Below are 55,738 nucleotides of genomic sequence, written 5' to 3'. Positions count from 1 at the left end.
GCGGCGCAGCTGCCCGCTGCCGCGCAGGCTCCCACCACGCCCGTGGCGCCGAAGGAGCCGGCCGAGCCTGGCCCGGCAGCCCCCGACGAGGTGGCCACGCTGGCCGCAGCGGTGCCGGCTGCCGCGCTGGCGTCCACCCGCCGTGGCGCGGCCACGCGCAACCAGCAGGCCGCCCGCAGCGTCGCGGCGCGGCAGCAGCAGGCGCCAGCCCGCGTGCTGGCGTCCGCTGCTCCCGCTGCGACGACGGCCACGGCCGGTGCGGCGCCATCGAATCCGTTCACGCATCCGGATACCACCTTGCAGGCGCGCCCGTGGCCGCGTGCGGCGCTGTCCGGTGCGGGCGACAGTCCACTCAATGCCAGCTTCCGCCAAGGCGGCCAAGGCACGGCGTTCTATCCGTTCGAGCCCGCACCGCAAGGTGTCGCCAGCCCTGCGCCGAACCGGCCGCTGCCGGTGCAGCCGCCGCAGGATTGATGCCGCCGCCGATCTTCATCCGTTCGGCGCTCCCCCTTCCGTTATCGTGCCGGACCCCTGCAGTGGCAGGGGCTTTGGCCCCTGTCGCCCTGCCATCGGAGGCAACCTGATGAACCACCGCATTCGCACCCAGATGTTCGGCCTGATCGCCATGACCCTGCCGCTGGCCGCCTGCGCGCAGCAGTCCGCGCCCGCTGCCAAGGATGTTGCCCCGATCGCCGCCAACCGCAGCGCCACCCCGGCTCCGCAGCTGGTGGCCGGGTTGCCGGACTTCACCAATCTGGTCGAGCAGGTCGGCCCGGGCGTGGTCAATATCGAAACCACCATCACCCGCAAGGACGCCATGGCGCGCCAGCGGCGCGGTGGTCCGGGTGGGCAGGACGGCGGCGCGATGCCCGGCGACGAGCAGATGCCGGAATTCTTCCGTCGCTTCTTCGGGCCGGATTTCCAGATGCCGGGCGGGCCGCGCCAGGGGCCGGGCCAGGGCGGCGATGACGATGGCGGCATCGCCGGCAAGTCGATGGGCTCGGGCTTCATCATTTCCGCCGACGGCTATGTGCTGACCAATCACCACGTGGTCGATGGCGCCAGCGAGGTCACCGTCAAGCTGACCGACCGCCGCGAGTTCACGGCCAAGGTGGTCGGCAGCGACGAGCAGTTCGACGTGGCGTTGCTCAAGATCGACGCCAAGGGCCTGCCGACGGTGCGCCTGGGCGATTCCAACACGCTCAAGCCGGGCCAGTGGGTGGTGGCGATCGGCTCCCCGTTCGGGCTGGATCACTCGGTCACCGCCGGCATCGTCAGCGCCACCGGGCGCAGCAATCCGTATGCGGACCAGCGCTACGTGCCCTTCATCCAGACCGACGTGGCGATCAACCAGGGCAACTCCGGCGGCCCGTTGCTCAACACGCGCGGTGAAGTGGTCGGCATCAATTCGCAGATCTTCTCCGCCTCGGGCGGCTACATGGGGATCAGTTTTGCGATCCCGATCGACCTGGCCTTCAGTGCTGCCGAGCAGATCAAGGCCACCGGCCATGTGAGCCGCGGCATGCTGGGCGTGGCGGTGGGACCGATCGACTCGCTTAAGGCGCAGGGCCTGGGCCTGCCGGATACGCGCGGCGCGCTGGTTAACGACATTCCGCCCGGCAGCCCTGCCGCCAAGGCCGGAATCGAGGTGGGCGATGTGATCCGCGCCGTCAACGGCAAGCCGATCGATGTCGCCAGCGATCTGCCGCCGATGATCGGGCTGATGGCGCCGGGCACCAAGGTCAACCTGGACGTGTTGCGTGATGGCAAGCCGCGCAAGGTGGCGGTTACCCTGACGACGCTGGACAACCCCGCCGGCAACGCCGCCCCGCGTACCGCGGCCGATGACGCCAAGCCCAGCGCCCCGGCCAGCGTGGAACTGCTCGGCCTGCAGGTGGCCGATCTCACGGCTGCCGAGCGCAGCCGCCTGGGCCTGGAGTCCGGCGAGGGCGTGCGCATCGCCTCGGTGACTGGCGCGGCAGCACGCAGCACCCAACCGCCGCTGTCGCCGGGCCTGGTCATCGCCCGCGTCGGCCGCACCAAGGTCGGCAGCGTCGCCGACCTCAACCGTGCCCTGTCCAGCTACAAGAAGGGCGACGTGGTCATGCTGCTGGTCACCGACGGCAAGGCGACCAGTTATGTGGCCCTGAAGGCCGGCGGCTGAGGGAAGCCGGGATTCGTCATTGGTGATTCGGGATTGGCAAAAGCAGGCTCCTGTTCGCGGGTGCCTGCTCTTGTTCTGCCTTTTCGAATCCCCAATCCCCACTCCCAAATCCCGGCTCCAAAGCGTGCGATAATGCTGCGTTACCCTGACGACGGCACCGCCGGCGCCCACCTCAATGTCCTCTGATTCAATGCGGAATATCCGCAACTTCTCCATCATCGCCCACGTCGACCACGGCAAGTCCACCCTGGCCGACCGGATCATCCAGCTGTGCGGCGGCCTGCAGGCGCGCGAGATGGAGGCCCAGGTGCTCGACTCCAACCCGATCGAGCGCGAACGCGGCATCACCATCAAGGCGCAGTCGGTGTCCCTGCCGTATACGGCCAAGGACGGGCAGGTCTACCACCTGAACTTCATCGACACCCCCGGGCATGTGGACTTCTCCTACGAGGTCAGTCGCTCGCTGGCCGCGTGCGAAGGCGCGCTACTGGTGGTGGATGCGGCCCAGGGCGTGGAAGCGCAGTCGGTGGCCAACTGCTACACCGCGGTGGAGCAGGGCCTGGAAGTGGTGCCGGTGCTCAACAAGATCGACCTGCCCACCGCCGACGTCGAGCGTGCCAAGGCCGAGATCGAGGCGGTGATCGGCATCGATGCCGAGGACGCGGTGGCGGTCAGCGCCAAGACCGGTCTGAACATCGATCTGGTGCTGGAAGCGATCGTGCAGCGGATTCCGCCGCCCACCCCCCGCGACACCGACAAGCTGCAGGCGCTGATCATCGACTCGTGGTTCGACAACTACCTGGGCGTGGTCTCGCTGGTGCGCGTGATGCAGGGCGAGATCAAGCCGGGCAGCAAGATCCTGGTGATGTCCACCGGCCGCACCCATCTGGTCGACAAGGTCGGCGTGTTCACGCCCAAGCGCAAGGAGCTTGCCGCGCTGGGCGCGGGCGAAGTGGGCTGGATCAACGCCTCGATCAAGGATGTGCATGGCGCGCCGGTCGGCGACACGCTGACCCTGGCGGCCGACCCGGCGCCGCATGCATTGCCCGGTTTCCAGGAAATGCAGCCGCGCGTGTTTGCCGGCCTGTTTCCGGTCGATGTCGAGGATTACCCGGATCTGCGCGAGGCGCTGGACAAGCTGCGCCTGAATGATGCGGCGCTGCGCTTCGAGCCGGAAAGCTCCGAAGCGATGGGCTTCGGCTTCCGCTGCGGCTTCCTGGGCATGCTGCACATGGAGATCGTGCAGGAGCGGCTGGAGCGCGAGTACAACCTCAACCTGATCTCGACCGCGCCGACCGTGGTCTACGAGGTGCTCAAGACCGACGGCAGCATCATCCCGATGGACAATCCATCCAAGCTGCCACCGCTAAACAACGTCGAAGAGATCCGCGAGCCGATCATCCGCGCCAATATCCTGACCCCGCCCGATTACGTCGGCAACATCATCACCTTGTGCGAAGAAAAGCGCGGCACCCAGATCGGCATCAACTACCTGGGCAGCCAGGTGCAGATCAGCTACGAGTTGCCGATGGCCGAAGTGGTGCTGGATTTCTTCGACAAGCTCAAGTCGGTCTCGCGCGGTTACGCCTCGCTGGATTACCACTTCCTGCGTTTCGATGCCGGCCCGTTCGTGCGCGTGGATACGCTGATCAATGGCGACAAGGTCGATGCGCTGTCGATCATCGTGCACCGCAGCTACGCCGACCGGCGTGGCCGCGAACTGTGCGAAAAGATGAAGGAACTGATCCCGCGGCAGATGTTCGACGTGGCGATCCAGGCAGCTGTAGGCTCGCAAATCATCTCGCGCTCCACGGTCAAGGCGATGCGCAAGAACGTGTTGGCCAAGTGCTATGGTGGCGACGTTTCGCGCAAGAAAAAGCTGCTCGAAAAGCAGAAGGAAGGCAAAAAGCGCATGAAGCAGGTCGGCCGCGTGGAGATTCCGCAGGAAGCCTTCCTGGCTGTCTTGCAGATGGATAAGTAACCGGGATTTGGGATTCGTGATTGGGGATTGGCAACGACGCCAGCCCTACTGTTTTTGCGAATCCCCAATCTCCAATCCCGAATCCCGTTCCGAAGGAACATCAATGAAATGGTTTGAAATCGCCCTGGTTGTATTGACGCTGGGCACCGGCTTCATCTGGCTGCTGGACAAGCTGTTCCTGGCCAAGCGCCGCGCTGCACGTGCCGGTCTGCTGGACAGCGAGCCGGCGATCATCGACTACTCGCGCGCCTTCTTTCCGGTGCTGGCGGTGGTGCTGATTCTGCGCAGCTTCGTTGCCGAGCCGTACAAGATTCCGTCCAGTTCGATGATGCCCAACCTGTTGATCGGCGACTTCATCCTGGTCAACAAGTTCGCTTACGGCTTCCGTCTGCCGATCACCAACACCAAGTTCATCCCGACCGGCGAGCCCAAGCGCGGCGACGTGGTGGTGTTCAAGCCGCCGCATGCGCCCGACCAGAACTGGATCAAGCGCGTGGTGGGTCTGCCGGGCGACAAGATCGGCTTCCACGGCGATACGCTGTACATCAACGACAAGCCGATGCGCTACACGGTCAAGGGCGAGTACATCGGCAAGGGCAAGGGCGCCGAGATGACCGGCACAACCTTGCTGGTCGAGGACTTGCCGGGTCGCACCCACACCGTGCTGGAGTGGGTCGACCGCAACATGCCGGCCGGGCAGGGCGACTGGACCGTGCCGGCGGACAGCTATTTCGTGATGGGGGATAATCGCGACAACAGCGAAGACAGCCGATTCTGGACCCAGACGCACTTCCTGCCGGAAGCCAATCTGCGCGGCAAGGCGTTCCTGATCTGGCTCAATTGCGAAGGGTGGTTCTGCAAGGGGAGTTTCGATCCGTCGCGGATCGGGACCGGAATCCAGTAATGCACGCACGGCGTGCCGGGGAAAGCACAATGAAGCGCAAGCAAAGCGGTATGACGTTGACGTCGTTCGTGGTGGTGCTGGCGGTGGTGGGATTCGCGCTGTATATCGGAATGAAGCTGTTTCCGATGTACCAGGAATACTATTCGGTGCGCACGGCCATGAAAGGCCTGGCCAAGGAACCCGACAGCGCCAACATGGATCCGTCCAAGTTGCAGGATCTGTTCTTTCGTCGGCTGTACATCAACTACTCGGAAAACGTCAAAAAAGAGGACGTCAAGTTCGAGCGCGTCGATGGTGGCTGGCGCATGAAGGTCAACTACGAAGTTCGCCGCGAATTGATCGGCAATCTGGATGTCGTCGGTAAATTCGAGACGTCCCAGGACATGACGGGACGTGGTGGCGAATAGAACCTTCCAGCGTGGCGATCCGATCGGGCATGCGTTTGCCGATCCGGGTCTGCTCGCCCAGGCGCTGCGGCATCGCAGCGCCGGTACTCCGCATAACGAACGACTGGAATTCCTTGGCGACGGCATCGTCAACCTGCTGATCGCCGAGGCGCTGTATCAGCGCTGGCCCAAGGCCGACGAAGGCGCATTGACCCGCGCGCGCGCTGAACTCGTGCGTGAAGGGGCGCTGGCGGTGATCGGCCGCGCCCTCAACCTGGGCGAGCGGCTGACGCTGGGCCCGGGCGAGCTGAAATCCGGCGGCCATCGACGCGATTCGATCCTGGCCGACGCGGTGGAGGCGATCGTCGCGGCGATCTATCTGGACTGCGGCTTCGAACGCTGCCGCGCGGTGGTGCTGCCGTGGTTCGAATCCTCGCTGGCGGCGCTGCCGGTGGGCAAGGCGGAAAAAGACCCAAAGACCCGGCTGCAGGAATGGCTGCAGGCGCGGCAGCTGCCGCTACCCAATTACGCGCTGATCAGCGAAAGCGGCGACGAACATGCCAAGCAGTTCCATGTCGCCTGCATCCTGGAGCAGCCCGTCGCCCGCGCCGAAGGCCAGGGCACCTCGCGTCGCCTCGCCGAGCAACAGGCGGCCACCCTCGTCATCGCACAACTGGATTCGAACACGTGAGCGAAACCTCTTCCCCCCACCGTAGCGGCAGCGTTGCGGTGATCGGCCGGCCCAACGTCGGCAAGTCCACCCTGACCAATGCCCTGGTCGGCGCCAAGGTCAGCATCGTGTCCAACCGGCCGCAGACCACGCGCCATCGGTTGCTGGGCATTGCCACCTTTCCCGAAGGGCAGCTGGTGCTGGTCGACACGCCCGGGCTGCATCGCGAGCAGAAGCGCGCGATGAACCGGGCGATGAACCGCGCCGCGCGCGGCTCGCTGGAAGGCGTGGACGCGGCGGTGCTGGTGATCGAAGCCGGCCGTTGGGACGACGAAGACACCCTGGCCTTCAAGGTCCTGAGCGACGCCGAGGTGCCGGTGGTGCTGGTGGTCAACAAGGTCGACCGGCTCAAGGACAAGACCGCGCTGTTCCCGTTCCTGGCCCAGGTCAGCGAGGGGCGGACGTTCGCGGCGGTGCATCCGGTGTCCGCGCTCAAGCGCAAGGGCCTGGAGGCGCTGGTCGGCGACCTGCTCAAGCTGGTGCCGGAAGCCGACGCGATGTTTGGCGAGGACGAGATCACCGACCGCAGCCAGCGCTTCCTGGCCGGGGAGCTGGTGCGCGAGCAGTTGATGCGTCAGCTCGGCGAAGAACTGCCCTATGCCATCACCGTGGAGATCGAACGCTTTGCCGAAGATGGCGCGCTGCTGCGCATCGGCGCGGTGATCTGGGTCGAGCGCGAAGGCCAGAAGGCGATCGTGATCGGCAAGGGCGGTACCCGCCTGAAGGACATCGGCGGCAAGGCGCGGCTGCAGATGGAGCGGCTGTTCGGTGCCAAGGTGTTCCTGGAAACCTGGGTGCGCGTGCGCGAAGGCTGGTCGGACGACGAAGCGGCGTTGAAGGCGTTCGGATACGAGTGAGGCCCTGGCCGACGCCGGAGCCGCGCTGGTGACGTGTTGACAGCCTGTCGATGCGATCGCCTGCACTGGCACCGGCGGGGAGTTGCGATGCAAGCGATGTCCCGATGGACCGGATCGCGGCTGACCACTGCAGCCGATGCCGGTGACGGTTGTGATCCGATGCGCTGCCGGCAGCGGCTCACATCGGTCATTGCCGGCAACTGGCCTTCTGCCCTGCAATCGCGCCCCTTGTCGCATAACAGACCATGCTGATCGAACACGAACGCGGTTTCATCCTGCATGTGCGCGCCTGGCGCGAGACCAGCCTGTTGGTGGAAGTGTTGAGCGAGCAGCATGGGCGGGTCGGGCTGTTGGCGCGCGGGGTGCACGGACCACGCAAGCAGGCCCTGCGCGCCGCGCTGCAGCCACTGCAGCTGATCCAGTTCACCGCGGTACAACGCGGCGAGCTGGCCCAGTTGCGTCAGGCCGAGGCGCTGGATACCGCGCCGCGGCTGGCGGGCGAATCCATGCTGGCCGGTTTCTATATCAGCGAGTTGCTGCTGCGCCTGGCGCCGCGCAACGATCCGGTGCCGGAGCTGTTCGATTGCTATGCGCAGGCGCGCGCACACCTGGCCTCCGGCCTGCCGCTGGCCTGGGGCCTGCGCCAGTTCGAGCGCGATGTGCTCGATGGCCTGGGTTTCGCATTCGATCTGCAGCACGACCGCGACGGCCAGGCGATCGACCCGGCGGCGCGCTACCGGCTGGATCCGCAGGAAGGCGCCTTGCGCGTATTGAGCGAGGCGATGGCGCAGGACCGGCGCGACACCGTGACCGGCGCGGCGCTGCTGGCGTTGGGCCAGGACGTCATGCCCGCGGCCGACGACATGCCGGGCCTGCGTCGCAGCATGCGCGGCGTGTTGCTGCATCATCTGAGTGGACGCGGGCTGAAATCCTGGGAAATGCTCAAGGATCTGGCGCGGCGGCGTTGAGGGGCGCAAGGCTGCTCGACCAGGCCTGGCGAGCAGTACCCGGACGCGCGTCAGGGTCCAGGTGGACCCGCCGTGCACACATGATGCTCGATGTCACGCGTCCCGACTGCCGACGCTGCGCTGCGTCCAAGAGCATCGGCGCCGTCATCCTTCAATGCAGCAGCGCAGCCACCGCTGCGTGGAACTGCGTCTGCGCGGTGCTGGACTGCGGGTCGCCGCGCAGCAGGCGCACTGCGCCGGCAAGCCGCGCCGCGCCGACAAATCCGCAGCTGGCCTGCAGCCGATGCAGATGGCCGCGTAGCGCCTGATCGTCGCTGACCTGCAGGGCCGAATTCACCGCGTCGCGGGTGCCCGGCAATTCGGCCAGGAACAATTCGCGCAGCGCATTGAGATGGTGTTGCTGGCCGTTGAGCGCACTGAGCGCGGCCGCTTCGTCCCAGTCGCTGGCGGCGATGTCGACCACGCCCACCGGCGCCACGCTGTAGCGGCCGCGCGCCAGTCCGCGACGGACCGCCTGCAGCAGGCGCTCGGAGGTCAGCGGCTTGACCAGCATTTCCAGAAAACCATCGGATTGCAGGCTGCGTTGCATCGCCAGATTGGTGTCCGCGGTATGGGCCAGCGCGGGCACGTCCGGGTGCAGCAGGCGCAGTGCCCGCAACAGGCCGCTGCCGGTGCCATCGGGAAGATTGACGTCGATCAGCCACAGGTCGTGGCGACGTTCGCGCGCGCGGTCCAGTGCCGAAGACAAGGAGTCTGCGCAGTCCACGTGGGCGGGAAGACCGTCCAGCACCGCCTGCAGAAAGCCACGGCTGATCGGGTCGTCTTCTACCAGCAAGAGTCGTGGTTGGGGTTCCTGGCGTGTTGCCATGTTCATGCTGCCTCCTTGTCAGCGATGCCGCGTCCTAGCAGCCGCGTGCAGCGGAAGTGTGCCTGTGTTTGCGGGGCGCGACAATTGTTCTACGGCGTGAAGCGGCCGCGATCGATCGCATCTGCGACAATACGCACCCTTTTTGCCCGCAGCTCGTCGCCACGTGGCCAGAACCCGAAACCGCTTCGACCGTACGCCGTTCCAGACCGCGATCACCGACCTCAGTCACGACGGGCGCGGTGTGGCCCGCCGCGACGGCGAGGGCGGCAAAGTCACCTTCATCAGTGGCGCCTTGCCCGGTGAGCTGGTGCGTGCCGAACCCACCGCGCGCAGCCGGCATTTCGACGAGGCCAGGACGGTGGAGGTGCTGGAGGCATCGCCGCAGCGGGTGACCCCGCGTTGCCCGCATTTCGGCGTCTGCGCCGGCTGCGTGTTGCAGCATCTGGAAGAGTCGCAGCAGATCGTGGCCAAGCAGCGCGTGTTGATGGACAACCTGGAGCGCATCGGCCACGTCACGCCGCAGGCGGTGTTGCCGGCCCTGGTCGGCGATACCTGGGGCTACCGGCGCAAGGGCCGCTTTTCGGTCCGTCGCGTCGAAAAGAAGGACAAGACCCTGGTGGGGTTTCGCGAGCTGGATCCGCGCTTCGTGGCCGATCTGTCGGTCTGTCACACGGTGATCCCGCAGATCGGCGAGAAGATTCCGCAACTGGCGGCGCTGGTCGAAGGCCTGGACGGCAAGCGCGACATCCCGCAGATCGAATTCATTGCCGGCGACGACGCGGTGGTATTGACCTTCCGCCACATGCAGCCGCTCAGCGAGCGCGATCTGCAGGCGTTGACGGAGTTCGCACAGGCGCAGGGCTTTGCGATCTTCCTGCAGCCGGGCGGCGTGGATAGCGTGCACCCGCTATGGCCGCAGGAGGTGCCGCTGTCGTTCCGCTTGCCGCAGTGGGATGTGGAGCTGGCGTTCCGGCCGCTGGATTTCATTCAGGTCAACGCCTCGCTCAACCAGAAGATGATCGCGCACGCACTGGCGCTGCTTGATGCCAGGCCCGACGACCGCGTGCTGGACCTGTTCTGTGGGCTGGGCAATTTCACCCTGCCGCTGGCGCGCGGCGTGCGCGAAGTGGTCGGCGTGGAGGGCGATGCCGGGCTGGTGGCACGTGCGCGCGAGAATGCGCAGCGCAATGGGCTGGCCAATGCGCAGTTTCATGCGGCCGACCTGACCCAGGACCAGCGCAACGCTGCGTGGATGCGGCAGGGCTTCGACAAGCTGCTGCTGGACCCGCCGCGCTCGGGCGCGCTGGAAGTGCTGCAGCAGTTGCCGTTGAAAACGTTCGAGCGCATCGTCTATGTGAGCTGCCACCCCGGCTCGCTGGCACGCGACGCCGGCTACCTGGTCAACGAGCAGGGCTTCACGCTCAAGGCCGCCGGCGCGATGGACATGTTTCCGCATACGGCGCATGTTGAAAGCATCGCGGTGTTCGAACGGCGCTAGACCTTTTTGTCCGGGCGACGGTAACTCGTCGCCCGGACGAGGTGACGTTAGTCTTTCGCTTCGACGGCGTTCTGCCACTGCCCATCGACCAGCGCGAAGGCCATCGGCCGCGTGCCGCGTTTGCCTTCGGCTTCAACGATGACGTCGCATTCGACCACTGGCGCCTTACTGCCGAGCTCGCAGCGCTCAACACCGGAGACTTGCGCCGTACGCGCGGCGTCTTGAATGCGCGTACGCGTCGCCGCGTCGTTCTCCTGCGTGAGCAGCTGACTGATGGCTTCGCGCAGGAGCGCTTGCACGCGATCCTGCGGCGGTACCGGCGCGGCGACCTCCATTTCCTTCTCGCTGTGCTGCAAGGCCCACGCGTTATCGTTCGGGACAAACCGCAGCGTCATGTGTCTTTCGCTGAGCCCGGCCTGGCCGGTGACGATGCAATCGAGCGTCTCCGGTTTGGCGTCGACAGCCGGCAGGCAGCCGGTCAACGCGGTCAAGCGCGGATGAAAGATGGCGGGCATGAGGTCGTTGCCCTGTTCCTGCGTGTTGGCTGCCATGTCATCGGCGATCGCCGCATCCAGTGCCTGTTGGGCCTGGGCCAGCGAAAGCGTGGCTGCAGCAGCCGCGCCGGCTGTGGCGGTTGAGAACACCAATGCGGCAGCGAGCACGGCAACGTGCATGGTGGAGTGTCGACGGCCTGTCATGGCGTTCTGTCCTTGAATGAGAGGGGGCGGAGTGTAGAGGTGGCGGGGCTGCGTCGGCCAGGCATTTTTCTGCAGGTCCCGCCATACTTGTAGCCATGGGCATCGAAATTGAACGCAAGTTTCTCGTGACCGGCGACGGTTGGCGCGCTGCCGCGCACGCGGTGATCCCGATGGCGCAGGGCTATATCAACGACCAGGCGGCGATGCGCAGCGGTACGCAGAACGCGTCGGTGCGTGTGCGCATCCAGGGCGAGAGCGCGTTTCTCAATCTGAAATCGCGTGAGGTGGGGCACACGCGGCAGGAGTTTGAGTATCCGATTCCGGTGGTCGAGGCGCGCGCGCTGCTGGCGCTGTGCGTCGGCGGTTTGATCGACAAGCGCCGGCATCTGGTCCAGTACCAGGGGCACGTGTGGGAAGTGGACGAATTCCTCGGCGACAACGCCGGGTTGGTGGTGGCCGAGATCGAACTCGGGAGTGCCGACGAAGCCTTCGCCAAGCCCGGGTGGATCGGCGCCGAAGTCACCGACGACGTGCGTTACTACAACCTGGCGCTGGCCTCGCACCCGTTCAAGAACTGGAGCGGGGATTTGTAATTCGGGATTCGTAAAAGCTAAAGCGATGCGTCGGACTCGGGCTGATTGCGTTGCGACTCCCCAATCCCTGCCTTGGTATTGGGTTTATGCTTTGCGCATCCCCAATGACGAATCTCCAATCCCCGCCCATGCGCATCGATATCTGGTCTGACGTGGTCTGTCCCTGGTGCTGGATCGGCAAGCGCCGTTTCGAACAGGCGGTGGCCGCGCTCGGTGCGCAGGCACCAGCGCTGGATATCCATTACCACGCGTTTCAGCTGGATCCCGATGCCGGCCTGGAGCCGACGCCATTGCGTGATGCGCTGGCGCAAAAGTTCGGCGGTGCTGTGCGCGTGGACCAGATGCTGGCGCAGACCCAGGCCACTGCGCGTGCCGAAGGCCTGCCGTTCGACTTCGGGCGCGGGCAGGTGCAGGTCAGTACCCTGCGCGCGCATCGGCTGATCTGGCTGGCCAGCCGCGAGGGCGATGTCGAGGCCGTGATCGAAGCGCTGTTCCATGCGTATTTTGCCGAGGGCCAAAACGTCGGCGCGACCGAAACGCTGGTGACTGCCGGGGCCGCTGGCGGTCTGGACGAGGTCCGCGTGCGCGCGCTGCTGGACTCCGACGAAGGCGTCGTTGCCGTGCAAGCGCAACTGGCGCAGGCCGCTGCGCTGGGAATCCGTGCGGTGCCCAGTTTCGTCATCGATGGACGCAGCCTGATCCAGGGCGCGCAGCCGCCGGAGAGCTTTGCGCAAGCACTGTTGCAGCTGGCGGCCGAATCGGCGCCGATCGGTGGCCCCGACGCCTGCGGGCCGGACGGCTGCGCGGTGTGAACGGCCGGCGGCGTGTTGCAACGGCCTGCCGCTGACGAGATGACGCGGCCCATCTCATCGAAGACGGTTGCGGTGATCGGCGCCGGGCTGGCCGGGCTTGCCTGCGCGCAACGGCTGCAGGCTTCGGGATTGACCGTGACGTTGTTCGAGCAGGGCGACATGCCCGGCGGACGCATGCGCAGCTGTGGCGGCGCTGGCTGGCAGTGCGATCACGGCGCGCAGTATTTCACCGCCCGCGCCCCGGCGTTTGCCGCAGTGGCGGATGCGTGGATCGCGGATGGCGTGGCGGCGGCCTGGCCTGCGCGCGTCGCCAGTTGGGATGGTTCCGACATGCATCTTTCGCACAGCGGGTTGACGCGCTTTGTCGGGGTGCCGGACATGGCCGCACCGGCGCGTGCGCTTGCGGCGGCCCTGAATATTCGGTTGGGCGCCTCTGTGCGATCGCTGCAGCGCAATGGCGAGAGCTGGCAACTGGAGGTGGCGGGAGACACGACGACACACGCCTTCGACACCGTGCTGCTGGCGGTTCCGGCACCGCGTGCGGCTGCCTTGCTGGCCGACCTCGCACCCACGCTGGCGACGCTTGCCGCCACTGCACGGATGCAGCCGGCCTGGGCGGTGGTGCTGCGTTTCGACATGCTGGTCGATCCCGGCTACGACGCCTTGTTCGTCAACGCCGGCCCGGTGCGCTGGGTGGCACGCAACTCCAGCAAGCCGGGGAGGACGGGCGTGGAAACCTGGCTGCTGCATGCCACTGCCGATTGGAGTCAGGCGCATCTGGACGCGACGCCTGAGGCCGTGATTGCCAGCGTGTTGCCGGCGCTGGCCGTGCTTGGCCTGCCATCGCCGCAATTCTGCGATGCGTATCGCTGGACGGTGGCCAGCACCAAGCCTGCCTTGCAGATCGGCTGTGCCTGGGAGGCGCGGCCGGGCATCGGCATCTGCGGCGACTGGCTGGCCGGCGGCAAGGTCGAAGGGGCCTGGCAAAGCGGTGTGGCGTTGGCAGCGCGGGTGTGTGCCGGCGACGCCGCGGGCAGCGGTCAGGATTGATGTGGTGGCAGGCACAGCCGACCGCACCCCGCAGGCAGCCGCGCACACGTTGCGCCTGATTCTGGGCGATCAACTCAATCGGCAACACAGCTGGTTCGATGCGATCGATGCGGGCGTGGTCTACGTGCTGATGGAAGTGCGCGAGGAAACAGACTACGTGCTGCACCACGCGCAGAAGATCCTGGCGATCTTCGCAGCGATGCGCGCGTTTGCCGCGCACTTGCGGCAGGCCGGTCACCGGGTGCGTTATGTGGCCATCGACAACCCCAGCAATCGGCATGCCATCCCCGCCAATCTGGACGCGCTGATGGCGCATTACCGCGCCAGCCAGCTGGACTATCAGGCGCCGGACGAATGGCGGCTGGATGAAGCGCTGCAACACTGGTGCGCGCGACAGCCGTTCGCCACGCGCATGATCGACAGCGAGCATTTCCTGACCGAACGCGATGAGGTCGCCGGGTGTTTTCGCGCCGGCGGCCAATGGCGCATGGAAGTGTTCTATCGAAAGATGCGCCGTCGCCACCGGATCCTGCTCGATGCAACGGGCGAGCCGGAAGGTGGGCGCTGGAATTTCGATCACGACAACCGTGCACCGTGGCCGGGCGATCCGCCCGCGCCACAGGAGTGGCGCGCAGCGCACGACCATCGCGCGCTATGGAGCGTCATCGAGGCAGCCGGGGTCCGCAGCTTCGGCGCGCCGAACGCCAACGCGCTGCCATGGCCACTGGACCGCGACGCAGCGCTGCAGCACCTGGATGCCTTCGTCACGCATGCGTTGCCGCACTTCGGTCGCTACGAGGATGCGATGAGTACGCGTAGCCCGCGGCTGTTCCATTCGCTGCTGTCGTTCGCGCTCAATATCAAGCTGCTGCATCCGCGCGAGGTGATCGCGCGCGCAGAGGCAGCCCTGCATGACGGGCATGCGCCGCTGGCATCGGTGGAAGGCTTCATCCGCCAGATCCTGGGCTGGCGCGAATACGTGCGCGGTGTGTATTGGTCGCAGATGCCCGGTTACGCGCAGTCCAATCAACTCGACCAGCATGCACCGCTACCGCACTGGTTCTGGGACGGGCAGATCGGCATGCGCTGCCTGGCCGATGCCATCGGCAATTCGCTGGCCAACGCGCACGCGCACCATATCCAGCGGCTGATGGTGATCGGCAATTTCGCGCTGCTGGCGGGGTTGGAGCCGCAGGCGCTGCATCGCTGGTACCTGGGGGTCTATATCGATGCGTTCGAGTGGGTGGAGCTGCCCAATACGGTCGGCATGAGCCAGTTCGCCGATGGCGGCCTGCTCGGCAGCAAGCCCTACATCAGCGGCGCGGCCTATATCGACCGCATGAGCGATTACTGCGGTGGCTGCCGCTACCAGCGCAAGGTGCGGGTGGGCCCGCAGGCCTGCCCGTACAACGCGCTGTACTGGGATTTCCTGGCGCGGCAGCGCACACTGCTGGGCGCCAACGAGCGCCTGGCGCTGCCCTACCGGCAGCTCGACGCCATGGCACCGGAGGTGCTGGAGCAGGTGCAGGCGCAGGCCGCGCATTGGCGGGCGAATCTGGAGGTGCTTTGAGCTGCAGCCGAAGGGCAGCGACCGGGCCGAGACGGCCCGAAACACGGGCTAGCCTGAATGCGCGATCTGACGCTGCAACGCGCATCTGCGACAATGCCGCGCTGCGCCAACGTGGCGCCTGGCCCGGGAGTCCCCCAACATGCTTCTGATCGGCGTTGCCGGTACCGAACTCAGCGCACAGGAACGCGACTGGCTGCAGCACGACGCGGTCGCCGGCGTGGTGTTGTTCGCGCGCAACTTCGCCTCGCGCACGCAGGTGGCCGAGCTGTCCGCGTCCATCCGCGCGGCCGCACCGCGCCCGGTGCTGATTTGTGTCGACCAGGAAGGCGGGCGCGTGCAACGATTTCGCGAGGGTTACAGCGCCCTGGCGCCGCTGCAGAGCTTCGGTGCACAGTATGCGCAGGACCCGGAAGCCGCGCTCGCTGCGGCGCGCACGCACGCGCAGCTGATGGCCGGCGAGGTGCGTGCCAGCGGCGTGGACCTGAGCTTTGCGCCGGTGGTGGATCTGGGCCGTGGCAACCGCGCCATCGGCGATCGTGCCTTCAGCGATGATCCGCAGATCGTGGCCAGCTTCACCCGCGCCTATGTGCAGGCGCTGCACGGCGCCGGCATGGCCGCCACGCTCAAGCATTTCCCCGGCCACGGCACCGTGCTGGAAGACACCCATGTCGACCATGCCAGCGACCCGCGGCCGCTGGAGGTCCTGCAGGCCGAGGATCTGGTGCCGTTCGTGGCCGGCATCGAGGCTGGCGCCGACGCGGTGATGATGGCGCACGTGGTCTACCCGCAGGTCGCCCCGGAACCGGCCGGTTATTCGCGGCGCTGGATCGAGCAGATCCTGCGCGGGCAACTGGGCTTCCGCGGCGTGGTGTTCTCCGACGACATCGGCATGGCCGCCTCGTTCAGCGCCGGCGGCGTGGCGGGCCGGGTGCATGCGCATCTGGATGCCGGCTGCGACGTGGTGCTGGTCTGCCACCCGGAACTGGTCGATGAATCGCTGCAGGCCGTGGCCGGCCGCAGCCTCAATACCGCAGCACTGATCGGCCTGATCGGCCGCGGCGCGCTGGGCTGGGATGGCCTGCTCGCCGGCTCCGACGCCTCATTCACCACTTCTCCTTCCGCCCCTTTCGGAACAATTGCCTGATGTCCACGCTCACCATTTCCCAGGCCCTGGCCCAAGCCGATCTGCTGGTCGATCGCCCCGCCATCGATGCGGCCGTCGCCAGCATTGCCGACGCAATCGCGCGCGACTATGCCGGCGAAGTGCCGGTGTATCTCACCATCATGCATGGCGCGCTGCCGTTCTCCGGCCAGCTGGCGCTGGAGCTGGGCGCGCGCGGCCAGGACCTGCAGTTCGATTACCTGCACGCCACCCGGTATCGCGGCGAAACCACCGGCGGCGAGCTGGTGTGGAAGCACCGTCCGGCCACTGCGCTGTTCGGCCGCCGGGTGATCCTGGTCGACGACATCCTCGACGAGGGCTACACGCTGCAGGGCGTGCGCCAGTGGTGCCTGGAGCAGGGCGCCACCGACGTGCGCGTGGCGGTGTTGACCGTCAAGCGTCATGACCGTTGCGTGCCCGGCGTTGCCGCCGATTATGTCGGCGTGGAAGTGGCCGACCGTTACGTGTTCGGCTTCGGCATGGACGTCAACGAGCAGCTGCGCGGCATTCCCGCCATCTACGCGATGAAGCAGTAACTGCCGCAGCGTGCTCGCGTTGCTGCGGGCAGCCCGGCGCGCACGCGTGCGCGCACCGTCATGTCTTTTTGTAGCAGAGGTTGCTTGTGTCCCCCCATTCCATCGCATTGGCCGTCATCGGCGGCACCGGCGTCTACAAGCTCGCCCAACTGGACGAGGTGCAGACGCACGTCATCGAAACGCCATATGGCGCGCCCTCCGGCCCGATCCGCGTCGGCATGTTGCTGGGCCACCGCGTGGCGTTCCTGGCGCGCCATGGCGAAGGCCATTCACTGCCGCCGCACAAGGTCAATTACCGCGCAAACATCGCTGCGTTGCAGCAAATTGGCGCCTCGCGCGTGCTGGCGCTCAACACTGTCGGCGGCATCACCGAGCAGTTCGGCCCACGCGTGCTGGCCTGCCCGGATCAGCTGATCGATTACACCTGGGGCCGCGTGTCCACCTTCTGCGAAGAGCCGGGCAGCGAGGTGCAGCACGTGGATTTCGGCCATCCGTATTCGCCGATGTTTCGCAGCAAGGTCATCGCCGCCGCCAAAGTGACCGGCGTCACGATGGTTGCCGGCGGATGCTACGGAGCCACCCAGGGACCGCGGCTGGAAACGATTGCAGAGATCGCCCGCATGCGTCGCGACGGCTGCGACCTGGTCGGCATGACCGGCATGCCCGAAGCCGGTCTTGCACGCGAAAAAGGCCTGGAATATGCGTGTTTGGCGATCGTGGCCAACTGGGCGGCCGGTCGCGGCGAAGCACAGGAAATCACGATGGCGGAGGTGTTGGCCAACGTCGATGCCGCCTCGTCCGGATTGCCGGAGCTGATTGGCGAACTTGCAGGCGGGTGATTGTCATCGGGGCATAAGCTTTGCATACTCGGCGCGTACGCATCGCCGTACACCACCCATTAATTATTGCAAAGGTCTCGCATCACCATGCCGAACGGTACCGTCAAGTGGTTCAACGACGCCAAGGGATTTGGCTTCATCTCACCGGAGGACGGCAGCGCCGATGTCTTCGCGCACTTCTCCGCGATCAACTCCAAGGGCTTCCGCAGCCTGCAGGAAGGCCAGCGCGTCAGTTATGACGTGACCCAGGGCCCCAAGGGTGCCCAGGCTTCGAACATCACGCCGGTCGAGTGATGTGACTCGATTGTGCGGTTGAAGAACCCCGCCACGGCGGGGTTTTTTTTGCATCGGTCCATGCGGGGTCGGTGCGGTTCAAAGAGCGAAGGACATGCAGCGAACATTGCGGATTGCGGTAGTGGGCTATGGCACGGCAGGGCAGGCACTGGCCGCGCTGCTGGGCGCCGACGGGCATCGACTGGACGTGTTCGAACGCGCCGCCGCGCCCGGGCCGGTAGGTGCCGGTTTCCTGCTGCAGCCCAGCGGCTTGCAGGTGCTGTGGAAGATGGGCCTGCTGCCGCAAGCGCTCGCGCATGGCGCACCGGTGCGCCGGCTGTATGGTGAAACGCCGTGCGGACGCGCGGTGATGGACATGCAGTACCGCGATCTGGATGCGCGGCTGATGGGCCTGGGGATGCAGCGCGGCGCCTTGTTCACGCTGTTGCGCGAAGCCTGGCCAGATCACGCGCAGTTGCATGTGGATACCCAGATCACCGCGATCGATCACGACGGCGCGCGCGTGCAGGATCAGCGTGGGCACTGGCATGGCCCCTACGATCTGATCATTGCCGCCGATGGTTCTGCATCGAGCTTGCGCGCGCAGGCGCAGGGCACGCGGCTGGATCGGGTGTATCCGTGGGGTGCGTTGTGGTGCCTGCTGCCACGCGAGGACTGGCCGTTCGTCGACGAGTTACGCCAGCGCTATATCGGCGCGCGCAAGATGATCGGCCTGCTGCCGGTGGGCACGCGCCCGGGCGACGCCACCCCGCGGCTGAGTTTTTTCTGGAGCCTGCCGTGCAGCGACTTTGCCGCATGGGAACAGCGCGGCATTGCGGCATGGCGGCAGGAGATCGCGCAGATGTGGCCGGATGCGCATGCGCGTCTGGACAGCGTGCAGGTGCATGGCGCACTGGCGCGTGCGAGTTATCGCGACGCGGTGGTCACACGCTGGCATCGCGGCCGCTTCGTGCTGGCAGGCGATGCCGCGCATGCGATGAGTCCGCAGCTGGGGCAGGGCGTCAATATGGCATTGCTGGATGCGTTGGCGATGCGCGATGCCTTGCGGGTCGGCGCCGATCTGGATGCGGCCTTGCAGCACTATCAGCGCGAGCGCCAGGCGCATGTGGCGATCTACCACCGCTGGAGCCGTTGGCTGACGCCGCTGTTCCAGTCCGAGCGCGATCTATGGGCGCACGGACGCGATCTGCTGATGCGCCCGATGGGACGCGTGCCCGGTGGACGTGGACATATGTTGCGCGTGCTCAGCGGCACCCAGCACGGCTGGTTCGGCAAGCTGGCATTGGCGCCGGAGTTTGTCGAGGCGTTGTCGCAACCGGTGCCGCGTGTTGCCGTCGACAAGGCCGAAGCGGCCGCATAGAAGAAACGTCGGCCCACGCAGTGCCGCGCTCGCTAACGCACCGGCAATGCCAGCGCATCGTCTTCCACGCAGGCAACCAGGCGTTCGCCTTCGACCAGCGTTGGCACGATGCCCGCGGTGAAATGCGAGAACGCCGGCAGGATGGTGACGCGCTCGCGCAACCAGAACGCCGGCCAGCGACGCGACATGCCGGGCAGTGCGGCCAGCGGGTGCAGATGCCCGCACAGCACATGCCCGGTCGGATGCGGCAGCGGATCGTGGCGCAGCACGAAGGGGCCATCTTCGACCTGTTCGCCGGCCGCTTCGATATGCAGATCGGCGCCCGCCAATGCGCGGTCGTGATTGCCGCGGATGGCGATCACGCGCAACGCGCAATGGCGCTCGCGCCATGCGCTCCAGCGCCGATGCCAGGCTGCGCGTGGTACGGGTCCATGCAGCAGATCGCCGAGTATCCACAACGCATCCACAGTGCGCCGTTCCAGCAGCGCATCCAGCCGCTCCAGATCGTGCGCGGTGCCGCCGGCCGGCATTCCGATGCCGGCGCGACGGAACACATCGGCCTTGCCCAGATGCAGGTCGGCGATCAACAAGGCGCACTGTGCCGGCCGATACAGTGCGCGTTCGCCGAGCAGTTCCACCGTTTCGCCGGCCAGCTGCAGCTGCACGCTATCACCCATGTTTGCGTTCCAGTTGTTCGGCAGCGCGCAACACGCGGGCCTTCCAGTCTTCGGTACTCAGTTGGCCGCGCACACGTTCGGCCCATAACGGAAACGACAACGGGGTGAGGCTGCGCGGTTTGCACAGGCGCAGTTCGCGCCGCGCGCAATCTTCCAGTGCATGCGCAAGCCGCGCCAGTTCGAGCTGGCCTTCGAACACTTCGCGCTCGGCCTGGGCAAGCAGCAGGTGATCGGGGTCGAAACGTTGCAACACGTCGTACAGCAATCCGCTGGAGGCCTGCAGCTGACGCAGGCTGCGGGGTGCACGGCCGGGCAGCGATGGCGACAGCAAGCCGGCCACGCGCGCAATCTCGCGGAACTGGCGGCGTGCCAGTTCGCCCAGGTTGAGACTGTCGCGCAGATCGGCGAACAAGCCCTCCGGCGACAGCAGCGCCTGCAGGACGCTCGCATCGAGGTCCACATCCTGCACCGGCGACAACACAAAGCCGTAATCGTTGGCAGCAAAACTGAAGGTATTGCGTTGACGCCGGCCCCAGCGCGCCGCCAGCAACGCGGCCAGCCCTTCGTTGACCTGGCGGCCGGCGAACGGATACACGAACACGTGCCGGCCATCGCGCGCCTTGATGCTTTCCACCAGCAGATGGTCAGGGCCGGGCAACGAGGACAGCGACGATTGCAGGCGCAGCAACGGCGCCAGCGCCTGCATTTCCGGCGCATCGCCGGGATCGGCAAACACCGCTTCCACTTCGCGCCCCAACGCCGACGACAATGGCATGCGCCCGCCCATCCATTTCGGCACCACGCCACTGCCACCCTTGGCCACACGCACATAGGCGGTCATGTCTTCCAGCCGCACCAGCTCCAGCAAACGGCCGGCAAATTGAAACCGGTCGCCGCGGCGCAGACGGCCGACGAACTGTTCCTCCACCGCGCCCAGGCGTCCCCCGCGCAGGAACTGCACGCGCACGCTGCCGTCGCTGGTGATCGTGCCGATGGACAGGCGATGCCGCAGCGCCACGCGCCGGTCGATGACGCGATACACGCCCTGTTCGTCGCGCACGACCTTATGGAAATCTGGGTAATGCGCCAGCGCGCTGCCGCCTTGCACGATGAAGTCCAGCACCGCCTGCCAGGTGGCGTGATCCAGCGCCGCAAACGCATCGGTGCCGCGCACTTGCTCGAACAACGCATCGGCCTGAAAGCCGCCACCCAATGCCAGGGTCACGCAGTGCTGCGCCAACACGTCCAGCGACAGGCGCGGTGGTGGTCGCGCTTCGATCTGGCCCTGCTCGATGGCGCGCCGCGCGGCGGCATATTCCACCAGCTCCAGCGCATGCGAGGGCACGCACACCACATGCCCGGATTCGCCCGGACGGTGGCGCGCGCGGCCGGCACGTTGCAGCAGGCGTGCAATGCCTTTCGGGCTGCCGACCTGCAGCACCTGATCGACGGCCGGGAAATCCACGCCCAGGTCCAGGCTGGAGGTGGCAACCACGCAGCGCAGGCTGCCGTCGCGCAGGCCTTGTTCGGCCGCCGCGCGCAAGGAGGGGTCCAGCGAGCCGTGATGCAGCGCGAGCGTGGCCAGATCGTCCGGCCACACCGCACTCAAGGCCTGATGCCACAACTCGGCCTGCGCGCGCGTATTGGTGAACACCAGGCTGGTGCGCTGCTGCATGATCTTCTGCAGCACGCGCGCCAGCTGCGCCAGACCCAGATGCCCGGCCCACGGAAAGCGCTCGCCGCTGTCGGGCAACAGCGTCTCCAGGGTCATCGCGCGGGGTTTGACGCCCGACACCAGCGCGGCAGCGGGGCGATGCGGCAACAGCACGTCGCGTGCCTGCGCCAGGTTGCCCAGCGTTGCCGACAGGCCCCAGATGCGCAGCTGCGGCGCCCAGCCGCGCAGCCGCGCCAGGCACAGCTGCAGCAGCACGCCGCGCTTGTTGCCGAGCAGCTCATGCCATTCGTCGACGATCACGCAGCGCAGTGCCGACAGCTGCGGCGCGGTGTCGGGATACGACAACAGCAAGGCCAGCGATTCGGGCGTGGTGACCAGCACATCCAGCTTGCCGCTGCGCGCCAGCCGCTTGTCGCGCGCGCTGGCGTCGCCGGTCCGCAGGCCCACCTGCCAATCCAGCCCCAAGGCCTCCACCGGTTCGCGCAGCGCGCGTGCGGTATCGGCGGCGAGCGCGCGCAAGGGCGTAATCCACAGCACCTGCAGCGTGCGTTGCTGTTGGCGCCGCGCGGTCGTGGCCGGCTTGACCGCCGGCTTGCGTCCACGTGTGGACAAGGCCTCCAGCAGTGGTCCGCCAAAGGCGGCCAGCGTCTTGCCGCTGCCGGTGGGCGTATGCAGCAAGCCGGACTCGCCGGCGAGATAGCGCTTCCACACATCGCGTTGGAATGGCAACGGCGCCCAGCCGCGCTGCGCGAACCAGGCACGCCATTGCTGCAAGGGCGTGCCGCGTTTCTGTTGCGCAGCACTCACCGTGCCAGCGCCTGCAGGCTGCTCAGGTGATCGGCCTCGCTCATCGGCTTGTCCTGTCGCCAGCGCAGGATGCGTGGGAAACGCACCGCAATGCCGGACTTGTGCCGCGCGCTGCGGTTGACCGCTTCGAACCCCAGCTCGAAGACATGATGCGCGGTGACCGCACGCACCGGGCCGAAGCGCTCGGTGGTGTTGGCGCGGATCCAGCGATCCAGCTGCAGGATCTCCTTGTCGTCCAGCCCCGAGTAGGCCTTGGCGATCGGCACCAGCTGGCCCTCGTGCCATAGCCCGAAGGTGTAGTCGGTATACAGCGTGCTGCGGCGGCCATGGCCGGCTTGCGCGTACAGCAGTACCGCATCGATGGTGAGCGGGTCGATCTTCCATTTCCACCAATCGCCGCGTCGGCGGCCGGACTGGTAGATCGAGCTGGCGCGCTTGAGCATCAGCCCTTCCACACCGCGCTCGCGGGCATCCAGGCGCACCTGCGCCGCCGCCTGCCAGTCGCCGACCTGCACCAACGGCGAGGCGACGATACGCGGGTCGGCAAGCGTGCGCAGCACCCCTTCCAGCAATGCGCGACGCTCCTGCAAGGGGCGGTCGCGTAAGTCTTCGCCATCCAGCTCGAGCAGATCATAGGCAACCACGCGCGCCGGCGCCGCCGCCAATGTCTTCGGCCCGGGCTTGAGCCGCTGGATGCGCGTCTGCAAGGCGGTGAACGGCATCGGCAATGGCTGCTCGGCTTGCCAGGCCAGCAGCTCGCCGTCGATGACGGTGCCGTCGGGCAACTGCAGCGCGGCCTGTTCGATCTCCGGGAAACGGCCATCCAGGCGTTCCTCGCCACGCGACCACAACGCCGCTTCGCCAGCGCGCCGGATCAGCTGCAGGCGAATGCCGTCCCACTTCCATTCCAGCAACCAGTCATCGACCGCGCCCAGCGTTTCGACCTCGGCTTCGAGTGGCGATGCGAGAAAGAACGGGTAGGGCTGCTGACGATCGCCGGGCAATTCCTCGGCGGTCAGCAGGGTGGCCAGATAAGTCGGATGTGGCCGCCAGCTGCCCAGCATGCGCTGTGCAATGCGCGCGATCTCTATCCCGGACATCTCCGCCAGCGCCTGCTGCACCAGTCGCTGCGATACCCCAACGCGCAGGGCGCCGGTGAGCAGCTTGTTGAACACCAGGCGCTCGTCGAAGGCCAGGCTGCGCCACGCCTGCACGATGCAGGCCTTGCGCACCTCCACGTCCTGGTTGGCGATCGGCAGCAACCGCTGTTCGATCCACTCGGCCAGCGGCAGATCGGCCGCTTCGGTGATCGGGTCGTCCAGCAACAAGGCCAAGGTCTCGGCCAGATCGCCGACATGGTCGTAGCTGTCGGCCACCAGCCAGTCGGCAATACCGGCGGTGTCGGTGATCCATTCGCGCAATTCGCCGCTGCTGGCAATGCGCATGCGCGTGCCGGCCACCTTGCCACCGGCCAGCAGATACAGCGCCCACGCCGCATCCAGCGGCGGTGCGCTGCTGAAGTAGGCGACCAAGGCCGCACGCTTGTCGAGCGTGCCGGTGCTGCGATCCAGGGTGCGGTACAACGCGGCAAATCGCTTCACGCCGGGCCCTGCAGCTTGGTGCGGTTGTCGGCAGCACGCAGTTCCAGCGCGCGCCGCGTAAACGCGCCCAGACAGCGCGGGCGCCGGTAAGGCCGTGGCGGCCCGATCACCGCCGCCGGCAGTGCGCGGTGCACGCGAAACGCCAATGCGTGGCGGCCGAACGCGAGTGCGCCGGTCAAACGAATCCGTGGGCGCGCGCGCGCATAACGACGTGCAGGCAAGGGGTTCATTCCTCGGCTCCGAAATCGGTACGGAAGGCTTCGGCAGCCACACCGCGTTCCAGCAGGTGCTGGATCAAGGCATCGGTGTTGCCGTGGGTGGCGATCACCCGCCGTGCGCCGGTGTCTTCGATGGTGCGCAGCAGGTCCGGCCAATCGGCATGATCGGACACTACAAAACCGCGGTCGTAATTGCGCCGACGGCGATTGCCGCGAATGCGCATCCAGCCCGATGCGAAGCCTTGTTGCGCATGCCGGAAGCGACGGATCCAGGCACTGCCGGCCGCCGACGGCGGCGCCAGGACCAGTTGCCCGGCATAGTCGGCGCCACGCGCGTGTTCGCTGACCGGTTGGGTGTCCAGCATCGGGATGCCGGCCTGGCGATACACCTCCACGCCCACCGCGATGGCGCCATGCAGCAGTGCCGGTTGCGTGTCCCAGGCGCGCAATTCCGCCAGCACGCGTTGCGCCTTGCCCAGGGCATAGCAATACAGAATGGCGGCCTCGCCGCGCTCGGCGCATTCGTGGCGCCAGGCGACAATGTCGGCCGCGACATCGGCGGTATCCGGCCAGCGATACACCGGCAGCCCGAAGGTCGCCTCGGTGATGAAGGTGTCGCAGTGCACCACTTCGAACGGTTTGCAGGTGGGATCGTGCTGGCGCTTGTAGTCGCCCGATGCAACCCAGACTTCGCCATCCACCTCGATGCGCACCTGCGCCGAGCCGAGCACATGCCCGGCCGGATGCAACGACACCCGCGCGCGTCCCAGGTCGAACGCTTCGCCGTCGGCATGCGTGTGATAGACCTGCTCGCCGAGGCGCCATTGCAGGATCGGCAGGCTCTCGTGCGTGCAGTGGTATTCGCCCATGCCGCTGCGCGCGTGGTCACCGTGGCCGTGGGTGATCACCGCACGCGGCACCGGCCGCCAGGGATCGATATGGAAGTCACCCTGCTGGCAATACAGGCCTTCGGGCCCAAGCACCACCAGGTCGCCAGATTGTTCGTTGCCGTTGCGCATGCGGCAACTCTGGCCAAGCCGGTGTGCAGATCCTGAGAATGGGAATGGCACGCATCGGTGCACCGATACGGCAAGCGCTCGCAGACGCCGGTTGCTGATTGCGTGAGTGCGTCATCAAGGCGAATGAAGCGAATCGATCAAGCGCCCGGCGTGGCGCGGGCTGCGCCTTGAATGCAGCGGGCACCTCAACGCCTCGCCCGGTTCCTTATCGGAGCAGTCAATTGAGACCAGGAAAATAAGACGCGCAAAAGCGAACACCCACGCACGCGCTAGCCGGCATCATCCGCGCCGATTCCCGATTCCCGATTCCCGATTCCCGATCCCCAATCCCCAATCCCCAATCCCCAATCCCCAATCCCCAATCCCCAATCCCCAATCCCCAATCCCAGCCACACCCGCACACCCTAATGCCGCGCCCGCCGTCCAGGCGAACGCACGGCAGTCGCCTCCACCGCCAGCGTAAAGCCGCGCTCCTCACCGCCCTGCATCGCGCCCACGTCCACGACCTGGCGCCTGATCTCCTCGCCCTTGCCGTTACGCACCACCACCACCACGGTGTATTCCCAAGGATCACCATCGGCAGGATGGCGAATGGTGCCGTCGACCTTGAGCGGCACGATCGGTGCCGGCTGTGCGTGCTGCACTGCCGCCGAGTCGAAGCGCAGGTGGTGCTTGCATGCAGGGCAGACGCTGGCGCTTTCCAGGATCGTCGCCTTGCAATGCGGGCAGCTGCGCGTGGCACCGGGCGTGCCCGGGCGGGGCACACTCATGTGGCGTCGCTGTCTCCGCTGACGACCGGCTTGGCCGCACCGACCGGCTTGCCGGTGTCCTCGCCCCAGCCAAAATCGGCCTGGCCGCGCATGCGCGCACCCGAGGCCACGGTCAGGCTGCCGGCCTTGACGTCGCCGACCAGCACGCCGGAGGTCTGCAGCTCCACCTGCGCGGCCGATTCGATATTGCCCTCCAGCTCGCCGGCGATGATCACCTTGTTGGCGCGCACGCCGCCGTTGAGCTTAGCGCCGCGCTCGATGGTGAGATCGCCCTTGACGTTGACATCGCCCTTGAAGCGGCCAGCCAGGCGTACGTGACCGGCGCCCTCGATCTTGCCTTCGATGCTGATGTCGGCGGCGATCAGCGATTCCTTGGCCTCGCCGTGGCGCTGCGGTGTGGCCGCGGCGGGTGCGGCGCTCGGTGGCGCGGCGGCGGGCACCGACGGTGCCGGGCTGGCCTCGGCAGTGAACAGCCGCCCATCGGCAGCGGGGACCTCAGGAGTTGCGGGAACGCCGTCTTTCTTGTTGGGACCTTGATCGCGCCACATCGACATCGGACTGCCTCGCTAGGGGGTCAGAACCGACTATCGCCGCGTGGCCCGATCTTTTGTGTGACGAATTACTCAAACCAACACCGATAGCGTGCTTGCTCAGTCCAATGCGGGCGTGGCGGCGCCATGCCGCTCGACCCGGTTACGGCCGCCGTGCTTGGCGCTGTACAGGGCCGCATCCGCCTTCTGGATCAGGCTTGCTCCCAGCTCGCCATCGACCGGAAAGCTGGCCACGCCGATCGAGGCCGTCACCCGCGGCAACGAGCGCTGGCCGTCGCTGACTGCCAGCGCCGCGATATGGCCGCGAATGGCCTCGGCCACACGCAATGCCTCGACGCAATCGGCCTCGGGAAGAATGACGGTGAATTCTTCGCCGCCGTAGCGGCAGGCCACGTCTTCGGCACGCAGCCGGGTCAGCAGCAACTCGCCCACTGCCGCCAGCAGCAAATCGCCGCCGGCGTGGCCCTGGCTGTCGTTGAATTGCTTGAAGTGGTCCACGTCCAGCATCAGTACCGACAATGGCAGGCCGCGGCGTGCGCAGCGCGCCAGTTCGTGGCTGAGCGATTCTTCCAGATAGCGGCGGTTGTACAGCCCGGTCAGCGGGTCGCGAATCGACTGCCGGCGCAGCGATTCGCGCAGGCGCAGATTGCTCAGCGCCAGTGACAGCTGTTCGGCGGCCGCCTCGGCGATTTCCAGCCGCGGCATTGGCCCCGGGCCCGGCGAAGACAGGAACAGGAAGCCGAGCTGGGTGCCTTGCGCAGACATCGGCAGGCATGCGGTGGTGACGGAGGTGGCGTGCTCGGGTGCGCCGATATGCGCACACAGCGCATCCCGTCCCAGGTCCTCGATGATGTGCGGTTGGCCACGGCGCAGCGCCCAGCACTCTTCAGGCAATAGATACGGCGCGCTATGCACCAGCGGCTCGCCCCAGTGGCTGATCGCCTCGGCGCGATCCTGCGAGGCACGCAGCAGATACACGCTTCCGGCAACGCCCGGCAACGCCCGGCAACGCCCGGCAGCAGGCTGGCCAGGGTGCGGCTGGTCACCACTAACGCCTCTTCTGCGCTGATGCAGCTTTGCAGCAGGCCGGTGTAGCGGCTGAGCAGATTGAGATCGGCGGTACTGCGTTGCAGCGCCACGACGCTGTCGCCCAACTCGCGATTGGCCTGCGCCGCCAGTTTCTCGGCTTGCGAGCGATGCCGCAGTTCGCGCATCAGCAAGGCATAGACGGTGCCGACCACCGCCAGCCCGAACGGGATGCCGGCCAGTGCCAGCACCAGCAACAAGGCCGCACTCTGCCGGCTGCCTTCGGCGCGTTGCGTCAACAGTTCCTGCTCGCGTTGCACCATGGTCAGCGCCTGCTCGCGGATCGCGCTGGTGGTGCGGAAGGCAGTCTGCCGGATGCCGGCACGCGCCGGCTCCAGGCCGTCCTGCGCATAGACATCGAGGACATGTTGGATCTGCTGCAGCCGCGTCTCCACCAAGTGGCGCAGGGTGTCCAGGTGCTGCACCTGGGCGGGATTGTCGGCAATCAGGCGGCGCAGGTTGCCGAGCAGGATCGGCAGGCGCTCGACGCTGGTCTGATAATCGAGCAGATAGGCATCGTTGCCGGTCAGCAGAAAGCCGCGCTGCGCCGATTCGGCATCCAGCACGCGCGCCTGGATCTCGTCGACCCGGCCGATCACTTCATGCGTATGCGAGACGAGTGCGGCATCGGCCAACGAGCGGCGGGCACCGACAAAGATGCCGACACCGATGGCGATGAAGATCAGGGCGGAGAACGCCAGCGCCAGCTGGTTGCGGCGGCGCGCAGTAAAAGAGAAGGGCATGGACGGATGCTAGCCCGCCAGCCTTGACAACACGAGGTTGCCGTTGGCAGGACGCAGACGCGCCGGCGCAATCTGGCCGGCGCGTCTGCAAACTGCTGAGACGGTCACACGGTCGATCAGTGCTGCGGATGTTCGGCGTCGTGCTTGTCGGCGTTCTGCTCGGCCTTGTTGGCCATCTCGCGGGTCTTGTCGGCGGTAGCGTCTGCGGCGTTGGCGGTTGCGCGGCTCGCATCGGCGGCCAGTTCGCGTGCTGCCACGCGTGCGTCGGCGGTGGCGGCCTTGGCCTGCACGGCGGCGCGATCGGCAGCTTGTTCGGTCGCAGCCGCCGCGTGCTTGGCAGCGGAGGCAGCATCGCGTTGCGCCTGCTCGGCATCAGGGCCTTGGCAAGCGGCGAGAGTGAGAGCGGCAATGGCGCTCAACGACAGCATGCGGATCGTCTTCATGGGTGGTCCTGTTCCTGTTCCGGTGTTGGAAGGCGGAGCTTAGGCACGGACCGATGCAGCCGGCGTCAATGCGCTGCCGGCCATTCAGCCAATAGGCGGCATGCGCCGTACACGCCCCAACATGGCGCGGCTTCGACGATCGGGCAATGATGCAGTCCAGTCGTCGGTCAATCGCAGGCAAAGAAAAAGCCGCTGGAAACCAGCGGCTTTCTCCGAACTCGCTTGGAGCTAAGAAGTGATTACTTCTTGGCTTCTTCGGCGGTGTCCTTGGCAGCTTCGGCGGTGTCTTCAGCCGTCTTGGCAGCGTCGGCAGCCTGGTCAGCAGCAGCGTCGGTGGCGGCGCCGGAAGCAGCCTGGGCAGCGTCAGCAGCGGTGTCAGCCGAAGAAGCGGCGGTGTTGGCAGCAGCCTGAGCGGCGTCAGCCGACTGCGAGCCCGAGGCAGCAGCCTGGTCAGCAGCGGTCTGAGCGTCGGCAGCAGCTTCGTTAGCCGAAGCAGCAGCGTCCTGAGCCTGTTCCGGCTTCGAGCAAGCGGTCAGGGCCAGGCCCAGAGCCATTGCGATCAGCAGCTTGTTAATGGTCATTGTTTCAATCCTCGTCGTTAGATTAGGCAACGCGCTATTGCGCGCCCCCGACATGATGACGGTCCAAAGACCAGTGTCAAGCGTACGCGCATTCAGTTTTGCAAAATCGCCGTTAAAAACAATTAAATCAATTCGATAGCGATGGCAGTGGCTTCGCCGCCGCCGATGCACAGCGTCGCGATTCCGCGCTTGCCACCGCGTGTGCGCAACGCATTCACCAATGTCACCACCAGGCGGGCGCCGGATGCGCCGATCGGATGCCCCAAGGCGCAGGCACCGCCGTTGACGTTGACCTTGTCGTGCGAAATGCCCAGCTCGGCGATCGGCGTCATCGCCACCACCGCAAATGCTTCGTTGATTTCGAACAGATCCACTTCGTCCAATTGCCAGCCGATCTTGCCGATCAAGCTCTGGATCGCAGCGACCGGCGCGGTGGTGAACCACTCAGGTTCCTGCGAGTGGGTGACATGCCCCACGATGCGCGCCAACGGTGCGATACCACGCCGTTGCGCCTCGTCTGCGCGCATCAGCACGGTGATCGCCGCGCCATCGGAGATGCTCGACGAGCTGGCGGCGGTGACGCTGCCATCTTTCTTGAAGGCCGGCTTCAGGGTCGGGATCTTGGCGATGTCGGATTTGCCCGGTTGCTCGTCGCTGTCGACGACCACCTCGCCCTTGCGCGTGGCCACCGTGACCGGAACGATTTCATCGGCGAACGCGCCGCTGCGCTGCGCAGCCTGCGCGCGTTCGACCGAGGCGATCGCAAAGGCATCCTGATCGGCGCGGCTGAAACCGAACTTCTCGGCAGTGGCCTCGCCGAACACGCCCATCGCCTGGCCGTCGTAGGGATTGGTCAGGCCATCCCAGGCCATGTGGTCGACCGCCTGGAAGTTGCCGTAACGGTTGCCGGTGCGCGAGTTGGGCAGCAGATGCGGCGCGTTGCTCATCGACTCCATGCCGCCGGCGACCACGATGCTGGCCGAGCCGGCCTTGATCAGATCGTGTCCGAACATGATCGCCTTCATGCCCGAGCCGCACACCTTGTTGATGGTGGTGGCGCCGGTGGAGGTGGGGATGCCTGCGGCAATCGCCGCCTGACGTGCGGGCGCCTGGCCCAGGTTGGCCGGCAGGACGCAGCCAACGATGACTTCTGAAATGTCGGCCGGCGCGACGCCGGACTGCGCCAGCGCGCCACGGATCGCAGTGGCGGCGAGCGTCGGCGCCGGCACACCGTTGAATTGACCAAGGAACGAGCCGATGGCAGTGCGTTTGGCAGCAACGATGACGATGTCGGACATAAAGGAGATACCGTTTAAAGTGAAACGATTATCTGCCTCATGGTCGGTTCGCGCCAGCACGCCCCAGGCGCTGCGACATTCGCCACGCAATTAGCTGCGACAGCCGTGTGAGGATGCAGTATAAAGACGGCGTTCGGGCCCGGGATTGGGCCCTATCCATGGAATGGGTTCGGGGAGAACATCCAAATGAAGAAGACAGACGTCGCCAGGACTGTCCTGGCCTCGGCGTTGGCCGTGGCATTGACCGCGTGTGGCGGCGGTGGTGGGGGCGGTGGTATCCGTCCGAGCACACCGACGGCACCGCCACCCACGTCGCCACCGCCGCCACCGCCGCCGACTTCACCGCCGCCTCCGCCTCCGCCGGTGGTCGCACCGCCGACCACGCCGGAGCCTGCAATCGATGCGCATCTGACGCTGACCAATGCACGTGCTGCGCAGGCGCTGGGGTTCACCGGTGCGGGATACCGCATCGGCGTGATCGATACCGGCATCAATACCAATCATCCGGCCTTGCAGGGACGGGTCAGCGACAGCTTCATCTATGTGGATCCGCGCACGAACAATGTCGCCGCGGGCGATGTGGTGGGCCACGGCACCGTCGTGGCGCAATTGGCGGCCGGGCGTGCAGTAGGCCAGTGGCCGGGCGGCATCGCCAGCGGCGCCGGCCTGGTGTCGGCACGCATCATCAGCGACGAAGCGCCGGACGACGATGGCAGCGGCGAAGGCAACGAGGTCGACGGCCCGCTTGGCCTGGGTCCGGTGCATGCCGATCTGATCAGCGCAGGCGTGCGCATCATGAACAATTCGTGGGGCGGGCTGTATTGGAACGACCCGGCGGTGACCAATCAGATTGCGCAGGAATACCGGCCGTTCGTCATCGGCAACGATGGCTTGGTGGTGTTCGCATCGGGTAATGAATCCAGATCGCAACCGTCCGATACCGCCGCGCTGCCCAGCCAGCTGGGCCCGAACGGCACACTGCCGGCCGCCGATCTGGAGCGCGGCTGGCTGGTCGTCGCTGCGCTGGATACCGCCAATCCCACGCAGCTGGCCTCGTACTCTAATGCCTGTGGCGTGGCGATGCGCTATTGCCTGGTGGCGCCGGGCACCTCGATGTTCCTCGACCCCGATGCGACCGCCAGCAATATCCGCTACTTCTACGGCAGCGGCACCTCGTTTGCGGCGCCGTTGGTCTCCGGTGCGGCTGCGCTGGTGTGGCAGGCGTTTCCGTACTTCAGCAACGACCTGGTGCGGCAGACGCTTTTGGGAACGGCGACCGATCTGGGCGCGGCCGGTGTCGACCCGACCTTCGGCTACGGCCTGCTCGATGTCGGCAAGGCGGTGCTGGGGCCGGCGCGCTTCGATTGGGGCACGGTGAATGTCACCGTTGATGAGTTGCGCTCGACATGGGCAAACGACATCAGCGGTAGTGGCGGTTTGAACAAGAGCGGTTCCGGTACGCTGATACTGAGCAGCACCAACAACACATTCACCGGCGATACCCAGGTGCTGGACGGCACTTTGCAGACGGCCAGTCTGCAGAGCGCGCGCGTCGACATCGTCAATGGTGCGACGTTGATCGGAGCAGGCAGGATTGCCGGCACGGTTTCCAATAGATCGAGCACGCTGCAGGTCGGCGGCGCGGCTCTCACAATCGGCGGTAACTATACCCAGGGCGAAGACGGGCGCCTGGCGTTGAATGTCGGCGACCGCTTGAACGTGACAGGAACCGCGAGTATCGCTGGCGACCTGCAGGTGCTCGGCCGCCGCGATTACGTCGTCAACAACACGACCTACACGTTGCTGCAAGCAAACGGAGGGCTACAGGGGACATTCGGTTCGCTCACTAACGGGCCTGCAGTCACCTTCCTCGACGCCACATTGAGTTATGACAGCAACAATGCTTACATTTCGCTGCAGCGCATGGATGTAACCGCGGTCGCCGCGTCTCTTGGCGCGATCGGTACTGCGTCAATGGATTCGGCAATCCGCGTCGAGCAGGCGTTCCAGCAGGTGGATGCGCAGCAACTGCAGGGCACTGGCGGCATCAGCAGCGGGTTCATCCGCGCCGCAGCGGCGTTGCAGCAGTCGCCGGATGCCAAGGCTGCCGCCGATTCGCTGCGCAGTCTGTCCGGCCGTGCGCATGCCGAGTCGGCAGCGATGACCTTCGACACCATCGATCTGGGCAGGCGTGCGTTGGCCGCGCATTTCGATGGGGTATCGCAGCAGCCGCGCATGCTGGGCGTCTGGCAGCGTGTGCTGGGCGGGCCGGGCGAGGGTGGGGTGACCACCGCGGGATTCGCCACTTCCGGCTGGATGATGGGCAATGACCTGCGCCTGGCGTCTGGCGCAGTCACCGGCTTCGCCTTCGGCGAAACGCGCTCCAACAGCCTGGGCGATCTGGACGGTGCACGCGGGCGCGATCGGCAGGTGCAGGGGCAGCTGTACTGGGGCAACACGCTGGGCTCGGCGTACACGCTGAGCCAGTTGGGTTTCGGTAACGTCAACCGGCAGATCGAGCGCAGCCTGCAGTTGGGCGAAGAGCGCAGCAGTGCCTTCAGCGACTACAGCGGCAGTTATCTCAGCGGCAACCTGGAAACCGGATATCGCTTGGGTGGCGCGCGCGCCAGCCTGACGCCCTACATGGGCCTGGATTACGTGCGTCTGCGCAGCGAAGGATTCCGCGAAAGCGGTGGCGACGGCTTCGGCTTGCGTGCCGATGCCAGCACCTCCTCGCGCACCCAGGTGCTGGCCGGCGTGCGTTCGGCCTATCGCTGGCGCGGCGTGCAACTCGGCGGTTATGCCGAATGGCAGCAGGCGTTGAGCAGCGAAGGCCTGATGCTCGATGCCAGCTTCATCGGCGTGGATGCATGGGCGCCATTGCGCGGCATGCAGCCGGCGCGCTCGGGTGGGCTGTTCGGCATCACCGCGGCCGCGCCGTTGGGACAGCAGAGCCAGTTGCGTTTTGGCTATGACCAGCGGCTGGGCGAGCGCGGTGACGATCGCGCGCTGAGCCTGCGCTACAGCGCCGATTTCTGATCGGCGCGTTGCATGGGGAACGTTGGTGTGTGATCGCTAGTTCACCTGTCTAGGCAACGTGCCTGGGCAGGTGGATCACTCGCCGCGCAGCTTGTGCAGAAAGCGCGGTGCGGTGCGGCCCAGCGGCAGTTTGAGCTGGCTGATGGCCTCGATCCGCGCCTCGGCAATCTGGTCGGCCGCCTGCTGCGGCGCGACGCCCAGGCGGGTGGACAGGTCGAACACCTTTTCCAGGTTGTGATAGATGCTGCGGATCAGGCGCATTGCGCGTTCGCGGTTGTAGCCGTCGATCTCCAGCGACACATTCATCACGCCGCCGGCATTGACCACGTAATCGGGCGCATACAGGATGCCGCGCTTGTGCAGCTCTTCGCCGATGGCGGCGCTGGCAAGCTGGTTGTTGGCGGTGCCACAGATGATCTTGGCCTTCAGCCGCGGCAACGTGTCTTCGTTGATCGCCCCTTCCAGCGCGCACGGTGCGAACACATCGGCCGGCACCTGGTAAATTTCCTCGATGCTGACCGCTTCGGCACCGTATTCGGCCACTGCGCGGTCCACCAGCGCCGGGTTCAGATCGGCCACATAGAGTTTGGCGCCGCGTTCCTTGAGCAGTTTCACCAGCTCCATGCCGATATGGCCCAAGCCCTGGATCGCGATGCTGGCCTTGCCGACTTCCTCGTGACCGAGCCTGCGATTGAGCGAGGCCATCAGTGCCTGCAATGCGCCATAGGCGGTGAACGGGGCCGGGTCTCCGGAGCCGCGGTGCACCTGGTGGACGCCGGTGACGTACTCGCTCTCCAGATAGATCTGTTCCATGTCGTTGACGTCGGTGCCGACGTCCTCGGAGGTGATGTAGCGCCCGCCCAGGGTGTCGACAAAGCGACCGAATGCGCGAAACAGCGCCTCGCTCTTGTCGCTTTTGGGGTCGCCGATGATCACCGCCTTGCCGCCGCCGACATTCAATCCTGCCAGCGCGTTCTTGTAGGTCATGGTGCGGCTGAGTCGCAGCGCATCGTTGAGCGCCGCCTCGCTATTGGGATAGGGGCGCATGCGCACGCCACCCAGCGCAGGCCCGAGACGGGTGCTGTGCAAGGCGATGATCGCTTTCAGGCCGGCGTCGCGGTTGTGACAGAAAATCACCTGCTCGTGGCCGGTGGTGTCGAGGGTTTCGAAAAGCATCGAAGGCTCCGCGGGGGCTGCGTGATGTGCCTTCCCTGAGGCCGGGCCGGAACCCGTGCAATGGGAAACAAAAACGCGACGTCTGCAGACCCTGTCCGATCACGTCGCGCTGCAACATTTTAAACCACGTCGGCGGGGGCTGGTGTATGAATCTGTTCACCAATGCCGATAGCGCCGCTGCCGGAACCACAGGGTTCCCAGCCATTTGCTCCCTGCGCTGACCGGCAGGCCGGCATGCAGCGAGTCGGGGTCGGGGCGGCCATCGGCATGCAGATTGTCAAAGCACACCACCGACCCGGCGCGCGGAGTGACGCGCACGCCCGCGACCGGGAAGTCGGTGTCGCCTCCCGCGTCGACGTCGTTGAGGTAGACGCAGGCGGTGCGCAGGCGATTGCCGGCAGTGGGGCGGTCCGCGGCAATCGTGCCGGGCGGCAGATAGTCGCGATGCGCGCGGTACTGCTCACCCGGCGCTTAGCACAGCACCGACAGCGCTTCGGCATGGGACAAGGGCAGCTGCGCGCAGGCCGCCACGCGCGCCTGCGCCGCACGCGCGGCAAAGTCTTCGAGGATCGGATCCAGCGTTGCGCCACGGCTGGTGCGGATCGGCGCGCGGCGCGTGCTGGCATCGGTGGGGTCGACCACCTGGGAGGCGCGCAGGTGCGGCCGCGCCAGCAACATCAACAAGCGGCACTCGTCGGCAGACAGCACGCCGGAGACTTCTTCGATCACGGGCGCGTCGTGGCGGCGCGTCGCGATGTGTCGGGCAGCGAAACCGATGCGCTGGTCGTCGCCGCCCGGATCCGGTGGCGTGATCCGCACGGCGGGCGGCGCGGCGATACCCAGCGGTTGCAATTGCCGCAGCAACTGCGCTGCGGCGTCGGGTTGCTGTGGGACGCCTTCGCCGCGCAGCAGGCGCTCGGCCAGTAGCGCGGCAGCCAGTGCGTCACCAGCTGCCGCGGCACGCTCCAGCAAGGCAACGCAGTTGCGTTGCTGCGCGGGGTGATCGATGCGGCCGTGCTGGATGGCCAGCGCGCGCAGCGCAGGCGGGTAGTTGGCTGCGGCCGCTGCGTGCAAGCGGGATTCCGCCTGCGTGTCGAGCATCAATGGGGCGTCGGTAACGGCCACGGTCGCCAACAGATAGCGCGCTGCCGCCACATCCTGGCGTTCGGCCTGCTGCCAGTGGGTCAGCGCCTGGGCCACGTCCACCTCGCACCCGACACCGTAGGCCAGCATGCGGCCGGCTTCGATCTGCGCGCTGGCGTCGCCTGCGGCCGCACTACGCGTGTACCAGTCCAGCGCCTGCTCGGCCTGCCCCATGCGCACCAACGCATGTGCCAACGCCGCCATTGCTGCAGGTTGCGCGGTCTGCGCGGCATCGGTGAGTTGCTGGAGGGACGGTGCCTGCATGGCCGCATTCTAGGAGAGGCCGGCACCCCTGTCGTGCCTGACCTCGGGCGGGCGCGGATGCTGCCCAAGGCAAGGTGGAGGGCAGCATTGCCGAAGATCAGCGCAGCTCGTTCGTACCGACCTGGCGACTGGCCGCCACGGACTGGCCACGACATTGCCGCCGCCCCGCCTTCGCTTTCCGGTGCGCGATCAGGCGTCCGTGGACAGCGCCAGGTGGGTCAGATACAGGCGCAGGTCGAACTCCAGTTGGTGGTAGTCCGGGCTCATGTGGTTGCACAGCTGGTAGAAGGCCTTGTTGTGATCGGCTTCCTTCAGATGCGCCAGCTCGTGAGCGACGATCATCTGCAGAAACGGTTCGGGCGCATCGCGGAAGATCGAGGCGATGCGGATCTCGCGGCTGGCCTTGAGTCGGCTGCCGTGGACGCGCGAGATCGCCGTGTGCGTGCCCAGTGCATGTTTCACCACCTGCAGATGGTTGTCGTAGAGCGCCTTGTGCAGGGTTGGCGAGGAGCGCATGTAGCGCTCCTTCATGGCCTTGACGTAGTCGTACAGCTGCCGGTCGCTGCGGATGCCGTGGCGATCCGGGTAGCGGCGTGCCAGCACCAGGGCGAGTTTGTCCTGTGCGATCAGCTCGCGCACCTGATCCAGGACGGCGGCCGGGTAACCGGCGAGGTAGCGAAGAGTGTCCATGCCAATCGATTGCTGCGAGGTGCGCATGATCGCCGATGCGGACGCCGCTGGCGACTCTGCACGCGCGAATGTGGCGTTATGTGTCAGGCGTATTCACGAATGCGGCACATCCGGATGCGTAGCGTGCAGCGCATGTTTTGCGGCATGACCGCGCAAGCACACGATTGAAAACACGGCACCGTGCCGGATGAGGAGACAACAAACATGATCAAGTGGGCCATTATTTTCGCCATCATCGGACTGATTGCCGGTGCGCTCGGCTTCGGCGGCATGGCAGGCGCTGCGATGGGAATTGCCAAGTTCCTGTTCTGGGCCGGCATCATCATCGCCATCGTGCTGTTCGTGCTCGGCATGACGATCGCCAAGAAGGTGACCTGACGCCCGAGGCGTGCGTCGGTATGCGGTTCGCATGCCGGCTACATCGCCCGGAATGCAAAGGAGCGGCCAGTGGCCGCTCCTTTTTTGTTACTGCAAGCTAATCACCCAACACAATGACAAGCGGGGCCGCGAGCGAGGTCTAGCGCAGGGCACTCGCTGCGTCCTTGCGCGACTCAGACGCCGGTGTCTTCGGCAGTGGTGTGCAGGGCGATATTGAGTTGATCGATGGTCACGATCCAGTCGGCATCGTCGAGGCGCTCTTCACGTAATAGCTGTGCCTGTGCCGGCGTCCAGAAGGGGGCTTCCTCCAGGCGCATATCGCCCGGCAGCGGAGAGTGTTCATCGATGAAGTTGCGAATACTGACTTCATCCGATGGCAGGCCCAACTGGGCGAATAGTTCGGAGAACGGGTGGACGTGTTGTTCCATTGCGACTTCCTCGAAGAATGCGGATGGGCGGATGCTAAAGCACCTGATTTGAGCGCACTGTGCACGTTTGGCTTGGATTTGCCCGTGCGCATGCCCATATTCCAGGTCTGAGCAGACAAGCCGAGGCGAATATGGCGACCGGATGGGCAGGTGATGGGGCGGTGCAGGACCAGATCGATGCGACCGTCGAGGATGCGATCAAGCGCGCGCGGAGCCAGCTGCATCAGGGCCCGAGCCTGACTCACTGCGAGGAGTGCGATGCACCCATCCCCGAGGCGCGCCGCAAGGCAGTGCCGGGCGTGCACCTGTGCGTGAACTGTCAGCAGGCGCATGACCAGGAGCAGGCGGCGCAAGGGGGCTACAACCGTCGTGGCAGCAAGGACAGCCAGCTGCGTTGATTGCCACGCGTCTTCAAAGTAACCGGCAAACGACTGCGCTTGCCGCCAGGCGGGCGCGGCGATTGATCGGGCCTGCATGCGGCATTCGCGCGTCGCGTCCTTGTAGGCACCGACCGAGTCACCCGACAATGGCTGATGACGTCTTGTCCGCCGCCGCCCTCAGTTGGCGTTGAAGTGGCTGGTCTCGCGCCAACGGCGCGTGGTGCGCTGGAAGAACAGGCTGTTGGGAACCTGCAGCACGCTACCGGCGTGATCGCCGGTTTCTTCCAGGGTCGTGTAGATCACATTGATGTCGATCACCCGGCCCTTCAGGCCGGGCTTGTCGCCGCCTTCCAGCAGTTCGATATGGTCGTGCAGGCGGAACGGGCGCGTGGTGATGATCAGGAAGGTGCAGAAGATATTGGACAGCACGCTCCATGCCGCGAAGAACGCCACCGCACCGACCGCCGCGAATCCGGTGAACGCGGTCCACAAGGTGCCGCTGGAGACGCCCAGCACGTTCAGTACCGTCAGCACCGCAGTGACGGAAATGACGAAGCTGCCCACGCGACGGATACCGATCATCATTTCTGCCGGCAGGCTGTAGCGCGTACACAGGCGGCGCAGCACTTGCCGCAGCAGTAATCGAACCAGCGCGGCAACGGTGAGGATCAGCACGATCTGAACCGTCAGCACTGCCACGGTCAGCCACTGCGGATTCCAGTGCGGCAGCAGGCTACGGATCATGGTGGGCAAAGCGTCGGACGCGGACATCAGATCGTGCAGGTTCACAGAGAACACCCATTGTAACGGGGGCGTCATTGCACAGCTGGTGCGCGGGGTAAACGCGCACTCAGCGATGGCGGCAGCGAGATTGATTCAAGGGTGCTGCGATGGATTGCGGCACCATAGCTGTGCGTGGCCGGGGCGCTCGTTGCCATGCGCATCGATGGAGGCCAACACGGCGATACAGCAGCGACCGAATCCATGATGACGCTGCAACCGGTCAACGCGTTGAACTGCGGCCATGCGCGGACAACGCGACAACGCGCCGCCACAGCTGCTCGGCGCGGCGCACCGGCAACCAGTGCGCCGGTGAGTTCAGCTCGACGCATGACAGCCGCGTCGACGGCAGGTGCAGCAGGCAGGCCTGCAGGCGCGCAGGCATCAGCGTGAGCTGCACTGCATCCATCGGCAGCGGGGCCGGGCACTGGGTGGAGCACAGGCTCAGCAGTATTCCGAGAACATGCGGCATGGCGACGTCCGATCAGGGGGCCTGCGCCTGGAGCGGCCAACGGCCGTGCTCCCGGCAAACGATGCGGCGCAGGATTGCGCCATCGCAGGCTTGGATGCGGCGGCCGGCGAAAAGGTTTAGAGCGGCCCAAAAGGGAGCGAGCAGTCGTCAGGCGGATGCGGACGGCACGCTCGGAACCGGGGTGTACGAGTGGTCCATGTCGATTCCGAGCACCGGCAAGGCCCGCCGGGCGGCGGCGCAGTAGGTTTGTCGGCCGCTCCTGGAACCGTGCTCGAAAAATACCTGGGCGCGGTTTAAACCTTTGCGCTGCCCGGCGCATCGAAGTGGATATGCTCGACACCTCCATGCCCATCGATGCCTCAGCTTGTGACGGTCCGGCCGGACGCGACGACGCGGCGCTGGCGCGTTCTGCCGCAGGCGGCGATCGCACCGCCTACGAGGCCATCTATCGCCGTCATGCGCCGCGCCTGTATGCGGTGGTGTGGCGGTTGTGCGGGGGCAATGCGGCGCGTGCCGACGATGTGCTGCAGGAGACCTTCATTGCCGCGTGGAAGGCCTTGCCGCAATTCCGCTTCCAGAGCGCGCTGGGTACCTGGCTGCACCGGCTAGCCGTCAATACGGCCCTGATGGAGCTGCGTGCGCGCTCGGTTGCGGGCGATCAGATGGTGGACGATGCCGATGGCGAGATCCTCGCTGCCATTCCAGGTGTCGCAGCCTGCCAGGCCACCCAGATGGATCTGGAGCGCGCGCTGGAAACCCTGCCGCCGCGCGCACGCGCGGTACTGGTGTTGCACGACATCGAAGGCTGGAAACATCAGGAAATTGCCGACGAACTGCAGATGGCGGTCGGCAGCTCCAAGGCGCAACTGCATCGCGCGCGCGGCCTGCTGCGCGTGCGGCTGGGAGATATCGCATGAATCACGATCCGCTTGATCCGCACGCAACCGATGACGCCGCGTTGTCCGCGCGTCTGCGTGCGTTGCCGCAACAACGTCAGCCACCGGCGCAGCTCTGGGAGCGCATCGCGCCCGCACTGACGCCGCACACCAATGTGGTTGCCCTGCAGCCGCGCCGCCAGCGTGCCTGGGCCTGGCCCGCGTTCGGTGTGGCGCTTGCTGCTGCGCTGGCCGTGGTGGCGATCGTGCCAGGGCTCGATCGCTCGACCCAGGCGCCAGCGCCAGCGTCGGCACGCCCTGGCCTGGTGGCGCAGGCACAGGCAATGGCCGGGCAGTACCAGCAGGCCATCGATGCAGTGCCGGTGCAGCAGGTGCCGGCCGATCTGCGCCCGGCGCTGGCCGAGCTGGACCAGAGTGCGCAGGCCATCCACGCCGCCATCGCGCAGAGTCCGCGCTCTGCATTCCTGTTGTCGCAGCTGCAACGCACCTATGCCAAGCGCCTGCAACTGACCCGTCTTGCCTCGCAGGGCGAGACGTCCTTTCCAAGCTGAGGAGCATGCCCATGCGTTACGCCCATTTATCCATGTTGTTGCTGGTTGCGTTTTGCGCACTGCCGGCGGCAGCGCAGACCACCGTGAAGCAAAGCCATCCGCTGACACGCGGCGGGCGCGTGGAACTGGACAACATTGCCGGGCAGATCCGCGTGCGCGGCTGGGACCGCGACGACGTGGCGCTGACCGGCACCCTGGGCGAAGGGCAACGCCTGGAGGTGGATGAAAGTCCGGACCGGCTGCAGTTCGAGGTGATCTACCCGCGTAACAACCGCAACAGCAAGGGCGCCCAACTGGAACTGCGGGTCCCGCGCGCCGCGCTGCTGGAGGTGGAGGCGGTGAGTGCCTCGGTGGATGTCGATCAGGTCGATCTGGCGCGGTTGCAGCTCAAGTCGGTCAGCGGTGATGTGGTCGCAGCCGGACGCGCCAGGGAAGCGCAACTGGAAACCGTCAGCGGCGCGCTGCGCAGCACGCTGGCCAGCGGACGGCTGAGCCTGGGCACGGTCAGCGGGCAGATCGATGCGCCGGCCGGTGCCAGCGGGGTGGTGTCGGTCGAGTCGGTCTCCGGCCAGATCCGGGTCGGCGCGGGGCAGGTGTCGCAGCTGCGCGCCGAGAGCGTGTCCGGAGCGACGGCGCTGACGGTGACCGGTCTGGCGCCCGGCGGCAGCATCGCTGCGGAGAGCGTCAGTGGCGCGATCGCTCTGGGCATGCCGCGCACCGTGTCGGCAGCGCTGCAGGTGGAGGTGTTCAGTGGCGACATCCGCTCGGTGGCCGGGCAGGTGGAGCGGCCGGAGTACGGGCCGGGCAAGAGCCTGAGAGCCAGGCTGGGATCCGGTAATGGCGACATCAAGCTGGAATCGCATTCCGGCTCGGTCCGCATCGATTACGGCAACTAAGCGCCTGCAATAGTCAGGACCGGAAACGAACGTGCCACCTTGCGGTGGCACGTCGGTACAACGCTTCGGCTTGCGGGTAGCGCTTAGGCGATCTTGTCGCCGTCGTTACGTGCAGGGCCGAAGTTGGTGGTGAGCACTTCGATCCGGCCGCCGGTCTTGCGGAACGCGGCGATGTCGGCAGCGATGCGCTCACGACTGAGCGGCTGCGACTTGCCTTCGCTGCGAGCGATGCTGGGCTGGGATTTCTGCTTGGTCGCGGGACGTGCCATGTGGCCTCCTGTAGCGGGGAAGTGCAATGACACCGCGTGCGGCTAGGGTGGCGCGCGCGGAAGCGGTGTCGAGAGGTGCGGTCGCGTTCGGTGCGCAATCGCGGTGGCACGGCAAGCGTGCCTTGCTGACAAGACGGCTAAGCGCCACGCAGCAACCGTGCATTATAAGGGATGCGGGCGCAGGTTGCCTTAACCGGCCGACGGACGGGCCCCGGCGGCCGCTGCCCAGGCCAGGCCCTGCACCACGCCGAAGGACGGATCGCCCTGCACCAGGCGCGATTCGGGGAACGCGGCTGCCACCGTGTCGCGGATATAGCCGGCACGCGACATGCCGCCGGTCAGGAACAGCGTGGCAGGCGGGGCGTCCAAGTCGGCACGGACCTGCGCAAGCAAGCCTTCCAGTTCGCCCAGATAGTTGGAAGCGGACGCAACCAGCGCGCTGGCCTGCACCTCCACCTCCAGCCCGCGTTCGATGAAGTCCAGCCCGGCCTGGTGCCGGTCGTGCGCGCTGAGCGCGATCTTGCAGGCTTCCACGCCGCGGTAGAGGCGCGCGGTGTTGCCGGTGTCCTGCAGCGCCTGCAGGCGCTTGTCGAACGGTGCGGGGACGTCCTGGTACTTGTGCAGGCGGAATTCGCGCTGGCGGGTCATGTCCTGCACCATCGCCGCTTCCACGTAGTGATGGGTCGGCACGCGGGTGATGCCGCGGCCGAACAGCGGCATGTAGGCGGCCAGGCTCAGCGCCAGATCGATGTCGGTACCGCCGCGCGCGATGCCCCAGGCACGGTGCACCTGCGGCGCGGCGCTGCCGCCGACGCTGGCATGGGCGATGTCGGTGGTGCCGCCGCCGATGTCCACCACCACGGTGTCGTGACGGCTGCCGTGACTGACGTGGTAATGCATCGCCGCCGCTGCGGGTTCTTCGAGGAAATCCACCTGGTCGAAGCCGGCAGCGATCGCGGCGGTCTGCAGGATTTCCAGCGCCTGCGTGTTGCCGGCCTCGCCGATGGAACTGCGGAACTGCACCGGGCGGCCCAGCGTGGCGCTGCGGATATTGATGTCGAACTGGCGCGAGGCGGTGAGCCGGATGTGCTCCAGCACGTGCGTGGCGATGCCGGTGATGGTCTGGCGCGCACGCGGATGCAGGTTGTAGCCCAGCATCGATTTGGGGCTCTGCACCAGGCTGCCTTCGCCTTCCAGGAAGTACGCATCCAGCGCTTCGTCGCCATAGACCGCGTTCTGCAGCAGGGCGGCGGAGCTGCGCGGCTCGCGCACCTGCTCTTCCATCCATTGCCGGCGCACGATGCGGATCGCGTCGCGGCGCAGGCTCTCGTTGCTGGACGTTCGGGCGGCCGCGGCAGCGTCGCGACGGGCGGAGTCGATCAGCCGTTCGACCTCGTATTCCAGCGCCGGGGTCAGGCTGAAATCGTCCGGGTCGCGCATGGTCTCGGGGAAATACACCGTGGTGCGGAACTGCAAGGCCTCGCCGAAGCGCACCGGCACTACCTGGCCATCGACGATCGCCGCAGCGGCGGAATTGCTGGTACCGAAGTCGATGCCGAGTTTCATGCGGACGGGCCTGTGAGCGGGCCGCGCACTTTACTACTTCTGCCGCCGGCGACGCCCATTGCCCCGCGTTCGGACGTCGCAGCAAGCGACGTGCCGCATGCCCGCCGGCACGCGGCACGCAGGGTCAGGCCGCGATGCTGGCGACCTGGCCTTCGTTCAGTTCCTCGGTGGTGGCTTCGCGCACGTCGATGACTTCGACCGCAAAGTGCAGGGTCTGCCCGGCCAGCGGATGGTTGCCGTCGACGGTGACCTGCTCCGGGCCGACCTCGGTGACGGTGACCAGCACCGGGCCCTGCTGCGTGCGCGCCTCGAACTGCACACCCGGCACGACCTCGACATCGGTCGGGAATGCATCGCGCGGAACCTGCTGGATCAGCTGCGCGTGGCGCGGCCCGTAGCCTTGTTCGGGCACCACGTCGGCAGTGAGGGTCTCGCCGGTGCGCTTGCCGTCCAGTGCCTGTTCCAGGCCGGGCACGATGTTGCCGGCGCCGTGCAGATAGCTCAATGGTGTGTCCGGCGTCGAACGGTCCAGGACCTGGCCGCTGTCGTCGGAAAGGGTGTAATGAATGGTCGCAACGCGACCCTGGCTGATTTCCATTGGAAACCTCCATGACGGTGATCGAGTGGGATGCGTCGGCTGACTCACGACGCCAAGTGGTGGTGCCCGCATACCGTAGGCAATCGACCGGGATGATGCAACCGCAGCCGGGGCGGCGGTTATGGCGAGGATCAGCTTGGTGGTGACGATGTCACCTTTGCCATGCAATTGATGCTTGCGCGGTGCGTCAGTGTTCGAATGTGAGCCGGTCGATGCGCGTCACGTTGCAGCATTGGGCTGCATCGTAGTGTGCCGCGTTGCGCGATGCAGGCGATCCATGGCCTGCGCTAATCCTGCTCGGCGCCCCGTTCGATCTGGGCGCGGCGCGCGTGCCAGGTTTCCGGCGTCTGCGGCTTGATGAATAGCGCGGTGAGCTCGGGGTGCTGACGCTTGGCGGCCGCTTCGATGCGCCCGACGCAGGCTTCGATCTGTGGCGTGGTGCGGCTGTCTTCGAACTCGGCGCTCAACGCGGCAACCACCTGGTTCGGGCCCATCTGCATGGTCAGTACGCCGTTGGCGGCGCGCACATCCGGATCGCTGGCGGCAATGCGCAGCAGCGATTCGGTGACGTGCGCATGCGCGGGTTCGCCGATCAGCAGGCCCTTGGTTTCGCGCGCCAACAGGAATGCGGTAAAAGCCAGCACGCAAGCGATGCCGATCGAGGCGATGCCATCGAGTTCGGGCATGTCCAGCAGCTGCGCGCCGGCCAGGCCCAGCACCGCCATGAACAAGCCGATCAAGGCGGCGCTATCTTCGAGCAACACGGTGAACGTGCTGGGGTCCTTGCTTTGCCGAAACGCCTGGAAATACCCCATGCGGCCCTTCTTGGCGCGGAACTCGCGCAGCGCCACCACCCAGGAAATGCCTTCGAACACGATCGACACGCCGAGCACGATGTAGGCGAGCAGATGGCTCTTGGCCGGCTCGGGATTGCGCAGATGCACGATGCCCTCGTACAGCGACACGCCTGCGCCCATCGCGAATACCAATAGCGCAACGATGAAACTCCAGAAGTACAGCTCGCGCCCGTAACCGAACGGATGGGTCGGCGAGGGGGCCTGCGCCGCGCGGCGCAGGCCGTACAGCAGCAACACTTCGTTGACGGTGTCCACCAGCGAGTGCACGCCTTCGCTGAGCATCGCCGAGCTGCCCGAAATGCCTGCGGCGATGAATTTTGCGATCGCGATGGCAAGGTTGCCGGCCAGCGCGACATAGACGACCAGATGCGAGCCAGTTTTCTTTGCCGCGCCAGGTTCGCCAGCCGTAGGCGCGGTGGATCCTGGCGCAGCGCCGGGGGCTTGGGGAACCGATGGGTTGGGCACGTGCGACCTGCAGGGCATTCGACAAGCGCTGCACTATCGCGCCGGCGCCGTGCCGGAGACGTGATCGCGCGGCCGGGGCGCTACAATCCACGCCCGTTTTGAACCTAGGAATCGCATGTCTTCCGTTCCCGCCTGCCCGCAATGTGGCCTGGACAATACCTATGCCGATGGCGCGTTGCTGATTTGCGCAGACTGCGGCTTCGAATGGAGCGCGGGCGAGTCCGCCGCGGCTGCGACGGTGGTGCGCGACAGCAACGGCAACCTGCTGCAGGCCGGCGACACGGTGACCGTGATCAAGGACCTGAAGGTCAAGGGCTCATCGATTCCGCTCAAGCAGGGCACGCTAATCCGCAACATCCGCCTGGTCGAGGACGATGCCGAGCACATCGAAGGCAATTCGGAAAAGATCAAGGGCCTGGTGCTGAAGACCTGTTTCCTGCGCAAGGCGTGAGCCGAGTGCGGAAGCAGCAACACCGCCCGCAGCGTGTGTAGGAGCGCGCTTGCGCGCGATGAGGCATGTTCGATAACGCTTCATCGCGCACAAGCGCGCTCCTGCGTTGCGGGACGCTCAATCGCGCGGATACACCGCCGCCACTGTGCAACTCTGGCGCATCCGCGCGGCCAGGCCGCCACGCGTGGTGCTCAGATCGCCCTGCTGGCCGGATCCGGCAGCCGCGCCGGCAAGCGCCATTTCGTCGAGCACATCGACCTTGTCGCCGGGATTGCCGCAGATCGCATTCAGGCCCATGCCGGAGACGAAGCGGATCGGCGGCGCGCCGCTGAGTTCGCGGCAGCTGTCCATCAGTTCGACACGGTAGTGGCGATGCGTGCCGGGGTGACGTGGCGAGACTTCCACCACCAGGCCCTGGCCGTCTTCCGACCACGAGCGCAGCATGCTGGGATTGAAGCAGTAGCTGGACGAGCCGGCGAAATTGCGCCGGCGCGCTTCGCGCACGCTGACCCCGTCCAGGGTCGGGATGCCGCTGTCGCGTTGTCGTGCCGCACTGGCGTATTCGCGCGCACTCAGCGTGGCGATCTGGCTGACCGCGCAGTGCTGCTGGCCCGAGCGCACGTAAGCCGGCGCACCGTTGCAGACCCAGCCGTGCGCCGCCAGTAGGCTCGCATCGGCTTGCGCGGCCAGTTGCGGGCAGTCCTGCGCCAGACTGATGCGGAACAGCCGCCCGCCCTGTTCGGCCACTGCCAGCGTGCGCGGATCGGCTTGATGCAGCTCCGTTACCTTGCGCGCATCCAGGCACTTGGCGTTCGGTGCGGCAGGGCGCAGCGGCTCGGCCGCTGCCGTTGATGAGGCGCCACCGACCAGCGTGCCGCCGAGCAGAACCGCAGTGAGTAGACGCATCACGCACATCCTTGGCAATGAGGTATTGCCACATCATCTGCCAAGCAAGCCGCGCTGACAATCGCACCAATGCGCGCCGTGTCGTGCGTTCAACAACACCGGGCGGGCGGCCCGCGTGGGGCACCCCCAGCGCAGACGAGCGCATTGCCGATGCTGAGCTGCAACCATGTGCGCGCAACCTGATGCGCACCTCGTACCTTGCCGCTGTGATAACGCTGCGCAGCTGGCGCTCAGGGTGCCTCGGGCGGGTCCGAATCCAGCACCTGCAGCTTGCCGCCGGTGGTTTCGGGAAGGATGCGTTGATCGGTGGCGACCAGCACCACGCCAGGCGTCAACAGCGGCAGCAGGCCGGCCAGGAATGCCGGCGGTACCTGCAGCCGGGCTATGGTGTCGGCATCCAGCGGCTGTCCTGCCGCGGCATTGCTGCCGGGGATGCCGATGCGCATCCAGTTGGGCATGCGTTGACTGGGCAGGCCAGGCACCTCGCCAGGCAGGAAGCCCTGGCCGACGATGAACGCCTGCGTGCCCAGCGGCGCGGCACCTGTCTGTGCGCGCAATGCCACTTGCGCGCGTCCGATTTCCACGCCATTGCGATACACCACCAGTTGCTGATCGCTGCTGCTGACCAGCATCGAGATCGGGCCGGTGGGTGCCAGCTCCGGCTGCCATGCAAAGCTCTGGCCGTTGGGCAGCGGCAGCAATGCCCGCTGCGCGCCGGTGGCCGGGTCGATCGGGCTGAGCGCGCGGGGATGCACCACCGCGTCCGCGTCCACACCGGCCTGCGCAACCACCACCACCATGCCCATGTTGGAATTGTCGAACAGCAGCCGCGCGAATTCCGACGGCAGATGCACGCAGCCATGCGATTCCGGGTAACCGGGCAGGCCGCCTGCGTGCAGGGCCACGCCGTCCCAGGTCAGGCGCTGCTGATACGGCATGGGCGCGGCGTTGTAGAGATTGGAGCGGTGGTCCTTGTCCTTCTGCAGGATGGTGAACACACCGGTCGGTGTCTCGTGCCCGGGCTTGCCGGAGCTGATGGTGGACACGCCGATCAGGATGCCGTTGCGATACGCATACGCGCGTTGCTCGGTGAGGCTGACAATCACCGCCATCGGCCCCCAGCCCTTGCTGACGCCGCCCCAGATCCATTCGCCCGGCTTGAGGTCGGCCGGCGCCGTTTCGGCAGGGCTGGACTGGCGCGCGCCCCAGAACGGCACCGCAAGCGCTGGCCCGCAGACCAGCAGCGTGCAAAAAACAATGGCAGTGAGCAGGGGCCGCATCGGCATTCCAGAGAGCAGTGTCGGCACGATCCTAGCGGGGCCGGGTGTACGCGTCATGTGGTTGCTACCGGGATGGCTACGTTGCGAAGGCATCCGCGTCGCGAGGGGGCGTGCTGTGTACGCGTTTGCGTATTCGCCGAGCCCAAGGCGCAACACACGCACAAGCGCCTGGCCTTGCGCGCCGGTTCAACGATTGTCTTGGCAGATGCACGAGGACCGCCGCATTGCGCGGGCGATCGGGCAAGGGATGCGTATCGCGCTTGCACGAGACGCCGGGCCGGCGACGTGCTCAGGTCCAACGTGCGCGTGCGGACCGGTCGATCCGATACGGCAGCTGCGCTCGCTCGATGCCGAGCGCAGCCGCTGTGGCGGCGAGACTTGGAGCGACTGACAAAATCTAACGATCAGTCGTCAGGTGGTTGCGGACGGCGCGCAGCAACCGGAATGTACGCGTGGTACATCCCGATTCCAGACATCGGCCGCGCCCGCCTGGCGGTGAGCGCAGGCGTCTTGCAGCCGCGCTCAGTTCGGCAGGGCGGGGTAGTCGGTGTAGCCCTTGGCACCGCCGCCGTACAGGGTGGCCTGGTCGAGCTCGGCCAGCGGGGCGTTCTCGTGCAGGCGACGCACCAGATCCGGGTTGGCGATGAACGGCCGGCCGAAGGCGATCGCATCGGCGTAACCGCTGTTGATGGCGTGGTCGGACAGCGCCTTGTCGTAGCTGTTGTTGGCGATCCAAGCGCCGTCGAACTTTGCGCGCAGCGCGGCATAGTCGAAGGCGACGTTGTCGCGCGCACCGCCGGTTGCGCCTTCGATCACGTGCACGAAAGCCAGCCCGCCGATCAGGTTGAGACGCTCCACCGCACGTTCGAACAGCGGCTGCGGATCGGAGTCGTGCATGCCGTACACCGGTGTGACCGGCGACAGCCGCACACCGGTGCGCTCAGCGCCGATCTCGTCGGCGATCGCCTGCACCACTTCGGTCAGCAGGCGGGTGCGGTTTTCGATGTCGCCGCCGTACGCGTCGGTGCGCCGGTTGGAGCCGTCCCGCAGGAACTGGTCGAGCAGATAGCCATTGGCCGCATGCACTTCCACGCCGTCGAAACCGGCATCGATGGCGTTGCGCGCGGCGATGCGGTAGTCCTCGATCAGGGCGGGGATTTCGTCCAGCGCCAGCGCACGCGGCTCGGAGACATCCTGGAAGCCGTCCTTGGTGTAGGTCTTACCTTCGGCGCGGATGGCGCTGGGCGCGACCGGCGATTCGCCCGGTGGCAGCACGCTGGTGTGCGAGACGCGGCCCACATGCCATAGCTGCAACACGATCTTGCCGCCACGGCGATGCACTTCATCGGTGACCGCACGCCAGCCCTGGACCTGCTCGGCGGTGTGGATGCCGGGCGTATCCAGGTAGCCCTGACCCAGCGGGCTGATCTGCGTGCCTTCGGCCACGATCAGGCCGGCACTGGCGCGTTGGCCGTAGTACTCGGCGGCGAGCGGCGAGGGCACCTGCCCGGCTGCGGCGCGATTGCGCGTCAGCGGCGCCATGATCACGCGGTTGGCAAGATCCAGCGCGCCCAGGCGCACCGGGGAGAACAACGGGGATTCAGTGGATGTGGACATCAGCAACCAATTGGGTGTGGATCACGCGCCGTGCGCGACACCGCGCCGATCGCGAGTGCCCCCTAGCGATGGTGGCGGACCAAAGCGGATTCGAGCGATAGCGATAGGACACAGCGTCTCCCGTTGCAACGAAATTGGCCAAACTGTGATGTGCTGGGGGACTGGCGCTGAATCGCAGCGGGCGCCGTGCTTTCGCCGGCTGCTGCATTGCACAATAATAAGTCGCCCCGTCATCCTGGAGTCGGGCATGTCCGATACTGATCTTTCAACACCGCACGTGTCCCGGCGCGACTACGTACTGATCCTGTTTGCGTTGGCGATGGGCGGCTTTGCGATCGGCATCAGCGAATTCTCCACCATGGGCCTGATGACCCAGATCGCGCACGGCCTGCAGATCAGCGAGCCGCAGGTTGGCCACGTGATCAGCGCCTATGCACTGGGTGTGGTGGTCGGTGCACCGTTGCTGGCGATTGTTGGCGCGCGCTGGCCGCGGCGCACCTTGTTGCTGCTGTTGATGGTGTTCTACGCGCTGGGCAATCTTGCCAGTGCATTGGCACCGAGCTATCACACGATGTTGCTGTGCCGGTTCATCGCCGGCTTGCCGCATGGCGCGTATTTCGGCGTCGCCTCATTGGTGGCCGCATCGATCAGCCCGCCCAACCAACGCGCCACTGCGGTGGGTCGGGTGTTACTGGGCCTGAGCATCGCCTTGCTGGTGGGCAATCCGTTGGCGACCTGGCTGGGCCAGATCGTGAGCTGGCGTTGGGCCTATGCGGCGGTGTCGGTGCTTGCGTTGTGCACGGTTGCGGCAGTGGCGTCGCGCTTGCCGCCTGCGCCGGACGAGCCGCGGCAACAGCCGTTGCGTGAGCTGCGCGCGTTCAATCAACCGCAGGTGTGGCTGGCCCTGGCGATCGGCGCAGTGGGTTTTTCCGGCATGTTCTGCGTCTTCAGTTATCTGGCGCCCACCCTGACCGCAGTGACCGGCGTGGCGCCGGCGCGGATCCCGCTGGCGATGGTGGCGTTCGGTGTCGGCGGCGTGCTCGGCAGCATCCTGGGCGGCTGGCTGTTCGATCGTATGCAGTTCCGTGCGGTGCCGGTGTTGCTGGTGTGGTCGGTGGTGGTGATGCTGACCTTCCCGTTGGCCGCGCAGTCGGGCCTGTGGGTATTTGTGTCGATCGTGGCGGTCGGCACCATGGGCGCCCTGGCCCCCGCACTGCAGACGCGGCTGATGGATGTGGCCGCAGAGGCGCAGACCCTGGCGGCGGCGTCCAACCATGCCGCGTTCAATACCGCCAATGCGCTGGGCCCATGGCTGGGTGGCATGGCGATTATGGCCGGGTGGGGCTGGACTTCGACCGGCTACGTGGGTGCGGCCACCGCGCTGGGCGGGTTGCTGGTGTACGCCCTGGCGGCCTGGCAGGAACGCCGGCAGCGCACGGCGTTGGCGAGCTGCTAGCGGGTTGCCGGTTTCATACTGCATGGTGCAGTGGCAGTGATGAGTGCCAGCGTCGGTAAATGTCGTGCCTGTTGCGACGCAGTTGCGCATGCAGGACGCCGGACTCCATCTACGGCCAACTCACAACCGGACATCGAAACTGCATGCTCCACTGCAAGCGGACCGTACAGCCATGACCGACTTCACGCCACCGCCATGGAAGCGTCCGAAACCCAAGGGTAAGTCCGCGTCCACGCCGCTGACCGCTGCCCAAAAAGCCGCTGCCAGACAACGTGCGGAGGAGGCTGGTCGGCCGTATCCCAACCTGGTCGACAATATGTGGGCGAGCCGGCAACCGAAGCAGGGTTGACCTGTTCTTGGCATCGATGAATCGCCATTCATTGCTTGCATGATCGCGTGAGGACAATCGCCACATCACTCACATGTCGATTATGTGTGTCACGCCAAGCTAAGGCCGTACACAACGCCAAGGCATGCAATCAATACATCGATTGCCTCATCCCCCGAAAGCCAGCGCAAGCGCATCTGTCACCCGCGCAGCGCTGGCCCATCGCAATCAGGAGCGACACATGAGCATTCAGAGCAAGACCGAGCATAGCCTCAACGACCTCATCGCCATTTCCCGCGACGGCAAGGACTTCTACGAGGAAGCCGCTGCCAAGGTGGGTGATGTGGAACTTGCAACGCTGTTCCGCCGCATCGCCGGCGTGAAGTCTGACATCGTCAGCAATCTGAGCAGCGTGGTTGCGTCGGTCGGTGGCAAGCCGGAAACCAGCGGCACCATGGTCGGCAGCATGCAGCAGTTTTACGGCAAGGTGCGTGCGACGCTGGGCGACACCAAGTATGGCTATGTTGCCGAGCTGGAAGAGTCTGAAGATCGTCTGCTGAAGGCATTCGACGAAACCATCGCCGACCAGGACACCCCGGCTGCCGCACGCGACGCCGCACTGCGTCTGCTGCCGGAAGTGCGCGCGTGTCATGACGTGATGCGTAACCGCAAGCATGCGATGAAGAGCGCCGCATAAACTGCGTGCGTGACCCAAGTGCATCCATGTGATGCAGCTTGCGGGGTAAACCGATAAAGGCGGAAACGGGTAGCGCGAGCTGCCCGTTTCTTTTTTGTGTCACACGTCGTCTGACACGCGGTGTTTGTTCCACGCATTGCGCGCGTTCCACGCTGGTGCATCGATGTTGAATGCGTGTCACGCACGCATCCGGTCTGCTAGTATCCGCCGCCCTTCTTCCGGCAGGTCCGCGTACGCGGTCGTGGAATCAGCCCATGCAACAGCAGTTCCTGTACCTGTCATCGGCCGAGGCGCAGTTGTCGCTTGGCCTTGGTGAGGAGAAGACCACCGAACGCCTGTTCTTTGCGGTGATGGCCGATGCGTCGACTGCCCAACGCGCCGCAGCGATCGCCGACGGGCTGCTGCATGGTGGTCATGTCGATGGCAAGCCGCTGGCGCGCGAGCGCTTGCATGTGACCTTGCATCATCTTGGCGATTACGCCGGCGGTTTGCCGCCGTCGTTGGTGAGCCGCGCCAGTCAGGCGGCCGCGCGCGTGGCAATGGATGCGTTCGCGGTGGAGTTCGATCGGGTGGGCACTTTCGGTGGACGACGTTCGCAGCTGCCCTGCGTGTTGCGTGGCGAAGACAAGGTGCGCGGGCTGTACGAATTGCAAGGCGCGCTGGGCCGACAACTGGCGCATGCGGGCATTGCCGGCGATGCGCAGTACACGCCGCATATGACGTTGCTGTATTGCAATCAGTCGTTGCCGCAACGGCGCTGCGAGACGCTGGCGTGGACGGTGCGCGAGTTCGCGCTGGTGCGCAGCTTTCTGGGTCAGTCGCGTTACCAGCTCGAAGGGCAATGGGCGCTGCGCTGATGCGCGGGCAGCTGCGTCGCGGTAGCCTGCGTGCATGGACGCCACCATCACACCACTGCCATTGCAGCCCGAGCACCTGGCCGCGCTTGAACAGGCCTATGCCAGGCCGCCGCGCGCCTATCACCACTTCGGACATGTGCGCGCGCTGCTGCAGCATTACGCCGAGGTCGCCGCCGGACCGGGCTGGCAGCAGCCGGTCGAAGTCTGGTTGGCGGTGCTGTTTCACGATGCGGTGTATCAACCCGGGCGCAGCGACAACGAGTCGGAATCCGCCAAGTGGGCGGTAGAATGCATCCCGCGCTGGTGGCCGCAGGCCTCGGTGGATCTGCAGCGCGTGCAGCACCTGATCCTGCTGACCGCACGCCATGGACAACTGCAGCCGGCGGATGTCGATGCCGAAGCGGCGTTGTTCCTGGATTGCGACATGGCGATCCTGGCCGCACCGGCGGCGGTGTTCGATGCCTACGACCAGGCCATTGCCGCCGAATACCGCAGGCATGTGCCCAGCCTGTTGTTCCGGCTCAACCGCAGGCGGTTTCTGGCCGGCCTGCTCGAGCGTCCGCGGATCTTTTTGAGCGACGACTTCCATGCGCGCTGCGACGCTGCGGCACGTGTCAATCTGCGGCGACGTCTGGGGCGCTGACCCGCCGCGCGGCGCGAGGCGGTTCATCCAGGCGCGGTGATGGCGCACGCTACAATGCGCACATGCACCACCGCGCCGCTCCCGATCATGATCCACGCCCGCAGCCGCCCGAGCCGCCTGCACCCAACGAGTGCTGCGAGAGCGGTTGCCCGTTGTGCGTCCACGATCTGTACGCAGAGGACCTGGCGCGCTACCGGCAGGCGTTGGCCGCCTGGGAAGCGCGTCAGCGAGCACATGCGCGATAAGCGAAGCGCCGCGCTTCGCGTGGCCGCCCGGAGCGATTATCTTTGAACCACTCTTTCCGATGGTGCGACATGCGACGACTTGAGATGTGGAGCGCGCTCTGCGGCGCGGCGATGTTGACGCTATCGGGCATGGCGGCTGCGCAGACCACGCAGCCAGTGAGCCACGGCCGCTTCGAGCAGGTGCCGGTGCTGATGCCCAAGGGCGAGCCGCAGCGCGTGGTGATCTGGCTGACCGGCACCGGCAACAACGTCAAGCGCCAGGCCCAGGCGGAAAGCCTGCGTGCCGATGGCGCGATGGTGGCGATGGTGGATACCGCGCATCTGTACGCGGTGCTGCGCAAGGCCGGCGGTACGTGCGCGTTCTCGGTCGGCGATGTCGAGAATTTTTCGCGTTACGTGCAGGCCTTCTACCACATCCCCACCTACCGCCTGCCGCTGCTGGTCGGCGACGGCGAGGGGGCTGCGCTGGCCTATGCGATCGGGGCGCAAGCCAAGCCGCATGTGCTGGCCGGCGTGCTGACCGATGGGTTATGCCCGGCGACGGTGTCCGATCAGGCTATCTGCCAGCCGGGCGTGCGCCCTGGCAGCAACACGCTGCTGCCAGTGCCGCTGCAGATTCCCTGGGTGCTCGCCGGCAGCCAGGACAAGCGTTGCCCGGCCGCGGCCGAAGACGGCTTCCTCAAGCAGGTGCCGCAGGCGCGCACGTTCACGCGGTCGGCGCAGGGCGACATCCTGCCGGGCCTACGCGCGGCGGCACGTTCGCTGGGAGAGCAGAAGGGCGTGGCACTGGCGCCGCCACCGGGCGGGCTGGAAGATCTGCCGGTGGTGGAAGTATCGGCCAAGCCGGACGGCGACAGCGACGACGACACCTTCGTGATCTTCGTCTCCGGCGATGGCGGCTGGGCGGGTCTGGACGAAGAGGTGGCCGATGCACTGGCCGCGCAAGGCATCCCGGTGGTCGGCCTGGATTCGCTGCGTTACTTCTGGACCGAGCGCACACCGCAGGGCTTTGCCACCGATCTGGATCGCATCGTGCGTTTCTATGCGCAGCGCTGGCAACGCCAGCGGGTGGTGCTGATCGGCTTCTCGCAGGGCGCGGACGTGTTGCCTGCCGCAATCAACAAGCTGCCGGCGCAGACCAAGCAGAACCTGCGCATGACCGCGCTGTTGTCGGTGGGCAAGCTGGCCGATTACGAATTCCACGTCAGCAACTGGCTGGGCTCGGACGACGAAGGCCTGCCGATTGCGCCGGAAGTGCAGCGACTGCCCGCCGGCACTACCGTGTGCATCTATGGGCAGGACGACCAGGATGCGCTCTGCCCAAGCCTGCCGGCGCAAGCCGCCAAGCGGGTCGCGCTGCCGGGTGATCACCACTTCAAGGGCGATTACGCGACCCTGGCCAAGCTGATCATGGAGCAGTTGCACGCGCTGTCGAAGCCATAAGCGCGCGGTGCATTTTTGACCCATGCGTCAGCCGACTCTCGGCCGACGCATGATCTGCAACCCAGTTGTCGCTTTTAGGTTCGGCCACCGACAGCAACCGGAGGTGCTTGCGCGCGTGCCGGTGTGGGACCTTGAGCGGCATGGATGCCGTGCCAGAGCCTTATCTGTTCGGATTCTGGCAGTTTGGGCGTCGAGAGCCGGCGTGGGCCACCGTGAGAGCCTGGATCG

Annotated in this window: 55 protein-coding genes, 1 tRNA gene, 2 other RNA genes and 2 pseudogenes (1 of these 60 cut by a window edge); 31 read left to right on the top strand and 29 right to left on the bottom strand. The window is 66.3% G+C overall.

All coding sequences use genetic code 11. The features are described 5' to 3' along the window. The 8 genes from LL972_RS12775 to recO all read left to right on the top strand — a co-directional run. Nucleotides 1–474, top strand: partial view of a sigma-E factor negative regulatory protein gene (locus LL972_RS12775; RefSeq protein WP_228327915.1) — the 3' portion only. Its footprint begins 414 nt before the window's first position; the window shows 474 of its 888 coding nt (coding positions 415–888); the start codon falls outside the window, past its left edge; the stop codon is at nt 472–474. Nucleotides 475–583: 109 nt separating this feature from the next. Then, nucleotides 584–2,164, top strand: a complete 1,581-nt coding sequence (locus tag LL972_RS12770) for a DegQ family serine endoprotease (RefSeq protein ID WP_228327914.1) — start codon at nt 584–586, stop codon at nt 2,162–2,164. Nucleotides 2,165–2,354: 190 nt separating this feature from the next. Further along, nucleotides 2,355–4,145, top strand: coding sequence for a translation elongation factor 4 (lepA, locus tag LL972_RS12765; protein ID WP_228327923.1), 1,791 nt, complete (start codon nt 2,355–2,357; stop codon nt 4,143–4,145). 103 nt (nt 4,146–4,248) lie between these two features. After that, nucleotides 4,249–5,049 carry a signal peptidase I gene (gene lepB, locus LL972_RS12760; RefSeq protein ID WP_011036465.1) on the top strand — a complete coding sequence of 267 codons (801 nt, stop codon included), beginning with the start codon at nt 4,249–4,251 and terminating at the stop codon, nt 5,047–5,049. Next, nucleotides 5,049–5,456, top strand: coding sequence for a DUF4845 domain-containing protein (locus LL972_RS12755; protein WP_102254551.1), 408 nt, complete (start codon nt 5,049–5,051; stop codon nt 5,454–5,456). Before lepB ends, LL972_RS12755 begins: the two co-directional genes overlap by 1 nt. Then, nucleotides 5,446–6,126 (top strand): ribonuclease III, encoded by a 681-nt coding sequence (gene rnc / locus LL972_RS12750; RefSeq protein WP_228327913.1) that lies wholly within the window; start codon nt 5,446–5,448, stop codon nt 6,124–6,126. The genes LL972_RS12755 and rnc overlap by 11 nt, the downstream gene beginning before the upstream one ends. After that, nucleotides 6,123–7,022: a GTPase Era gene (gene era, locus LL972_RS12745; RefSeq protein ID WP_228327912.1), complete on the top strand. Its 900-nt coding sequence runs from the start codon at nt 6,123–6,125 to the stop codon at nt 7,020–7,022. Before rnc ends, era begins: the two co-directional genes overlap by 4 nt. Before the next feature lie 245 nt (nt 7,023–7,267). Then, the gene (recO, locus tag LL972_RS12740) at nt 7,268–7,990 is read left to right on the top strand and encodes a DNA repair protein RecO (protein ID WP_228327911.1); all 723 of its coding nucleotides are present in this window, start codon (nt 7,268–7,270) and stop codon (nt 7,988–7,990) included. A 151-nt stretch (nt 7,991–8,141) separates the two neighbouring features. On the opposite strand, the gene LL972_RS12735 is transcribed toward recO, so the two are convergent. Next, nucleotides 8,142–8,864: a response regulator gene (locus tag LL972_RS12735; RefSeq protein ID WP_228327910.1), complete on the bottom strand. Its 723-nt coding sequence runs from the start codon at nt 8,862–8,864 to the stop codon at nt 8,142–8,144. Between the two features lie 157 nt (nt 8,865–9,021). On the opposite strand from LL972_RS12735, the gene rlmD reads away from it, so the two are divergent. Continuing rightward, nucleotides 9,022–10,356 carry a 23S rRNA (uracil(1939)-C(5))-methyltransferase RlmD gene (rlmD, locus tag LL972_RS12730; protein ID WP_228327909.1) on the top strand — a complete coding sequence of 445 codons (1,335 nt, stop codon included), beginning with the start codon at nt 9,022–9,024 and terminating at the stop codon, nt 10,354–10,356. Between the two features lie 47 nt (nt 10,357–10,403). Here rlmD and LL972_RS12725 read toward each other — a convergent pair whose 3' ends face one another. Next, on the bottom strand, nt 10,404–11,030 hold the full coding sequence (locus LL972_RS12725; RefSeq protein ID WP_228327908.1) for a hypothetical protein: 627 nt from the start codon (nt 11,028–11,030) through the stop codon (nt 10,404–10,406). Between the two features lie 119 nt (nt 11,031–11,149). On the opposite strand from LL972_RS12725, the gene LL972_RS12720 reads away from it, so the two are divergent. The 9 genes from LL972_RS12720 to LL972_RS12680 all read left to right on the top strand — a co-directional run bounded on the left by LL972_RS12720 (nt 11,150) and on the right by LL972_RS12680 (nt 19,270). Further along, nucleotides 11,150–11,647 carry a CYTH domain-containing protein gene (locus LL972_RS12720; protein WP_228327907.1) on the top strand — a complete coding sequence of 166 codons (498 nt, stop codon included), beginning with the start codon at nt 11,150–11,152 and terminating at the stop codon, nt 11,645–11,647. Between the two features lie 128 nt (nt 11,648–11,775). After that, a complete protein-coding gene (locus LL972_RS12715; RefSeq protein ID WP_228327906.1) occupies nt 11,776–12,459 on the top strand; it encodes a DsbA family oxidoreductase in 684 nt (227 codons plus the stop codon). Nucleotides 12,460–12,474: 15 nt separating this feature from the next. Beyond that, nucleotides 12,475–13,509: an NAD(P)/FAD-dependent oxidoreductase gene (locus tag LL972_RS12710; RefSeq protein WP_429002155.1), complete on the top strand. Its 1,035-nt coding sequence runs from the start codon at nt 12,475–12,477 to the stop codon at nt 13,507–13,509. Between the two features lie 4 nt (nt 13,510–13,513). Next, nucleotides 13,514–15,079 carry a cryptochrome/photolyase family protein gene (locus LL972_RS12705; RefSeq protein WP_228327904.1) on the top strand — a complete coding sequence of 522 codons (1,566 nt, stop codon included), beginning with the start codon at nt 13,514–13,516 and terminating at the stop codon, nt 15,077–15,079. Nucleotides 15,080–15,218: 139 nt separating this feature from the next. After that, nucleotides 15,219–16,223: a beta-N-acetylhexosaminidase gene (nagZ, locus tag LL972_RS12700; RefSeq protein WP_228327903.1), complete on the top strand. Its 1,005-nt coding sequence runs from the start codon at nt 15,219–15,221 to the stop codon at nt 16,221–16,223. Next, the gene (locus LL972_RS12695; protein ID WP_016903731.1) at nt 16,223–16,777 is read left to right on the top strand and encodes a hypoxanthine-guanine phosphoribosyltransferase; all 555 of its coding nucleotides are present in this window, start codon (nt 16,223–16,225) and stop codon (nt 16,775–16,777) included. Before nagZ ends, LL972_RS12695 begins: the two co-directional genes overlap by 1 nt. Before the next feature lie 86 nt (nt 16,778–16,863). Next, entirely contained in the window at nt 16,864–17,616 is a 753-nt protein-coding gene (locus LL972_RS12690) for an S-methyl-5'-thioinosine phosphorylase (RefSeq protein WP_228327902.1), read from the top strand. A gap of 87 nt (nt 17,617–17,703) precedes the next feature. Then, nucleotides 17,704–17,910 (top strand): transcription antiterminator/RNA stability regulator CspE, encoded by a 207-nt coding sequence (cspE, locus tag LL972_RS12685; RefSeq protein ID WP_003488188.1) that lies wholly within the window; start codon nt 17,704–17,706, stop codon nt 17,908–17,910. A 94-nt stretch (nt 17,911–18,004) separates the two neighbouring features. After that, a complete protein-coding gene (locus LL972_RS12680) occupies nt 18,005–19,270 on the top strand; it encodes an FAD-dependent oxidoreductase (protein WP_228327901.1) in 1,266 nt (421 codons plus the stop codon). 32 nt (nt 19,271–19,302) lie between these two features. Here LL972_RS12680 and pdeM read toward each other — a convergent pair whose 3' ends face one another. The 12 genes and pseudogenes from pdeM to LL972_RS12620 all read right to left on the bottom strand — a co-directional run bounded on the left by pdeM (nt 19,303) and on the right by LL972_RS12620 (nt 30,739). Further along, entirely contained in the window at nt 19,303–19,947 is a 645-nt protein-coding gene (pdeM, locus tag LL972_RS12675) for a ligase-associated DNA damage response endonuclease PdeM (protein WP_228327900.1), read from the bottom strand. Then, entirely contained in the window at nt 19,940–22,333 is a 2,394-nt protein-coding gene (locus tag LL972_RS12670; protein WP_228327899.1) for a ligase-associated DNA damage response DEXH box helicase, read from the bottom strand. Before LL972_RS12670 ends, pdeM begins: the two co-directional genes overlap by 8 nt. Then, nucleotides 22,293–22,394, bottom strand: a tRNA-OTHER gene (locus tag LL972_RS12665). Before LL972_RS12665 ends, LL972_RS12670 begins: the two co-directional genes overlap by 41 nt. A gap of 31 nt (nt 22,395–22,425) precedes the next feature. Further along, nucleotides 22,426–24,030, bottom strand: a complete 1,605-nt coding sequence (locus LL972_RS12660; protein WP_228327898.1) for an ATP-dependent DNA ligase — start codon at nt 24,028–24,030, stop codon at nt 22,426–22,428. Continuing rightward, the gene (locus tag LL972_RS12655) at nt 24,027–24,260 is read right to left on the bottom strand and encodes a hypothetical protein (RefSeq protein WP_228327897.1); all 234 of its coding nucleotides are present in this window, start codon (nt 24,258–24,260) and stop codon (nt 24,027–24,029) included. The genes LL972_RS12660 and LL972_RS12655 overlap by 4 nt, the downstream gene beginning before the upstream one ends. After that, on the bottom strand, nt 24,257–25,267 hold the full coding sequence (locus LL972_RS12650; protein WP_228327896.1) for a ligase-associated DNA damage response exonuclease: 1,011 nt from the start codon (nt 25,265–25,267) through the stop codon (nt 24,257–24,259). The genes LL972_RS12655 and LL972_RS12650 overlap by 4 nt, the downstream gene beginning before the upstream one ends. 404 nt (nt 25,268–25,671) lie before the next feature. Continuing rightward, on the bottom strand, nt 25,672–26,037 hold the full coding sequence (locus LL972_RS12645) for a hypothetical protein (RefSeq protein WP_228327895.1): 366 nt from the start codon (nt 26,035–26,037) through the stop codon (nt 25,672–25,674). Next, a complete protein-coding gene (locus LL972_RS12640) occupies nt 26,034–26,591 on the bottom strand; it encodes a bactofilin family protein (protein ID WP_228327894.1) in 558 nt (185 codons plus the stop codon). The genes LL972_RS12645 and LL972_RS12640 overlap by 4 nt, the downstream gene beginning before the upstream one ends. Before the next feature lie 96 nt (nt 26,592–26,687). Then, a pseudogene (locus LL972_RS12635) lies at nt 26,688–28,417 on the bottom strand (diguanylate cyclase). A gap of 116 nt (nt 28,418–28,533) precedes the next feature. Beyond that, the gene (locus tag LL972_RS12630) at nt 28,534–28,860 is read right to left on the bottom strand and encodes a hypothetical protein (protein ID WP_016904095.1); all 327 of its coding nucleotides are present in this window, start codon (nt 28,858–28,860) and stop codon (nt 28,534–28,536) included. A 239-nt stretch (nt 28,861–29,099) separates the two neighbouring features. Then, nucleotides 29,100–29,441 carry a hypothetical protein gene (locus LL972_RS12625; RefSeq protein ID WP_228327893.1) on the bottom strand — a complete coding sequence of 114 codons (342 nt, stop codon included), beginning with the start codon at nt 29,439–29,441 and terminating at the stop codon, nt 29,100–29,102. A 122-nt stretch (nt 29,442–29,563) separates the two neighbouring features. Beyond that, nucleotides 29,564–30,739 carry a thiolase family protein gene (locus tag LL972_RS12620; protein WP_228327892.1) on the bottom strand — a complete coding sequence of 392 codons (1,176 nt, stop codon included), beginning with the start codon at nt 30,737–30,739 and terminating at the stop codon, nt 29,564–29,566. 186 nt (nt 30,740–30,925) lie between these two features. Between LL972_RS12620 and LL972_RS12615 the strand changes: the two genes are divergently transcribed. Beyond that, entirely contained in the window at nt 30,926–33,778 is a 2,853-nt protein-coding gene (locus LL972_RS12615) for a S8 family serine peptidase (protein ID WP_228327891.1), read from the top strand. Nucleotides 33,779–33,853: 75 nt separating this feature from the next. Here LL972_RS12615 and LL972_RS12610 read toward each other — a convergent pair whose 3' ends face one another. The 3 genes and pseudogenes from LL972_RS12610 to LL972_RS12600 all read right to left on the bottom strand — a co-directional run bounded on the left by LL972_RS12610 (nt 33,854) and on the right by LL972_RS12600 (nt 37,078). Then, nucleotides 33,854–34,954, bottom strand: coding sequence for a Glu/Leu/Phe/Val dehydrogenase dimerization domain-containing protein (locus tag LL972_RS12610; RefSeq protein WP_228327890.1), 1,101 nt, complete (start codon nt 34,952–34,954; stop codon nt 33,854–33,856). 156 nt (nt 34,955–35,110) lie between these two features. Further along, nucleotides 35,111–36,361 (bottom strand): annotated as a pseudogene (locus tag LL972_RS12605) (2OG-Fe(II) oxygenase). 189 nt (nt 36,362–36,550) lie between these two features. Then, entirely contained in the window at nt 36,551–37,078 is a 528-nt protein-coding gene (locus LL972_RS12600; protein ID WP_228327889.1) for a M48 family metallopeptidase, read from the bottom strand. 177 nt (nt 37,079–37,255) lie between these two features. On the opposite strand from LL972_RS12600, the gene LL972_RS12595 reads away from it, so the two are divergent. Next, a complete protein-coding gene (locus LL972_RS12595; RefSeq protein WP_003489471.1) occupies nt 37,256–37,429 on the top strand; it encodes a DUF1328 domain-containing protein in 174 nt (57 codons plus the stop codon). Between the two features lie 173 nt (nt 37,430–37,602). On the opposite strand, the gene LL972_RS12590 is transcribed toward LL972_RS12595, so the two are convergent. After that, nucleotides 37,603–37,857 carry a DUF2789 domain-containing protein gene (locus LL972_RS12590; RefSeq protein WP_228327888.1) on the bottom strand — a complete coding sequence of 85 codons (255 nt, stop codon included), beginning with the start codon at nt 37,855–37,857 and terminating at the stop codon, nt 37,603–37,605. A gap of 131 nt (nt 37,858–37,988) precedes the next feature. Between LL972_RS12590 and LL972_RS12585 the strand changes: the two genes are divergently transcribed. Next, nucleotides 37,989–38,255 (top strand): DksA/TraR family C4-type zinc finger protein, encoded by a 267-nt coding sequence (locus tag LL972_RS12585; protein ID WP_024938007.1) that lies wholly within the window; start codon nt 37,989–37,991, stop codon nt 38,253–38,255. A 159-nt stretch (nt 38,256–38,414) separates the two neighbouring features. On the opposite strand, the gene LL972_RS12580 is transcribed toward LL972_RS12585, so the two are convergent. The 3 genes from LL972_RS12580 to LL972_RS12570 form a co-directional block, all read right to left on the bottom strand. Next, nucleotides 38,415–39,008 (bottom strand): mechanosensitive ion channel family protein, encoded by a 594-nt coding sequence (locus LL972_RS12580; protein WP_039530084.1) that lies wholly within the window; start codon nt 39,006–39,008, stop codon nt 38,415–38,417. A 232-nt stretch (nt 39,009–39,240) separates the two neighbouring features. After that, on the bottom strand, nt 39,241–39,489 hold the full coding sequence (locus LL972_RS12575; RefSeq protein ID WP_228327887.1) for a hypothetical protein: 249 nt from the start codon (nt 39,487–39,489) through the stop codon (nt 39,241–39,243). A 123-nt stretch (nt 39,490–39,612) separates the two neighbouring features. Then, nucleotides 39,613–39,687: non-coding RNA, sX9 sRNA (locus tag LL972_RS12570), on the bottom strand. A 131-nt stretch (nt 39,688–39,818) separates the two neighbouring features. Here LL972_RS12570 and LL972_RS12565 point away from each other — a divergent pair. The 3 genes from LL972_RS12565 to LL972_RS12555 are packed head-to-tail and all read left to right on the top strand — an operon-like array spanning nt 39,819 to nt 41,832. Continuing rightward, a complete protein-coding gene (locus tag LL972_RS12565; protein ID WP_053045282.1) occupies nt 39,819–40,406 on the top strand; it encodes an RNA polymerase sigma factor in 588 nt (195 codons plus the stop codon). Then, a complete protein-coding gene (locus tag LL972_RS12560; RefSeq protein WP_228327886.1) occupies nt 40,403–40,936 on the top strand; it encodes a hypothetical protein in 534 nt (177 codons plus the stop codon). Before LL972_RS12565 ends, LL972_RS12560 begins: the two co-directional genes overlap by 4 nt. Before the next feature lie 11 nt (nt 40,937–40,947). Beyond that, entirely contained in the window at nt 40,948–41,832 is an 885-nt protein-coding gene (locus LL972_RS12555; RefSeq protein ID WP_228327885.1) for a DUF4097 family beta strand repeat-containing protein, read from the top strand. A gap of 83 nt (nt 41,833–41,915) precedes the next feature. On the opposite strand, the gene LL972_RS12550 is transcribed toward LL972_RS12555, so the two are convergent. The 4 genes from LL972_RS12550 to LL972_RS12535 all read right to left on the bottom strand — a co-directional run bounded on the left by LL972_RS12550 (nt 41,916) and on the right by LL972_RS12535 (nt 45,587). Continuing rightward, nucleotides 41,916–42,101, bottom strand: coding sequence for a hypothetical protein (locus LL972_RS12550; RefSeq protein ID WP_010366034.1), 186 nt, complete (start codon nt 42,099–42,101; stop codon nt 41,916–41,918). A gap of 189 nt (nt 42,102–42,290) precedes the next feature. Beyond that, a complete protein-coding gene (locus LL972_RS12545; protein WP_228327884.1) occupies nt 42,291–43,667 on the bottom strand; it encodes an Hsp70 family protein in 1,377 nt (458 codons plus the stop codon). A gap of 124 nt (nt 43,668–43,791) precedes the next feature. Beyond that, complete coding sequence (locus tag LL972_RS12540) at nt 43,792–44,265, bottom strand: FKBP-type peptidyl-prolyl cis-trans isomerase (protein WP_228327883.1); 474 nt, start codon at nt 44,263–44,265, stop codon at nt 43,792–43,794. 287 nt (nt 44,266–44,552) lie between these two features. Then, the gene (locus tag LL972_RS12535; RefSeq protein WP_228327882.1) at nt 44,553–45,587 is read right to left on the bottom strand and encodes a cation diffusion facilitator family transporter; all 1,035 of its coding nucleotides are present in this window, start codon (nt 45,585–45,587) and stop codon (nt 44,553–44,555) included. A 115-nt stretch (nt 45,588–45,702) separates the two neighbouring features. On the opposite strand from LL972_RS12535, the gene LL972_RS12530 reads away from it, so the two are divergent. Further along, the gene (locus LL972_RS12530; protein ID WP_016904453.1) at nt 45,703–46,038 is read left to right on the top strand and encodes a zinc ribbon domain-containing protein YjdM; all 336 of its coding nucleotides are present in this window, start codon (nt 45,703–45,705) and stop codon (nt 46,036–46,038) included. Nucleotides 46,039–46,155: 117 nt separating this feature from the next. Here LL972_RS12530 and LL972_RS12525 read toward each other — a convergent pair whose 3' ends face one another. The 4 genes from LL972_RS12525 to LL972_RS12510 all read right to left on the bottom strand — a co-directional run bounded on the left by LL972_RS12525 (nt 46,156) and on the right by LL972_RS12510 (nt 49,841). Beyond that, nucleotides 46,156–46,944, bottom strand: coding sequence for a hypothetical protein (locus LL972_RS12525; protein WP_228327881.1), 789 nt, complete (start codon nt 46,942–46,944; stop codon nt 46,156–46,158). 230 nt (nt 46,945–47,174) lie between these two features. Beyond that, nucleotides 47,175–48,230, bottom strand: a complete 1,056-nt coding sequence (locus LL972_RS12520; RefSeq protein WP_323134216.1) for a L,D-transpeptidase — start codon at nt 48,228–48,230, stop codon at nt 47,175–47,177. 379 nt (nt 48,231–48,609) lie between these two features. Then, a non-coding RNA gene (locus LL972_RS12515) (sX9 sRNA) lies at nt 48,610–48,685 on the bottom strand. 61 nt (nt 48,686–48,746) lie between these two features. After that, the gene (locus tag LL972_RS12510) at nt 48,747–49,841 is read right to left on the bottom strand and encodes an alkene reductase (protein ID WP_228327879.1); all 1,095 of its coding nucleotides are present in this window, start codon (nt 49,839–49,841) and stop codon (nt 48,747–48,749) included. A gap of 247 nt (nt 49,842–50,088) precedes the next feature. Here LL972_RS12510 and LL972_RS12505 point away from each other — a divergent pair, with 247 nt between their 5' ends. The 6 genes from LL972_RS12505 (at nt 50,089) to LL972_RS12480 (ending at nt 55,510) form a co-directional block, all read left to right on the top strand. After that, on the top strand, nt 50,089–51,297 hold the full coding sequence (locus tag LL972_RS12505; RefSeq protein ID WP_228327878.1) for an MFS transporter: 1,209 nt from the start codon (nt 50,089–50,091) through the stop codon (nt 51,295–51,297). Between the two features lie 569 nt (nt 51,298–51,866). Then, nucleotides 51,867–52,322: a PA2169 family four-helix-bundle protein gene (locus LL972_RS12500; RefSeq protein ID WP_228327877.1), complete on the top strand. Its 456-nt coding sequence runs from the start codon at nt 51,867–51,869 to the stop codon at nt 52,320–52,322. Nucleotides 52,323–52,576: 254 nt separating this feature from the next. Next, the gene (thpR, locus tag LL972_RS12495) at nt 52,577–53,179 is read left to right on the top strand and encodes an RNA 2',3'-cyclic phosphodiesterase (RefSeq protein WP_228327876.1); all 603 of its coding nucleotides are present in this window, start codon (nt 52,577–52,579) and stop codon (nt 53,177–53,179) included. A 34-nt stretch (nt 53,180–53,213) separates the two neighbouring features. Then, nucleotides 53,214–53,822: an HD domain-containing protein gene (locus LL972_RS12490; RefSeq protein ID WP_228327875.1), complete on the top strand. Its 609-nt coding sequence runs from the start codon at nt 53,214–53,216 to the stop codon at nt 53,820–53,822. A 62-nt stretch (nt 53,823–53,884) separates the two neighbouring features. Further along, entirely contained in the window at nt 53,885–54,067 is a 183-nt protein-coding gene (locus LL972_RS12485; RefSeq protein WP_228327874.1) for an oxidoreductase-like domain-containing protein, read from the top strand. Nucleotides 54,068–54,136: 69 nt separating this feature from the next. Further along, nucleotides 54,137–55,510: an AcvB/VirJ family lysyl-phosphatidylglycerol hydrolase gene (locus LL972_RS12480; protein WP_228327873.1), complete on the top strand. Its 1,374-nt coding sequence runs from the start codon at nt 54,137–54,139 to the stop codon at nt 55,508–55,510. Nucleotides 55,511–55,738: the final 228 nt, after the last annotated feature.

Origin of the sequence: Xanthomonas campestris pv. asclepiadis (genome assembly GCF_020784175.1) — a bacterium.
GTDB classification, from domain to species: Bacteria; Pseudomonadota; Gammaproteobacteria; order Xanthomonadales; family Xanthomonadaceae; genus Xanthomonas; species Xanthomonas campestris_D.
This window is presented reverse-complemented; position numbering and strand designations above follow the sequence as displayed.

Coding starts and splice junctions, on each gene's coding strand:
- LL972_RS12770 (WP_228327914.1), top strand. CDS start 584: ATGAACCACCGCATTCGCACCCAGATGTTCGGCCTGATCGCCATGACC.
- lepA (WP_228327923.1), top strand. CDS start 2,355: ATGCGGAATATCCGCAACTTCTCCATCATCGCCCACGTCGACCACGGC.
- lepB (WP_011036465.1), top strand. CDS start 4,249: ATGAAATGGTTTGAAATCGCCCTGGTTGTATTGACGCTGGGCACCGGC.
- LL972_RS12755 (WP_102254551.1), top strand. CDS start 5,049: ATGCACGCACGGCGTGCCGGGGAAAGCACAATGAAGCGCAAGCAAAGC.
- recO (WP_228327911.1), top strand. CDS start 7,268: ATGCTGATCGAACACGAACGCGGTTTCATCCTGCATGTGCGCGCCTGG.
- LL972_RS12735 (WP_228327910.1), bottom strand. CDS start 8,864: ATGAACATGGCAACACGCCAGGAACCCCAACCACGACTCTTGCTGGTA.
- LL972_RS12725 (WP_228327908.1), bottom strand. CDS start 11,030: ATGCACGTTGCCGTGCTCGCTGCCGCATTGGTGTTCTCAACCGCCACA.
- LL972_RS12720 (WP_228327907.1), top strand. CDS start 11,150: ATGGGCATCGAAATTGAACGCAAGTTTCTCGTGACCGGCGACGGTTGG.
- LL972_RS12715 (WP_228327906.1), top strand. CDS start 11,776: ATGCGCATCGATATCTGGTCTGACGTGGTCTGTCCCTGGTGCTGGATC.
- nagZ (WP_228327903.1), top strand. CDS start 15,219: ATGCTTCTGATCGGCGTTGCCGGTACCGAACTCAGCGCACAGGAACGC.
- LL972_RS12695 (WP_016903731.1), top strand. CDS start 16,223: ATGTCCACGCTCACCATTTCCCAGGCCCTGGCCCAAGCCGATCTGCTG.
- cspE (WP_003488188.1), top strand. CDS start 17,704: ATGCCGAACGGTACCGTCAAGTGGTTCAACGACGCCAAGGGATTTGGC.
- LL972_RS12680 (WP_228327901.1), top strand. CDS start 18,005: ATGCAGCGAACATTGCGGATTGCGGTAGTGGGCTATGGCACGGCAGGG.
- pdeM (WP_228327900.1), bottom strand. CDS start 19,947: ATGGGTGATAGCGTGCAGCTGCAGCTGGCCGGCGAAACGGTGGAACTG.
- LL972_RS12655 (WP_228327897.1), bottom strand. CDS start 24,260: ATGAACCCCTTGCCTGCACGTCGTTATGCGCGCGCGCGCCCACGGATT.
- LL972_RS12650 (WP_228327896.1), bottom strand. CDS start 25,267: ATGCGCAACGGCAACGAACAATCTGGCGACCTGGTGGTGCTTGGGCCC.
- LL972_RS12645 (WP_228327895.1), bottom strand. CDS start 26,037: ATGAGTGTGCCCCGCCCGGGCACGCCCGGTGCCACGCGCAGCTGCCCG.
- LL972_RS12640 (WP_228327894.1), bottom strand. CDS start 26,591: ATGTCGATGTGGCGCGATCAAGGTCCCAACAAGAAAGACGGCGTTCCC.
- LL972_RS12630 (WP_016904095.1), bottom strand. CDS start 28,860: ATGAAGACGATCCGCATGCTGTCGTTGAGCGCCATTGCCGCTCTCACT.
- LL972_RS12625 (WP_228327893.1), bottom strand. CDS start 29,441: ATGACCATTAACAAGCTGCTGATCGCAATGGCTCTGGGCCTGGCCCTG.
- LL972_RS12620 (WP_228327892.1), bottom strand. CDS start 30,739: ATGTCCGACATCGTCATCGTTGCTGCCAAACGCACTGCCATCGGCTCG.
- LL972_RS12615 (WP_228327891.1), top strand. CDS start 30,926: ATGAAGAAGACAGACGTCGCCAGGACTGTCCTGGCCTCGGCGTTGGCC.
- LL972_RS12610 (WP_228327890.1), bottom strand. CDS start 34,954: ATGCTTTTCGAAACCCTCGACACCACCGGCCACGAGCAGGTGATTTTC.
- LL972_RS12600 (WP_228327889.1), bottom strand. CDS start 37,078: ATGCGCACCTCGCAGCAATCGATTGGCATGGACACTCTTCGCTACCTC.
- LL972_RS12595 (WP_003489471.1), top strand. CDS start 37,256: ATGATCAAGTGGGCCATTATTTTCGCCATCATCGGACTGATTGCCGGT.
- LL972_RS12590 (WP_228327888.1), bottom strand. CDS start 37,857: ATGGAACAACACGTCCACCCGTTCTCCGAACTATTCGCCCAGTTGGGC.
- LL972_RS12585 (WP_024938007.1), top strand. CDS start 37,989: ATGGCGACCGGATGGGCAGGTGATGGGGCGGTGCAGGACCAGATCGAT.
- LL972_RS12580 (WP_039530084.1), bottom strand. CDS start 39,008: ATGTCCGCGTCCGACGCTTTGCCCACCATGATCCGTAGCCTGCTGCCG.
- LL972_RS12575 (WP_228327887.1), bottom strand. CDS start 39,489: ATGCCGCATGTTCTCGGAATACTGCTGAGCCTGTGCTCCACCCAGTGC.
- LL972_RS12565 (WP_053045282.1), top strand. CDS start 39,819: ATGCTCGACACCTCCATGCCCATCGATGCCTCAGCTTGTGACGGTCCG.
- LL972_RS12560 (WP_228327886.1), top strand. CDS start 40,403: ATGAATCACGATCCGCTTGATCCGCACGCAACCGATGACGCCGCGTTG.
- LL972_RS12555 (WP_228327885.1), top strand. CDS start 40,948: ATGCGTTACGCCCATTTATCCATGTTGTTGCTGGTTGCGTTTTGCGCA.
- LL972_RS12550 (WP_010366034.1), bottom strand. CDS start 42,101: ATGGCACGTCCCGCGACCAAGCAGAAATCCCAGCCCAGCATCGCTCGC.
- LL972_RS12545 (WP_228327884.1), bottom strand. CDS start 43,667: ATGAAACTCGGCATCGACTTCGGTACCAGCAATTCCGCCGCTGCGGCG.
- LL972_RS12540 (WP_228327883.1), bottom strand. CDS start 44,265: ATGGAAATCAGCCAGGGTCGCGTTGCGACCATTCATTACACCCTTTCC.
- LL972_RS12530 (WP_016904453.1), top strand. CDS start 45,703: ATGTCTTCCGTTCCCGCCTGCCCGCAATGTGGCCTGGACAATACCTAT.
- LL972_RS12525 (WP_228327881.1), bottom strand. CDS start 46,944: ATGCGTCTACTCACTGCGGTTCTGCTCGGCGGCACGCTGGTCGGTGGC.
- LL972_RS12520 (WP_323134216.1), bottom strand. CDS start 48,230: ATGCCGATGCGGCCCCTGCTCACTGCCATTGTTTTTTGCACGCTGCTG.
- LL972_RS12510 (WP_228327879.1), bottom strand. CDS start 49,841: ATGTCCACATCCACTGAATCCCCGTTGTTCTCCCCGGTGCGCCTGGGC.
- LL972_RS12505 (WP_228327878.1), top strand. CDS start 50,089: ATGTCCGATACTGATCTTTCAACACCGCACGTGTCCCGGCGCGACTAC.
- LL972_RS12500 (WP_228327877.1), top strand. CDS start 51,867: ATGAGCATTCAGAGCAAGACCGAGCATAGCCTCAACGACCTCATCGCC.
- thpR (WP_228327876.1), top strand. CDS start 52,577: ATGCAACAGCAGTTCCTGTACCTGTCATCGGCCGAGGCGCAGTTGTCG.
- LL972_RS12490 (WP_228327875.1), top strand. CDS start 53,214: ATGGACGCCACCATCACACCACTGCCATTGCAGCCCGAGCACCTGGCC.
- LL972_RS12485 (WP_228327874.1), top strand. CDS start 53,885: ATGCACCACCGCGCCGCTCCCGATCATGATCCACGCCCGCAGCCGCCC.
- LL972_RS12480 (WP_228327873.1), top strand. CDS start 54,137: ATGCGACGACTTGAGATGTGGAGCGCGCTCTGCGGCGCGGCGATGTTG.